Origin of the sequence: Acetobacterium tundrae (assembly GCF_008086615.1) — a bacterium.
GTDB classification, from domain to species: Bacteria; Bacillota; Clostridia; order Eubacteriales; family Eubacteriaceae; genus Acetobacterium; species Acetobacterium tundrae.
In genome coordinates, this window is record NZ_RXYB01000010.1 from 1 (window position 1) to 57,671 (window position 57,671).

At 40.0% G+C, this 57,671-nt stretch carries 48 protein-coding genes, 1 other RNA gene and 2 pseudogenes (1 of these 51 running past the window's edge); 5 read left to right on the forward strand and 46 right to left on the reverse strand.

Annotated features, from left to right (window positions below; all coding sequences use genetic code 11):
- Positions 1–316 (reverse strand): IS66 family insertion sequence element accessory protein TnpB (tnpB, locus tag FZC40_RS09275; RefSeq protein ID WP_148603602.1); only part of this gene is annotated, 316 nt, incomplete at its 3' end.
- A 180-nt stretch (positions 317–496) separates the two neighbouring features.
- Between tnpB and FZC40_RS09280 the strand changes: the two genes are divergently transcribed.
- The gene (locus FZC40_RS09280; RefSeq protein ID WP_148603603.1) at positions 497–2,071 is read left to right on the forward strand and encodes an IS3 family transposase; all 1,575 of its coding nucleotides are present in this window, start codon (positions 497–499) and stop codon (positions 2,069–2,071) included.
- 1,357 nt (positions 2,072–3,428) lie between these two features.
- Positions 3,429–3,878: a hypothetical protein gene (locus FZC40_RS09290; RefSeq protein ID WP_186843816.1), complete on the forward strand. Its 450-nt coding sequence runs from the start codon at positions 3,429–3,431 to the stop codon at positions 3,876–3,878.
- A gap of 535 nt (positions 3,879–4,413) precedes the next feature.
- On the opposite strand, the gene FZC40_RS09295 is transcribed toward FZC40_RS09290, so the two are convergent.
- Positions 4,414–5,169: a MerR family transcriptional regulator gene (locus tag FZC40_RS09295; protein ID WP_148603609.1), complete on the reverse strand. Its 756-nt coding sequence runs from the start codon at positions 5,167–5,169 to the stop codon at positions 4,414–4,416.
- A 166-nt stretch (positions 5,170–5,335) separates the two neighbouring features.
- On the opposite strand from FZC40_RS09295, the gene FZC40_RS09300 reads away from it, so the two are divergent.
- Positions 5,336–6,781, forward strand: coding sequence for an MDR family MFS transporter (locus tag FZC40_RS09300; RefSeq protein WP_148603611.1), 1,446 nt, complete (start codon positions 5,336–5,338; stop codon positions 6,779–6,781).
- Positions 6,782–7,474: 693 nt separating this feature from the next.
- Here the strand turns inward: FZC40_RS09300 and FZC40_RS09305 are convergent.
- On the reverse strand, positions 7,475–11,974 hold the full coding sequence (locus tag FZC40_RS09305; protein WP_186843817.1) for a hypothetical protein: 4,500 nt from the start codon (positions 11,972–11,974) through the stop codon (positions 7,475–7,477).
- An 807-nt stretch (positions 11,975–12,781) separates the two neighbouring features.
- Between FZC40_RS09305 and FZC40_RS09310 the strand changes: the two are divergent.
- Positions 12,782–13,934: pseudogene (locus tag FZC40_RS09310) on the forward strand (IS3 family transposase).
- A 275-nt stretch (positions 13,935–14,209) separates the two neighbouring features.
- On the opposite strand, the gene FZC40_RS09315 reads toward FZC40_RS09310, so the two are convergent.
- The 9 genes from FZC40_RS09315 to FZC40_RS09355 all read right to left on the reverse strand — a co-directional run bounded on the left by FZC40_RS09315 (position 14,210) and on the right by FZC40_RS09355 (position 28,876).
- Positions 14,210–18,070: a hypothetical protein gene (locus FZC40_RS09315; RefSeq protein ID WP_186843818.1), complete on the reverse strand. Its 3,861-nt coding sequence runs from the start codon at positions 18,068–18,070 to the stop codon at positions 14,210–14,212.
- 648 nt (positions 18,071–18,718) lie between these two features.
- Positions 18,719–19,116, reverse strand: a transfer-messenger RNA (tmRNA) gene (ssrA, locus tag FZC40_RS09320).
- 10 nt (positions 19,117–19,126) lie between these two features.
- Positions 19,127–19,585 carry an SsrA-binding protein SmpB gene (gene smpB / locus FZC40_RS09325; protein ID WP_148566981.1) on the reverse strand — a complete coding sequence of 153 codons (459 nt, stop codon included), beginning with the start codon at positions 19,583–19,585 and terminating at the stop codon, positions 19,127–19,129.
- A gap of 53 nt (positions 19,586–19,638) precedes the next feature.
- On the reverse strand, positions 19,639–21,891 hold the full coding sequence (gene rnr, locus FZC40_RS09330) for a ribonuclease R (RefSeq protein ID WP_148603619.1): 2,253 nt from the start codon (positions 21,889–21,891) through the stop codon (positions 19,639–19,641).
- Between the two features lie 16 nt (positions 21,892–21,907).
- Positions 21,908–24,553, reverse strand: coding sequence for a DNA mismatch repair protein MutS (gene mutS / locus FZC40_RS09335; RefSeq protein ID WP_148603621.1), 2,646 nt, complete (start codon positions 24,551–24,553; stop codon positions 21,908–21,910).
- On the reverse strand, positions 24,507–25,925 hold the full coding sequence (miaB, locus tag FZC40_RS09340; RefSeq protein ID WP_148603623.1) for a tRNA (N6-isopentenyl adenosine(37)-C2)-methylthiotransferase MiaB: 1,419 nt from the start codon (positions 25,923–25,925) through the stop codon (positions 24,507–24,509). The genes mutS and miaB overlap by 47 nt, the downstream gene beginning before the upstream one ends.
- A gap of 191 nt (positions 25,926–26,116) precedes the next feature.
- On the reverse strand, positions 26,117–28,120 hold the full coding sequence (locus FZC40_RS09345) for a leucine-rich repeat protein (protein ID WP_148603625.1): 2,004 nt from the start codon (positions 28,118–28,120) through the stop codon (positions 26,117–26,119).
- Positions 28,121–28,283: 163 nt separating this feature from the next.
- A complete protein-coding gene (locus FZC40_RS09350) occupies positions 28,284–28,505 on the reverse strand; it encodes a hypothetical protein (protein WP_148603627.1) in 222 nt (73 codons plus the stop codon).
- Between the two features lie 179 nt (positions 28,506–28,684).
- Positions 28,685–28,876: a hypothetical protein gene (locus tag FZC40_RS09355; RefSeq protein ID WP_148603630.1), complete on the reverse strand. Its 192-nt coding sequence runs from the start codon at positions 28,874–28,876 to the stop codon at positions 28,685–28,687.
- A gap of 1,000 nt (positions 28,877–29,876) precedes the next feature.
- Here FZC40_RS09355 and FZC40_RS09360 point away from each other — a divergent pair.
- On the forward strand, positions 29,877–30,992 hold the full coding sequence (locus FZC40_RS09360) for a hypothetical protein (protein ID WP_148603632.1): 1,116 nt from the start codon (positions 29,877–29,879) through the stop codon (positions 30,990–30,992).
- A 275-nt stretch (positions 30,993–31,267) separates the two neighbouring features.
- Here FZC40_RS09360 and FZC40_RS09365 read toward each other — a convergent pair.
- The 34 genes and pseudogenes from FZC40_RS09365 to FZC40_RS17110 all read right to left on the reverse strand — a co-directional run.
- A pseudogene (locus tag FZC40_RS09365) lies at positions 31,268–32,018 on the reverse strand (DNA adenine methylase).
- Positions 32,019–32,071: 53 nt separating this feature from the next.
- Positions 32,072–33,424, reverse strand: a complete 1,353-nt coding sequence (locus FZC40_RS09370) for a GH25 family lysozyme (protein ID WP_148603634.1) — start codon at positions 33,422–33,424, stop codon at positions 32,072–32,074.
- Position 33,425: 1 nt separating this feature from the next.
- Complete coding sequence (locus FZC40_RS09375) at positions 33,426–33,944, reverse strand: phage holin (RefSeq protein ID WP_148603636.1); 519 nt, start codon at positions 33,942–33,944, stop codon at positions 33,426–33,428.
- Positions 33,937–34,215, reverse strand: coding sequence for a hypothetical protein (locus FZC40_RS09380; protein WP_148603638.1), 279 nt, complete (start codon positions 34,213–34,215; stop codon positions 33,937–33,939). Before FZC40_RS09380 ends, FZC40_RS09375 begins: the two co-directional genes overlap by 8 nt.
- Before the next feature lie 38 nt (positions 34,216–34,253).
- The gene (locus FZC40_RS17100) at positions 34,254–34,403 is read right to left on the reverse strand and encodes a hypothetical protein (RefSeq protein ID WP_186843822.1); all 150 of its coding nucleotides are present in this window, start codon (positions 34,401–34,403) and stop codon (positions 34,254–34,256) included.
- Positions 34,403–34,759 carry a hypothetical protein gene (locus tag FZC40_RS09385; RefSeq protein WP_148603640.1) on the reverse strand — a complete coding sequence of 119 codons (357 nt, stop codon included), beginning with the start codon at positions 34,757–34,759 and terminating at the stop codon, positions 34,403–34,405. Before FZC40_RS09385 ends, FZC40_RS17100 begins: the two co-directional genes overlap by 1 nt.
- Positions 34,760–34,780: 21 nt before the next feature.
- Complete coding sequence (locus tag FZC40_RS09390; RefSeq protein WP_148603642.1) at positions 34,781–36,853, reverse strand: hypothetical protein; 2,073 nt, start codon at positions 36,851–36,853, stop codon at positions 34,781–34,783.
- Positions 36,854–36,856: 3 nt separating this feature from the next.
- Positions 36,857–37,165 carry a hypothetical protein gene (locus FZC40_RS09395; RefSeq protein ID WP_148603645.1) on the reverse strand — a complete coding sequence of 103 codons (309 nt, stop codon included), beginning with the start codon at positions 37,163–37,165 and terminating at the stop codon, positions 36,857–36,859.
- 21 nt (positions 37,166–37,186) lie between these two features.
- Positions 37,187–37,774, reverse strand: a complete 588-nt coding sequence (locus FZC40_RS09400; protein ID WP_148603647.1) for a putative phage tail protein — start codon at positions 37,772–37,774, stop codon at positions 37,187–37,189.
- A gap of 1 nt (position 37,775) precedes the next feature.
- On the reverse strand, positions 37,776–38,927 hold the full coding sequence (locus FZC40_RS09405; RefSeq protein WP_148603649.1) for a baseplate J/gp47 family protein: 1,152 nt from the start codon (positions 38,925–38,927) through the stop codon (positions 37,776–37,778).
- Between the two features lie 17 nt (positions 38,928–38,944).
- Complete coding sequence (locus FZC40_RS09410; protein ID WP_148603651.1) at positions 38,945–39,391, reverse strand: DUF2634 domain-containing protein; 447 nt, start codon at positions 39,389–39,391, stop codon at positions 38,945–38,947.
- Positions 39,392–39,733: a hypothetical protein gene (locus FZC40_RS09415; protein ID WP_148603653.1), complete on the reverse strand. Its 342-nt coding sequence runs from the start codon at positions 39,731–39,733 to the stop codon at positions 39,392–39,394.
- Position 39,734: 1 nt separating this feature from the next.
- Complete coding sequence (locus FZC40_RS09420) at positions 39,735–40,742, reverse strand: XkdQ/YqbQ family protein (RefSeq protein WP_148603655.1); 1,008 nt, start codon at positions 40,740–40,742, stop codon at positions 39,735–39,737.
- Between the two features lie 16 nt (positions 40,743–40,758).
- Complete coding sequence (locus FZC40_RS09425) at positions 40,759–41,406, reverse strand: LysM peptidoglycan-binding domain-containing protein (RefSeq protein WP_148603657.1); 648 nt, start codon at positions 41,404–41,406, stop codon at positions 40,759–40,761.
- Entirely contained in the window at positions 41,406–42,944 is a 1,539-nt protein-coding gene (locus tag FZC40_RS09430) for a peptidoglycan DD-metalloendopeptidase family protein (protein WP_148603659.1), read from the reverse strand. The genes FZC40_RS09425 and FZC40_RS09430 overlap by 1 nt, the downstream gene beginning before the upstream one ends.
- A complete protein-coding gene (locus tag FZC40_RS09435) occupies positions 42,944–46,150 on the reverse strand; it encodes a tape measure protein (RefSeq protein ID WP_148603661.1) in 3,207 nt (1,068 codons plus the stop codon). The genes FZC40_RS09430 and FZC40_RS09435 overlap by 1 nt, the downstream gene beginning before the upstream one ends.
- 165 nt (positions 46,151–46,315) lie before the next feature.
- Positions 46,316–46,981, reverse strand: a complete 666-nt coding sequence (locus tag FZC40_RS09440; protein ID WP_148603664.1) for a hypothetical protein — start codon at positions 46,979–46,981, stop codon at positions 46,316–46,318.
- A 5-nt stretch (positions 46,982–46,986) separates the two neighbouring features.
- The gene (locus tag FZC40_RS09445) at positions 46,987–47,391 is read right to left on the reverse strand and encodes a phage minor head protein (RefSeq protein WP_186843819.1); all 405 of its coding nucleotides are present in this window, start codon (positions 47,389–47,391) and stop codon (positions 46,987–46,989) included.
- A 63-nt stretch (positions 47,392–47,454) separates the two neighbouring features.
- On the reverse strand, positions 47,455–47,607 hold the full coding sequence (locus FZC40_RS17105) for a hypothetical protein (RefSeq protein ID WP_186843820.1): 153 nt from the start codon (positions 47,605–47,607) through the stop codon (positions 47,455–47,457).
- A gap of 23 nt (positions 47,608–47,630) precedes the next feature.
- Positions 47,631–48,158, reverse strand: coding sequence for a phage tail assembly chaperone (locus tag FZC40_RS09450; RefSeq protein ID WP_207706709.1), 528 nt, complete (start codon positions 48,156–48,158; stop codon positions 47,631–47,633).
- Positions 48,159–48,177: 19 nt separating this feature from the next.
- Positions 48,178–48,648, reverse strand: a complete 471-nt coding sequence (locus FZC40_RS09455) for a phage tail tube protein (protein WP_148603668.1) — start codon at positions 48,646–48,648, stop codon at positions 48,178–48,180.
- Positions 48,649–48,662: 14 nt separating this feature from the next.
- A complete protein-coding gene (locus tag FZC40_RS09460) occupies positions 48,663–50,075 on the reverse strand; it encodes a phage tail sheath subtilisin-like domain-containing protein (protein ID WP_148603670.1) in 1,413 nt (470 codons plus the stop codon).
- A gap of 2 nt (positions 50,076–50,077) precedes the next feature.
- A complete protein-coding gene (locus FZC40_RS09465) occupies positions 50,078–50,467 on the reverse strand; it encodes a YqzN/YkzM domain-containing protein (RefSeq protein ID WP_148603672.1) in 390 nt (129 codons plus the stop codon).
- A 14-nt stretch (positions 50,468–50,481) separates the two neighbouring features.
- Positions 50,482–51,351, reverse strand: a complete 870-nt coding sequence (locus FZC40_RS09470; protein WP_148603674.1) for a hypothetical protein — start codon at positions 51,349–51,351, stop codon at positions 50,482–50,484.
- A complete protein-coding gene (locus FZC40_RS09475) occupies positions 51,348–51,845 on the reverse strand; it encodes a hypothetical protein (RefSeq protein WP_148603676.1) in 498 nt (165 codons plus the stop codon). The genes FZC40_RS09470 and FZC40_RS09475 overlap by 4 nt, the downstream gene beginning before the upstream one ends.
- On the reverse strand, positions 51,811–52,185 hold the full coding sequence (locus tag FZC40_RS09480) for a hypothetical protein (RefSeq protein WP_148603678.1): 375 nt from the start codon (positions 52,183–52,185) through the stop codon (positions 51,811–51,813). The genes FZC40_RS09475 and FZC40_RS09480 overlap by 35 nt, the downstream gene beginning before the upstream one ends.
- A 4-nt stretch (positions 52,186–52,189) precedes the next feature.
- The gene (locus tag FZC40_RS09485; protein ID WP_148603680.1) at positions 52,190–52,609 is read right to left on the reverse strand and encodes a hypothetical protein; all 420 of its coding nucleotides are present in this window, start codon (positions 52,607–52,609) and stop codon (positions 52,190–52,192) included.
- The gene (locus FZC40_RS09490; protein WP_148603682.1) at positions 52,609–53,085 is read right to left on the reverse strand and encodes a hypothetical protein; all 477 of its coding nucleotides are present in this window, start codon (positions 53,083–53,085) and stop codon (positions 52,609–52,611) included. The genes FZC40_RS09485 and FZC40_RS09490 overlap by 1 nt, the downstream gene beginning before the upstream one ends.
- Positions 53,086–53,123: 38 nt before the next feature.
- On the reverse strand, positions 53,124–54,107 hold the full coding sequence (locus FZC40_RS09495; protein ID WP_148603684.1) for a hypothetical protein: 984 nt from the start codon (positions 54,105–54,107) through the stop codon (positions 53,124–53,126).
- Between the two features lie 13 nt (positions 54,108–54,120).
- Positions 54,121–54,522 carry a capsid cement protein gene (locus FZC40_RS09500; RefSeq protein ID WP_148603686.1) on the reverse strand — a complete coding sequence of 134 codons (402 nt, stop codon included), beginning with the start codon at positions 54,520–54,522 and terminating at the stop codon, positions 54,121–54,123.
- A 3-nt stretch (positions 54,523–54,525) separates the two neighbouring features.
- On the reverse strand, positions 54,526–55,791 hold the full coding sequence (locus FZC40_RS09505) for a hypothetical protein (RefSeq protein WP_148603688.1): 1,266 nt from the start codon (positions 55,789–55,791) through the stop codon (positions 54,526–54,528).
- A gap of 109 nt (positions 55,792–55,900) precedes the next feature.
- Positions 55,901–56,311, reverse strand: coding sequence for an XkdF-like putative serine protease domain-containing protein (locus FZC40_RS09510; RefSeq protein ID WP_243135790.1), 411 nt, complete (start codon positions 56,309–56,311; stop codon positions 55,901–55,903).
- A 13-nt stretch (positions 56,312–56,324) separates the two neighbouring features.
- Positions 56,325–57,308, reverse strand: a complete 984-nt coding sequence (locus FZC40_RS09515) for a structural protein (protein WP_148603693.1) — start codon at positions 57,306–57,308, stop codon at positions 56,325–56,327.
- Positions 57,271–57,671, reverse strand: partial view of a phage portal protein family protein gene (locus tag FZC40_RS17110; RefSeq protein ID WP_186843821.1) — the 3' portion only. 946 nt of this gene lie beyond the right edge of the window; the window shows 401 of its 1,347 coding nt (coding positions 947–1,347); its start codon lies beyond the right edge, outside the window — the gene reads right to left on this strand; the stop codon is at positions 57,271–57,273. The genes FZC40_RS09515 and FZC40_RS17110 overlap by 38 nt, the downstream gene beginning before the upstream one ends.

A 57,671-nucleotide genomic window follows, 5' to 3' on the forward strand; every position in this document is an offset into this window, starting at 1 on the left:
GTTGTTCCAGAGAAAGACCATCCAGAAGCCAGCGTAGCTGCCTTTCTGAAATGCTTTTAACGGTCTGAGATTCATTAAATACCCATTTGAATGTGCCACGGCTCAGCTTACGGTAGTAAAGCCACCAACCATTGTTTGACCAGCGGAGGATTTTGGCTTTATCCCCCTTTCGGTTAAAAAACACATAGAGATGATTGGCAAAAGGATCCATATCAAAAGTCAGCTGTACGAGAGCAGAAAGACTATTTATCGATTTTCTCATATCACAGGGAAAACAGGCAACATAAACCTGATCGATCAATGCGGTGTCAATCATATACCTTGGAGAGTTTTGATCACAGATTTTAAAACAGCGGGCTCAAAACCCGGATGCAGATTGATTTCAAAGTTATTAACCCGGATAATTACTGGTGTTGACTGTTTTTTGCAAGTACTTTTTGCAGAAAGGGGGATGCGGACAAAATCCTGGACTTAGTATAATACCAGGAGGTACCACATGTTTCCCTATCAGGAAAGAATTAAAGCTGTCAAATTGCTTATTCAATACGATATGAGTTACTCTACCGTAATTCGTGAGTTAGGCTATCCTTCCAAAGAATCTCTTTGGAATTGGTACAAGGAGTATTCACTGAACGGCGATCTTCATCAAAATTTTACCAAACAATCGAAATTTACTGATGAAGAGAAACAAAAGGCCGTTAACTATTATCTTGAGCATGGTAAATGTGTATCACGGACAGTGAAAAAGCTTGGTTATCCAAGTCGCCCAATGCTGGATAAATGGATAATAGAGCTTGCTCCAGACCAAAAAAAACATTGCCGTTCCGGTGGAGCTATTGTAAAATATACGCGTGAGCAAAAAGAAAAGGCGGTCATTTCCCTATGTTCCCGTAGTAAACCCGCTAAAGAAGTTGCTGCTGAGTATGGAACAACAAGAGAGAATCTCTATAAATGGAAACGTCTGCTTTTGAAAGAAGGATGCGTTCAGCCAATGAAAAAGCCCATAAAGAAAATCATTCAATCCCAAAATGTTCAATCTCTTGAAGCTGAGGTAACAGAGCTTCATGAAAAAAAAGATGATCTTTCGTCACAGGTTGCTGAACTTCAGAAAGAAGTTCAGCGCCTAAAGATTGAGCGCGATATTTACGAAAAAGCTGCTGAACTCATAAAAAAAGACCAGGGCATTAATCTTCAAACTCTTACGAATCGTGAGAAGGCCATAATTATTAATGCCCTGCGAGAATCCCATCAATTAAATGTGCTTCTCAAAATAATGGATATGGCCAAAAGCAGCTACTGCTATCAGGTACTTGCTATCAATACAGATAAATATGCTGATTTAAGAACAGAGGTGAAAGACACCTTCGAAGAATCATCCAGCAGGTATGGTTACCGCAGAATTCATTCTGTTATAAACTCAGCCGGAACTACCATATCAGAGAAAGTTATTCGCCGAATAATGAAAGAGGAAGACCTTGTGGTTCCGAATATCAAGCGCAAGAAATACAGCTCTTATAAAGGTGAAATCACCCCTGCGGTTGAAAATGTCATTAACCGCGATTTCAGGGCTGATAAGCCCAACAATAAATGGCTGACAGATATAACCGAATTTCATATCCCGGCCGGGAAGATCTACTTATCTCCAATCATCGATTGCTTTGATGGTCTTCCGGTAAGCTGGACCATCAGTACATCACCAAATGCAGAGCTTGTAAATATAATGCTTGATGAAGCTATTATCCAGCTTAGAGACGACGAAAAACCCATCGTTCATTCCGATCGCGGTTGTCACTATCGCTGGCCAGGCTGGCTTGAACGTATTGAAAAAGCTGAGCTTACAAGGTCAATTTCAAAGAAAGGATGCTCGCCAGACAATTCAGCATGTGAAGGATTCTTTGGTAGGCTAAAAAACGAGATGTTTTATGGCTACTCATGGACTGATGTAACGTTAGATCAATTCATTGAACAGCTTGATGCATACATTCGGTGGTACTGTGAAAAACGGATTAAGCTATCACTCGGAGGAATGAGCCCATTAAACTATAGAAAAAGTCTGGGGTTGGTCGCTTAGTCGGTCCAACAAAACGTCCGCATCCCCCATTCTGCAAAAAGTACTTGCAAAAAACAGACAAAAGTATTTATAAATTTAAGAGTAAATCGGCATGGTTTATTTTACCATTTACAGGTCAATAATAAAAACAAAATAAAGGAGAAATTTTTATATGAAAAGTAAACACTGGAGCCGTTCCAACCCCCCCTCACAGATTTAAGCAATTTAGTTCTATTTTGTTACCAACAATTTACTTTTATAATTCATTACAAATAAAAAGCAGCTAAATATTCCTATTTAGCTGCTTTTAAAGTTGTATTTAATTCATTTTTGGTGGAGGCGGACCGTACCGTTTCAAGGTGACAATTGATATTAAAGATTACCGTCATGATTAAAAGGAACCTTTTAATCATGTTAACAGTGGGTTAATTAAGAAACTGCTAAGTTTTTTTAAGATTTGGTTCTGTACAATTTAAGATTGATTTTAAACAAGACGTTTATTTACTTACCAGATTAGTTTATATTATACCATTTTGATGGAGAGGAAACCAGATATTAATAATTAATGGTATAATTGTAACAATAATGATACTGATAACGAGCGGTACTGTTATTTCCAATTTTCTACTGTTAATAACAAAAAATATAACCGTGTCAGTTATCACAATAATAAGAACAATCCTGATAACAAGTTCTGTAAACAAATTCATGACATTATCCTTCTTTCTTAAAATTAAGATAACTATGATTTTTCTTTTGACGCTTCAGGTGAAAAATTTTGAAAACCACACATAGCGCCTTTAATTTAATAGTTATTCATATGGTAACCAAAATTGATTTAAATAACATCAAATTCATTGATATTATACCCTTTTGTATATTAAGTAAAGACATTCTTCAAAATAAATTGTAACGTACTGAATATTATTTTATTTTGGTTTTATAATATTTTGTGTTGTTGGAGTAGCCATCACTAATTTTTTTGCAACAAATAAGAACCAAGATAAAGCCCAATCATTTATAATGTAAACACAACAAAACAATTGATAAAAAAAGAAATTTTTATCGTATCTCATGATTATTCTATATGAAATCTACTGAATTTAAAAGGCCCAAATATTGTTTTTGAAGAAAACTGGTTAGCAGGACAAAATATTCATGGCATCAATGGCAAATTATTTTGTTCAATCCTCTCCTATGCCCCGGGTCACTGTTACCAATTGTGAAAACTTGAAAAACTAAGAAAAATAATTATTTTTGATTTTCTTTCTATCATCAATTATCGGAATTGGGATTTTTGCCAGATCCAATTGTATTATACTGACTCTATTTTACTAGTTTCTTTTTTGTTATCGGTACCACCGACATTGAGATTTATGTGACTGAAAACAATTCCAAAACGCTCAACGCTTTGATCAAACGATTGAAATCTACATATAAAAACAAATCGGATGTTGATCCCTATAAAATGGCTTATCATTTGATGCCTTCGACTACCGAAGCTTCTCTTACTGCCAAACAGATGTACATCAATGGTCACCTCTGTTATGCCCATAAGCTTTCCCTTGTCACCAATGGGCAGGGCATCATCCCTTACATTGCTTTTCTGGATAATGATTTCAAACAGAATCATCAGGAATTGGGATTGAGAAAAAATCAGATTCGCCGGATGAAGATAAAACAATCGCAGATTCTTTGGCGTTACAGCCAGTTATCACAGATTTTTTTTCGCTTCATCTTGATTTTTAGGCCCAACCTTTTCTTGGCGATGCGGCCTTTGATACCATTGCTTTTCTCCAAGAGTCCTGTCATTTTTCTAATGCACTGATTCCCTTGAATCCCAGAAATCAAAGCGAGCTTCCAGTGTTAGGTTTTAATACCTATGTTTATCTCTTATGACACAGTGATCGGATTAAATGGGGCTGTTCCAAAATTCATATGGTCAAAGGATCCCTTATCTGTGATTGTGAATCACCCTGCAATCCTGCTAAATTCGGACGAACAACTTACACGTATGATCATCAGGATTTTCGTTTGTTACCTGGTATTCAATTAGACAGACTCATCATAAAATGGATAGCTACAATTAATTAGACAAAAATTGTGGACAGTAATGAAGGTTAATACTTTTTCGGACAAATGAATATTCCATTTGAATAGATCATACTTTTCGATGTTTTAAAGTACCTTTTACAGAGTAACGCGCATCGCGTAGAGCTTCTTTAATGAGATCGCCTTCCGCATCCTCAATCTACTTTAACAGGACTGTTTTTGGGATAATCCTTTTGATGCTGATGCCTAAATCAATTTTTATTTTAGAAATATGCCAAAGAACATATTTATTCACACACTGCATCATCTGATTATGGATAGATATACCTAATAGCCGAGCTTACAAATTCCGCAAGTCCCGGCGTCTTTTTATCTAAATCTTCTTTATACTTCAAATACGCCTGCCCAATTTTTCGAAGCATGACATCATCACATGGCATCAACATATTTATAAATTCCCTGTAAGTGGTGACCGCCTCTTTTGCCATAAAACTTTCCGGGCCATCCGTCATAGCTTCGTGAAACTTCTCACTGACTTCCATTCCAAGGGCAATGAGCTTACCAAAATCCAAGGTCATTATTTTCGAAGCGTTTTTAAGCATAGATACACTGACTGGGAATATATCGCTTTTCGCTGCCGGAAGAAAAAAATCACTTTCCATTAATTCTCGGATTTCATTCGCATATGTTTTCTTCGTTGCTTCAAGTCTATTTTTATCAAAATCCCTTAGCATTGAAATATCAAATTCATCATTCAATATACGGTCAACTGATAGTATCATTTTTTGCAATTGGGATTGTTTTTTCAAAAGTATTTGTTTATGTTGTCGTATTAACTCTTTTTCCATTTCCTTTGAGTTTTCAAGCATCAACCGAATGTCGTCAAGGGAAATGCCGAGCTCCTTATAAAATAGAATGCTCCATAAGCGGCGCAGACAATCATCATCATATTGGCGGTAGCCCGACTTTTTTACCGCGCTGGGTGGTAATAATCCGATTTCATCATAATATTGCAAGGTTCGCCGGCTTATGCCGGCGAGCTTACTCACTTCATTTACGCTTTTCATTTTCCTGCCTTCTTTCCTTAGTGATCGGTTGAAAATAGTGTCAATTGTTTTTCAAAAGCCTCTTGACTCGAACGTAACGTTATAGATTATATTATATACGAAAGGTGGCGTTCTGCAAAGCAAAAAACTGTGAACAAACGCCGTATATAACAAGGAGGATTAATTTATGATAAATAAAAATGAAAAAGCTCCCGAACTTGAGTCGATTCCAAAGAGCATCATGAACATTGCTTGGATTTTAGTGCTTGGAGCTGTTATGCCACTACTTGATTCAACAATGGTCAACATTGCCATCAACCACTTGAGTACTGATTTCAATACTGGTCTTGATTTAATTCAATGGGTAATTACGGGTTATGTTTTAGCTATGGCAATTTCAGTGCCACTTGCCGGTTGGATGGCTCAACGTTTCAACGGTAAATGGTTAATGATTGGCGCCAATGTAGTATTCTTAGCGGCCTCGATTGCTTCGGGCTTTAGTGGGGATATCTATTTATTGATTATTTCCCGGATTGTTCAAGGTTTCAGTGCCGGCTTTATTTCGACATTGGTGAGTATTTTAATTGTTGAAGTCGCCGGGAGGGAGCGAATGGGACGTCTAATGTCAGCCATTGCTATCCCGTCGGTCTTGGGTCCAATCCTCGGTCCGGTTATTGGCGCTGTGATTATCCAATACTCATCATGGCGTTTCATTTTCTTTGTCAACATTCCTATTGGTATTCTTGCCATCACTTTGATGATTTTGAAGTTGCCTAACTTCACACCGGCTAATGTAAAAGCGAAATTCGACTTCATTGGTATCACTTTATTGGGTGCCAGTTCAGTCGCCTTGATTTATGGGATTGCGCAAGCAGCGAAGAGTGCTACGTTTAACAACAGCACGACTATCGGTTATGTTGTCGCAGGAGTCACAATTTTAGCAATCTACCTGATTTACGCTGCGATCAAAAAGGAACAAGCAATTCTCCCTTTACATTTGTTTAAGACAAAAAGTTTCAGCGCTGTCATGGTTGGCTTGTTCCTTGCAGGGATTGCAACCAATGGTCCAATGTTGTTATTGCCGTTATTTTTCCAAAACATTAAAGGCTTATCGGTTTTGGGTGCCGGATTGATCTTGATTCCACAAGGTATCGGTATGTTAGTTGCTCGTCCATTGATTGGTAAGCTTACTGATAAATTAGGTGCGCGTAACGTAGTCTTGGTAAGTTTGGCATTAGCCATCGTTGGCACGTTTCCATTTGTATTCTTCAATGAGGCTTCTTCACTCATTGTTGTGAGTATTGTCTTGTTTGTTCGCGGTATGGGTATCGGCGGTGTCACCATTCCCATGATGACTGATGCATACACTGGTATGGTCAAACAAGAAATTGCTCAAGCCAGTGTTGGAACTCGACTCATGCAAAATATTGGTGGTGCGTTTGGTTCAGCAGTGCTTGCAACGGTTGTTAGCCTGTCAATCCAAGGTAAAGCACCAACGATTTCTCTCATGATCACTGCTTACCACGATGGTTTCATGTTAGCATTAGTCCTTAGCCTGGTAATGCTCATTCCGGCTTTGTTCTTAACAAACAAAGCTTCTCAGAAATCAGCGAATAGCACTACAGCTCCTTGATAAATTTCTTCTATATCCCTTAGGCAGCGACCAGACCAGAGAACTCATTCAAATGTCGAACATATGATTCGACTGACACAAGGTCAGGATTAACCTGATAATACTTAATTAATTGCGCTCTGTCTGGAAAAATTGCATCCATTTTTCGGACAACGCGCTCTGAATTATTGGTAAGCGCTCACTATCCCACCATTGGAATATTCACTTTCGCGGTCAAAAGCATATGCAAATTTAAGAGTAAATCGGTTTGGTTTATTTTACCATTTACAGGTCAATAATAAAAACAAAATAAAGGAGAAATTTTCAAATGAAAAGTAAACAAAAGAGCCGTTCCGAACCCCCTTCACATATTTAAGCAATTTAGTTCTATTTTATTATCAATAATTTACTTTTATTATTCATTAAAATAAAAAGCGACCAAATGTTTCTATTTAATCGCTTTTATATTGCACTGTATTCATTTTTGATGAAAGTGGGCCGTACCGGTTCGAGGCGACAATAAATATTTCTAATTATCGTCATATTTAATCTCAAACTAACTTTGAATGACTCCCTAAATGATATAATATAACCCCTAAAACATCGTCTATTTCTCATTGTACCACTGCACTTTTAAGAAGATTATAGTTTAATGCAAAACCTAAGGAAATCCATTTAATATTTCTGGATCTCCATAATTTTATGATGTTGTGTCTAAGGAGTAGTGGTGATTGTCAATGTCTGTCCAACAACCGCATCTGCAGGCACATTTGATAAATTTTTGTTCCAACCTGAAGTTGCCGAAACTTTGACATTAAGGTTTTCGATTCCATAACCAGGTAAAAGCATTATTGCAGTTGCATCCTCACCAGTAAGAATAATCTTTAATTCACTTCCGCTAAAATATATGTCCCCTTCATTATTTAGATTAGAATTACTCACTGTTTTATATGGTCCTATAAGATTATAATTTGTAGAAGTACCCGAAACAGTTAGTTTAGAAATATCAAATGTTGATCCGATCGCTACTCCAGTAACATTCAAGGTTAATACCCCTGTATCATCACCTAATTCACCGCCTGTAAAAGTAGCAGTATTGATTTCTTGTACAGTTATTTTTGCATAGTAGGATGAAATTGCTTCTCCCACTGTGTTCTTCGCCACGACAATAATATATGATGCATATGTTTTATCTGAAAAGGTTAATTGATTTGTGCCGACTAACACATCTGCTCCAATCTGTGCACCTTTATCCGTTCCATTAGCTGATGCATAGACTGCATATGCCGTTACGCTGGTTACGTCAGAAGGTTCTGTCCAGCTCACAGTTCCTCCCATTTTACCAACATCCGTATCTGTATTCGTGAATGACAGATTTGTTACTTTGACAGTTGGAACAGCTTTCACGTCTACTACAGCAGTAATTGCATAGTTCGCTGAGTTTGCTTCACCCACTGTGTTCTTTGCCGCCACGATAATATACGCTACATAGGGCGTATTTGCCGGTATTGCCAACTGATTCGTTCCGACTGCCACATCCGTTCCGATTTGTATCCCCTTTGTTGTGCCATTGGTTGATGCATAGACCGCATATGCCGTCACATTGCTTACATCGGATGGTGCTGTCCAGCTCACAGTTCCACTCATTTGATTCTCATCCGTATCAATGTCCGTAAATGTCACACCCGATACTTTAACGGTGGGTACCGATTTATCTATTACTGCTATACTTGCATAGTTTGCGGTGATGGCTTCACCGACTGTATTCTTTGCGACCACGATGATGTAGGGAGAATAAGGCGTATCCGCCGGTATTGCCAACTGATTCGTCCCAACTGCCACATCCGTTCCGATTTGTGTCCCCTTTGTCGTTCCATCAGCTGATGCATACACCGCATATGCCATTACGCTGGTTATGTCGGATGGTGCTGTCCAACTGAGCGTTCCTTCCATATGACCTGTATCTGCATCTGTATCTGTAAACAACAGGTTGGCTACTTTGACAATCGGAACAGCTTTCACGTCTACTACAGCAGTACTTGCGTAGTTCACTGAATTTGCTTCACCCACTGTGTTCTTTGCCGCCACAATAATATACGCTGCATAAGGCGTATTTGCTGATATTGCCACCTGATTCGTTCCGACTGCCACGTCCGTTCCGATTTGTGTCCCCTTTGTCGTGCCATTAGCTGATGCATAGACCGCATATGCCGTCACATTGCTTACATCGGATGGTGCTGTCCAGCTCACAGTTCCACTCATTTGATTCTCATCCGTATCAATGTCCGTAAATGTCACACCCGATACTTTAACGGTGGGTACCGATTTATCTGTTACTGCTATACTTGCATAATTTGCGGTGATGGCTTCACCGACTGTATTCTTTGCGACCACGATGATGTAGGGAGAATAAGGCGTATCCGCCGGTATTGCCAACTGATTCGTCCCAACTGCCACATCCGTTCCGATTTGTGTCCCCTTTGTCGTTCCATCAGCTGACGCATAGACAGCATATGCCGTTACGCTGGTTATGTCGGATGGTGCTGTCCAACTGAGCGTTCCTTCCATTTGACCAGTATCTGCATCTGTGTCCGTAAATAACAGGTTGGCTACTTTGACAATCGGTACAGCTTTCACGTCTACTACAGCAGTACTTGCGTAGTTCACTGAATTTGCTTCACCCACTGTGTTCTTTGCCGCCACAATAATATACGCTGCATAGGGCGTATTTACCGGTATTGCCAACTGATTCGTTCCGACTGTCACATCCGTTCCGATTTGTGTCCCCTTTGTCGTGCCATTAGCTGACGCATACACCGCATACGCTGTCACATTGCTTACATCGGATGGTGCTGTCCAGCTCACAGTTCCACTCATTTGGTTTTCATCCGTATCGAGGTCCGTAAATATCACGCCTGTTACTTTAACGGTGGGCACGGCTTTATCTGTTACTGCAACGCTTGCATAATTTGCGGTGATGGCTTCACCCGCTGTGTTCTTAGCAACAACAATGATGTAGGGTGTATAGGAGGTATCTGCCGGTATGACTAACTGATTCGTTCCGACTGCCACATCCGTTCCGATTTGCGTCCCCTTTATTGTTCCATCAGCTGATGCATAGACTGCATATGCGGTCACATTGCTTATGTCGGATGGCGCATTCCAGCTGATGATTCCTCCCATTTCGTTTTTATCCAAATCTATATCTGAAAATAACAAGTTTGTTACTTTTGTTATTGGCACTACCACCGCATCTGTTACTCCAATGCTTACATAATTCGCAGCGGTTGCTTCTCCTATTGTGTTTTTAGCAACCACAATGATATTAGCTGCATAGGGCGTATTTGCCGGTATTGCCAACTGATTCGTTCCGACTGCCACATCCGTTCCGATTTGTGTCCCCTTTGTCGTGCCATTAGCTGACGCATACACCGCATATGCCGTGACATTGCTTACATCGGATGGTGCCGTCCAGCTCACAGTTCCACTCATTTGATTCTCATCCATATCGAGGTCCGTAAAAGTCACGCCTGTTACTTTAACGGTGGGCACGGCTTTATCTGTTACTGCAACGCTTGCATAATTTGCGGTGATGGCTTCACCCGCTGTGTTCTTAGCAACAACAATGATGTAGGGTGCATAAGGCGTATCTGTCGGTATTGTCAACTGATTCGTTCCGACTGCCACATCCGTTCCAATTTGGTTTCCCTTTGTCGTTCCATCGGCTGATGCATAGACCGCATATGCCGTTACGCTGCTTATATCAGATGGTGATGTCCAACTAACGGTTCCTCCTATTTGACCTGCGTCCGTATCTGTATCAACAAATGTTAAATTTGTTACTTTAACTGTAGGTACTACTATCGTTGCACCGCCACCTTGAGATTGGTCCGGTTTAACAACGGGCGGAACACTAACATCCGGGGCCACTGTTTGGCTTATTGGTGGTCTTTGATAGACAATGTTATTTGCATCCACAGCGGCATGATTAATGGTTCCCTGTCCGGAAATATTTGTATTATCTCCAGAAATAAGCATATTACCAACCGTAGCATCCGCTCCCAGGTTTATATTGCTTCCTGTCGCTGCAGCAGCTATTTGAAAATTGTCAATGACCGTACGACCTGTCGTAGTAATACTCAGACCAGGTGCTCTTACTTCTATGTTTAAATAGCCCCCGTTTATAATGGCCCCTCCGGAAATAAAAGTAAGTGGTGTAAGTGTTCTTTGACCGCTTAAATCAAAAACAAGACCACTCGAATCGATTTCCCTTACGAACACATCATTATAATTTCCTCCTATAATATGCGTACTGTTTTCACCCCCACTGCGAACATAGGTCGTACCATCCACAATGACATTGTTTAAGTTAATCCCACCAACACTTGTTTCAGCCGTGATTTGATTTTCGTTTAAAGCTGTTGTGCCGGTTACTGCATCATTATTTACGATCAGATCTCCTTTTATATGGAGGTTCTGAAGGACTACGTCATTTGCGTTAACTATTACATCATTATTGACTACCGTTGTCGTCGCTTCCGATCCATAGGTTCCAGCATTGTCGTAAGCGGTCGCAGCATTTTTAACAATTTTTATCTGGATTGCTTCCAGACGTAAGCTCTGACCGGTTGTTCCGGCAATCGCACCATCAGCTTTCCAACCTTGTGCCCAGCCATAGTTTTCTCCATGGACCAGGTATTGTACAGAATAGCCCGGCAGCATTTGACCATCTGCTCCCACCAATACAATCTGGATTGCTTCAATACGCTGACATTTTCCCTTTGAACCGGCAAAATCACCATTTGCTTTCCAATTGGATGTATCTGTTAAATTAGTTGGATCATTCTGCCAACCTTCATTTTCGATATGAACATTGTAACGAATGCTTGCTCCTGCAGGAATCGCTTTCCCGGTTGTCAGTTCAATATTGACCCCTTCGATTCGCTTGCTTTCGCCGGTTGTTCCCAAAGTATTATCACCCTGAATCCATGTTCCATCGGTGGGATAATCGCCATAGTCCTGAACATGGCCTCGATATTCAACTCCAATTTCCTTTGTATTTGGTGTCGCATCCGATACAATAATATTGCCAACCGATGCTTCACCACCAACTTCAACATTAGCTGCAAAAACCCCTGTTGAAAAAAGGATTGAAACCATTATGATTGCAAACAGCAGACTTACCGCAACTTTTTTTCCTTTAATTCTTTCCATGTATTCGTTTCCTTTCATTTCTTGATTGTTTTCATTAAGATCATGACATTCTAATTAATCATGATCAATATATTTAGTTGAATCATTAATTAGGAAATAAAAAAAGCCCTCAAAATAACAGGCTACAACCTCTCTAAATAGTACTTTAGATTCAAAAGATGGTAGATTGACATTGATGTCATTGACTGATTGCTTTTGATTAAATACGCGAAATAAAACAATAAACGTATTTAATACTTATATGCATATTTTACAATAATTATTAAATAATGTAAATGTATAAATTAAACAAATATTGTATTTGACTATGGTAAGCATATTTATGCAATTTTATTAAAGATCATAATACACAGTAAATATTTGCAGCTAATTAAAGAAACATCGGGTACATCATAGCACTGCTTAATAACTCTTTATCAGCCCTTTGAATTACCTACGTTTAATAAAAACGGTAGACTAACTGGATCAGTGTACAATTAACTGGATAATAAATAAAACTATTTGAAAAAGGAGAATCTAACTCTGGAGCCGTCCCGAACCCCCTCACAGATTTAAGCAATTTAGTTCAATTATATTACCAATAATTTACTTATATAATTCGTTTTAAATAGAAAACGACTAATTATTTCAATTTAATCGCTTTTATGTTGCATTATAATCATGTTTGATGGAGGTGGACCGTACCGGTTTAAGGTGACAATTGATATCTCTAATTATCGTCATGTTTAATCTCAAATCAACTCTGAAAAACTATAATGTTCACAAATAGTTGGACACAAAATCCAGAAAATAAGATAAACTATACACATGAGTAGAAAACGACGAACCTGGACCCCGGAGGAGAAAGCAGCTATCGTGCTGGAAATCCTCAGAGAAGAAAATACGTTAGCTGAGATCTCTAAGAAGTATGATGTATCTCAGCAATTATTAAGCCGCTGGAAAACCGAATTTATCGCCAATATGTCAGCCGTCTTCAATAAGAAAAATGAAGATGTTGACAAACTCAAGCAGGAGCATGAAGATGAAAAGGAGCTGCTCGTAAAGAAAATAGGCGAATTAACACTGGACGTCGATTGGCTTAAAAAAAACAAATTCAAATCTCACAAATGAAGAAAAAAGAGCGCTGATTGATTGGAAACACCCTTTCTTAACCATAAAAAAACAGTGCAAACTTTTGAAGTTATCGCGATCAACAGCTTATCATGAACCCGTAGATGTTGCACCATCCAAGGATGAAATCAATATCAAAAATGCCATTGATCGTATTCATTTTGAGGAACCATCCTATGGTGTCAGACGAATCCGTAATGAATTGCATAAACTGGGCTTTCATCAAGTAGGCAGGCGTCTTGTCAGACGTTATATGATGGAAATGGATATTGTCTGTTTCTATCCCGGCCCCAATCTGAGTAAGCGAGCCAAAGCTGCCAAAACCTATCCCTACCTGCTGAGAAATCTGGAAATTAACCGACCGAATCAGGTGTGGTCCATTGACATTACATATATTGGAACTCCAAATGGATTTGTATATTTAACAGCTATTATTGACTGGTATTCCCGCTATATTGTGAGATACACCATCAGCAACACACTGCAAACCGACATGGTTACCCGTGTTGTAAAAAACGCCGTAAAAACATATGGTGCCCCTGAAATCATCAACAGCGATCAGAGTGCGCAATTTACTTCAAATGCCTATATTGATCTGATTAAAAGCTTTAAAACAACAAAAATCAGCATGGACGGCAAAGGCCGGGCTACGGACAATATCGCTATTGAACGGTTTTTCCGATCATATAAATGGGAACGCCTGTATTTGTTGTACCCGGAAACCGTCAGTGAAGTGAGAGCCATGACAAAGGAATACATCGCTAAATATAACCATGAGCGCGGTCACCAACGATTCGATTACAAAACACCGGCCGCTGTATTCTATGGGAATATGGCATTAGTTGCCTAATCAAAATGCGAAAGGAGATTTATCTAAAAATTTCTGATTTCGTGTCTTGACAAGCGTGTACATTATAAACTCCCTAAAAGTTATAACATAAGCTCTAAAACATTATCCATCTTTTCATAGACCAAAAACCAACAGGGTATTTGTCCAATTACTTATAGCTTTTTCACTCACCACTGCCATCACATTTCGTTAAGTAAATCCACTTGCTTCAATTTAATTTCAATGCCTATCTGAGACACCGCCTTCCCAAAACTCATTCTGTTGATTATATAGCATCAAGAATGGATCGCCACTTGTATATCAGTAATTGGCTGCAGCGTTGATGTTGAAGTAAATGTTACCTTGGCATCCGTTGTATTTGATATTGCATAACCAGTTACTCCAGCATTCGTTAACGTAGCCGCAATTTTTACAGCTACTGCCGTTTTCGTATCTCCATCTGCTACTGCTACAGTGTATGATACTGAATTTACTTCAACAATGATATTCCCGGCTGCTGTCGCACCTGTTAAAATGGTTAAATCCGCAACTTCCGTTGCTGTATCCAAACCACCGGTTAAAGTAGCTCCTGACACAGCTGTTGTACCGCCACCAGCTTTTGAAAGGGCAATCGTGTTTCCCGCTTCACCAGGATTTTTTGCTCTTACCATGATCTCACCATTATTATAACCGGCATTCACATTTGTTAGCGTATTGATTTTACCCAACAAGTCTAGCAAATTATTGAAATCTGTTCCATAGGTAAACGTTGTGCCATCTACGGTTACAGTTGTAACATCTGCTCCATCGATTCCACCTGTTAGCCAATAGGATGATAGTACTAAATTTCCATTAGATGTATTGAGGGCTATCGTATTGCCTGCTGTTCCCGCAGTTACTGCCTGTATTTCTATTGTATCTGAAGCACTCGTTGCAAGCACCTCTGTACCTAAAGCGGCGTTTATCTCTGCTACCAGTTCATTTTGGGTTGTGAATGTATTTTGTGCCACCACAGTACCGAAGGTAAAGACTATTCCCGCGACGGTGACGGTATCATTAATCTCAGGTGTTCCATACGTGATTGTTGCGGATGCTTTTTTTTCGGCAATATCAGCAGTTGGCGCTTTCAAAGATATTGAACCTGTTGCTTTTACTGCATTTGGTCCTACCCCTTGCGTCGTAACTACTTCAGTAAAACTAATACCAAGCGTTGTGGGGACTGTTATAACGACATCTTTCTCAGCGGACTTTGTGGAGTCCGAGGTTGATGTTGCCACAATGGTAAAGCCTTCTGCTGCTGTTGCGGTTGCGATGGTGACGTCCCCTGAAGAAGCATCCACAGTAACACCCTCTACCGGCGCTTTTAATGCCCAGCTTACTGCTTCTGCCGGCATTATAGTATTATTCTGATCATATACGGTTGCTGAGAAAGGCGATGTTATATCACCATACGAACTAACCGCAATTGAATCATCTCCCGCAATCACGACTGTAGTTGGTTCGGGTATTATAATTATAATGGCTGCCGATGGAGCCGAAACATTACCAGCGGCACCAATGGCATATACATAATACGTTCCGCCAGCAAGACCAGAAGTGTCCAAATCCGCTGGTGTGTTAGCTGTTGCAGCAATCGTTTTGCCAGCTATCGCGGCATTTTCAATCGCATTTTTATTTGGTGCGGTTGTCGATTGAACCAAATAAAGGTTGCCATTCACATCGCTGGTTGCTTCAATCGTATCACCGATATTTATCAGTCCTGTGGTGACGTTTGACAATACCGGTGAAGCAGTAACTGCTGGCGGTGTGATTACATCAACTTTTTTTATCTCTGATTTATTACCTGACATATCGACGAGAGCAAGATATACCTCATAATTTTTTCCGTCTTCTGGAAGAGTCAGCAGAAAATCTTTTGTTTTGCTGCCAACCAACGTTCCGCCATTTCCAGAACTAACGATCCCCGAAAAGTTGGCATTAATAACCTGATCCGGGGTTGGTGTCGGCATTGCCCCATCTTCAACTGCGATATAATAAAACAATGCCGTTCTATTCGTATTTGCCAGTATTTCCACTGTTCTGGACCCATTAGCATACACCGACGCTACCTGCGGATAACCGGACTCAAAAGCTGGTGGTGTTTTATCTGTTCTTACACAAAATGTTGATACGGCATCCGCCGCTTCGACACCGCTCGGTTCAGACACTGCCGCCGCCATGATTGTCATGCTTACATTCGTTACATCCGAAACCACCGCTGCACTTGCGGTACCACCCACCGTGATGGTAATGGTCTTGACGCCGGCATTCCCCGTTGCGGTATAGGTTAAGCCTTCCGGCAAACCGATCACCGCTACGGCCGCTGTTACATCACCTGTTTTTGGGGTCCCGGTTGTTAATAACAAAACATAAGTGTTGTCATTAACAAGCACTTCTTGATTTCCGGCCGCCAACGTAATCGTGTCGTCAGTATTGGTAAATGCGATTTTTGATGCTCTTGTGATCGTTACCTCATAGTAAAGCACCGATGTGCTATTTTGCGCGGTCACTTTAATGAACAGTGTATTATCGCCTACCATCAGTGGCGTTGTAGCTGTCCCAGTAATTGCGCCATCGATAAAATTAGAATTGGTATACAGCATTTTAGTTGCATTGGGTGCTGTTACTATTTGAGATAATGAAAATGTGCCAACAGCATTGTCCACACTTATCGAAGATGTTTTTGGTGATGCTGATATTCCGATTCCTGTCGAGGTGATTGCTTGACCCAATACTGCTGTCAAGTCTGCATCGCTGCTCAGCGTAGATCCTCCCCCGCCACTGGGTGGTTCAGGCGGCTTCACAACTGGTGGAACGATAACATTCGGTGCCACCGTTTGGTTTATCGGTGCTCTTTGATAAACAATATTATTTGCATCCGCAGCGGCATGATTAATGGTTCCCTGTCCGGAGATATTTGTATTATCTCCGGAAATAAGCATATTACCAACCGTCGTTTCCGCACCCAGGTTGATGCTGCTTCCAGTTGCTGCAGCAGCTATTTGGAAATTGTCAATGACAGTACGACCTGTCATAGTAATACTCAGTCCCGGTGCTCTTACTTCGACGTTTACATAGCCCCCATTTACAACAGCACCACCGGAAATAAAAGTAAGTGGCGTAAGAGTTCTTTGACCGCTTAAATCAAAAACAAGACCGCTCGAATCGATTTCTCTTACGAGCACATCATTGTAATTTCCTCCTATAATCTGCGTACTGTTTTCACCCCCGCTGCGCACATAAGTCGTGCCATCCACAATGACATTGTTTAAGCTAATCCCACCAGCACTTGTTTCAGCCGTGATTTGATTTTCGGTTGAAGCAGCTGTTCCGGTTACCGCTTCATTATTGACGATCAGATCTCCCTTTATATGGAGGTTCTGAAGAACAACATCATTTACATTAACTATTACGTCATTATTGACAACTGTTGTCGTCGCCTCCGAACCATAGGTTCCAGCATTGTCGTAAGCAGTTACGGCATTTTTAACAACTTTTATCTGGATCACTTCCAGACGTAAGCTCTGACCGGTTGTTCCGGCAATCGCACCATCAGCTTTCCAACCTTGCGTCCAACCGTAGTTTTCGCCATGAACTAGGTATTGCACGGAATAACCGGGTAATATTTGACCATCGGCCCCTACCAATACAATCTGGATTGCTTCAATACGTTGGCATTTTCCCCTGGAACCGGCAAAATCACCATTTGCTTTCCAATTGGATGTATCTGTTAAATTGGTTGGATCATTCTGCCAACCTACATTCTCGATATGAACATTGTAACGAATGCTAGCTCCTGCAGGAATCGCTGAGCCGGCTGTCAGTTTAATATTGACCCCTTCAATTCGCTTACTTTCGCCGGTTGTTCCCAATATATTATCACCCTGAATCCATGTTCCGTCGGTGGGATAATCACCATAGTCCTGAACATGTCCTCGATATTCAACGCCAATTTCCGCTGTTGATGGTGTCGCATCCGATACAATAATATTGCCAACCGCTGCTTCACCACTTACTTCTACGTTAGCAGCAAAAACTCCTGTAGAAAAAAGGATTAAAACCATTATGATTGCAAACAGTAGACTTACCGCAACTTTTTTACCTTTAATTCTTGCCATGTATTCGTTTCCTCTCATTTTTTGATTATTCTCATTAGGATCAATATATTTATTTGAAGCATTAATTAGGAAATAAAAAAAGCCCTCGAGAAAATAGGCTACAACCTTTCTAAATAGTACTTTAGATGTTAGAAGATGGTAGATTGTCATTGATGTCATTAGACTGGTTACGTTTAGATTAAATACGTGATATAAAATAATAAACGTATTTAATACATATGTGAATATCTTACAATAATTATTAAATAATGTAAATATTTAAATGAATTAATCGAAAATAGTATTTGACTACTGTAGGTATATTTATGTAATTTTATTAAATGATCATAATACACAGTAAGTATTTACAGCTAATTAAAGAAATATCGGGTACATCTTATTACTGCTTCAAATCTCATTATCTGCCCTTAAAATTCCCTAGATTTAATAAAAACATTGACTAGCCCCCTGTATACAATTAATTACACAACAAATAAAACTATTTGAAAAAGGAGAGTCAAACACTAAAGCCGTTCCGACCCCCCCACACGGATTTACGCAATTTAGTTCAATTTTATTACCAATAATTTGCTTTTATAATTCATTTTAAATAAAAAAGCGATCAAATATTTCTATTTAATCGCTTTTTCGTTGCATTATATTCATTTTTGGTGGAGGCGGTGGGAGTCGAACCCACGTCCGAAAGTCCATTCACAGGAGATTCTCCGAGTGCAGTCATTGATTATTTTCTTATTCCTCTTCTTCTCCAATGACAAAGGAAAAAAGAAACCAGTCTCTTATGCGTTAAAGGCCCGAGACACAACCTAAAACGGTTCCCTGCTTCAATGAACGCCGAACCCTGAACCACAGGTTGAACCGGGAGGCGTGCGGCAATAATTTTGCCGCGAAAGTCTTAAAACAACTTTAGTGCGTTATTATGCAGCTAAAGCCATTCCGTAACTTTTTTCTGTTTTTGCGTTTATATTTATGCGCCGCTTTTTACGATGATCAGCAACATCGACTCGCTACTCAAGCTTCAAAACCCCCGTCGAAACCAGTGCGCCCCCAAATAATTAGCTAATCCTCATGTCTCATACTTTTTTGAATTCTTCGTTGAGAATCTCGGTCAGCAATGGCATGACGCTTATCATAAAGCTTCTTACCTTTTGCCAAAGCCAGTTCCATCTTAACATGATTATCTTTAAAATAGAGTGTGAGTGGTACCAGAGTGTATCCTTCTCGTTGCTTTAATCCGATTAATTTTCGAATCTGTTGTTTATGCATCAAGAGTTTTCGAGTACGCAACGGATCTTTATTATAGATGTTTCCCTGTTCATAAGGATCGATGTGCATTTGATACACATAAACTTCACCATTATAGATATCCGCAAAACTTTCCTTTAAGCTGACTTTTCCCTGCCGAATTGATTTAACTTCTGTACCGGAAAGAACCATGCCCACCTCATAAGTATCTTCAATGAGAAAATCATGACGTGCTTTTCTGTTTTTTGCAATAATCTTTATGCTTTCGCCCATGCGTAACTCCTCTGTTTCTTAGCTAGTGTATTATTATAGCACAATGATATTAATTAATCAACTATTTCAAAATCAATTTGCTTTAAATTAATATCAGCTTTTGCAACCATCACTTTGATATCCTGTCCTAAACGATAGATTTTACCTGAATGTTCTCCAATGTGATGGTGCATTTCAGGATCATAATTATAATAGTCATCCTTCATATCCTGAAGTTTTACCAAACCTTCGATGGTATTTTGAAGTTCTACAAACATACCAAAAGAAGTCACTCCACTGATCCGGCCTTCAAATATTTCGCCAATGTGCCTAGTCATGTATTCCGTCATCTTAAGCTTGGTTATTTCTCTTTCAATGGTTTCTGCACGTCGTTCGGTTTCTGAGGCATGCCCGGCTATATTTTCGATGTTTTTTTCTATATAGTCCACTGATTTTGGGTTTATTTTTCCAAGCAAAGATTTTGCCAGGTATCGATGAACAAAAAGATCCGGATAACGTCTGATCGGTGACGTGAAATGGGTGTAAAACTCTGCACCTAAGGCATAATGTCCGAGATTGTGACCTTCATAGACGGCCTGCTGCATGGTGCGAAGCATTAGCAACGTGATGACATGCTCTTCATTTTTACCTTTTATATCTTCCACCAATTTTTGAAAATCTTTTCCGGTCGGCATTTCTTCATCATTTACTCCAAGTTTGAAACCATACCGGTTGACAAATGTTCTAAAAGCCGTTATTTTCTCAGGTACGGGATTGGGATGATTCCTAAAAATAAAGGGAACCTCAATTTTCGAAACATGCTCGGCAATGGTTTCGTTGCAAACTAGCATGAATTCTTCAATGATTCGATGAGATACCAGCCGTTCATCGACTGTAATTTTTTCTGGGAAGCCATTTTTATCCAGCGTGATCTTCGCTTCAGGAAAATCAAAATTAATAGCGCCTCGACTGATACGACGTTTCACCCGCAGAATCTCATGTAATTCGTTCATCATGACAAGCTCGTCTTTAAACGGTTCCTGTATGTTTGGCTCTTCATTCTCTTCATCCAAAAGAGCTGCTACCTGACGGTAGGTCATCCGGGATTTTGAGCATATGACTGATTTAAAGATATCGTAATCTAAAACCTGTCCATTTTCATCAATTTCCATTTTGCAAGTAAAGGTCAGCCGATCTTTTTTGGGAACAAGGCTGCAGACATCATTTGAAAGTTTAAACGGCAGCATCGGAACGACGCGATCCACTACATACACGCTGGTACCGCGCTCCATAGCCGATACATCAATCGCATCCCCGAATCGAACGTAATGACTGACATCGGCTATATGCACGCCTAATATGAAATGCCCATTTTCATTTTTACTGATGGACACCGCGTCATCAAAATCTTTGGCATCGTCGCCATCAATGGTGAAGATGACTTCTTTTCTGAGATCTTCGCGCTTGGCAAGTTCAGTGTCATTAATTTCGTCAGACAACAGATTGGATTGTCTTTCAACTTCATGGGGAAAGTCCATGGGAATATCGTATTCCATTAATACTGAAAGGATATCAATCCCGGGTTCATCTTTATTTCCCAGGATTTCTACAATTTCTCCTTCCGGGCTTTTGCCATTGTCAGACCAGATAAGAATTTCGGTTACCACCTTATCTCCGGTTCTCGCCTTTTTCCCCCGTCTTTCGGGAATGAAGATATCTTTGCAGATACGATCATTATCGGGGATGACAAAACCAAAGCCTTTTCCTTTTTCGTAGCGGCCGATAATTTTTTTATGACCCCTCTCGATGATCTCAACGACTTTTCCTTCTGGTCTTTTTTCTCCGGGTTCAGAGATAATTTTCACGCAGACCTTATCCATATCCAGCGCGCCAAAAAGATTTTTTTCATGGATATAAATATCTTCTGAAAAAATGCTGTAATCTGGAATGACAAAACCGAAACCCCGCTGATTGCCTCTTAGAATACCAACAACTTTTTGGGAATCGTCGTCTTCATTTTCGTCGCTCCTGCCACGGCCTTTTTTATCGCTCCAACCTTTGTCTTTTGCAACTTCTTTTTTATCGCCCCAACCGCTGTCTTTTTTGACTTCTTTTTTATCGCCAAAGCTTTTTTCTTTTCCAAACCAGTTTCGGTCCTGTTCATTCTTGCTTTTGACTCCCGTCTCTTTTAAGACGTGAGTAAGCATTTGGCGTTCTTTCTTTTTATTGAGACCAATCACCGTTGATAATTCATCAAATGTCATTTGCTGATATTTTTTATCCTGCATCAATCGTTTCACGATTCGTTTTAATTCTTTGGTTTTCATTTTTTTTCCTATCACCTTATATTTTTTCCCGTAATTGATAAATCACATTCATGACTTCGATGGGACTCATTTCATCCATTTTCAAATCTCGCAGGGTACTTAATGCTGCTTCTTCATCATCCGTCATGCTTTTAGTCACATCGAAGAAATTCAGCTGGCTGCCCTTTCCGCCGCTTAACATGGGTGGTTCTGTCACTAACAATTCCTGTCGATAAGTATTTTCTCCTGATTCAAGATGTCCCAGAATTTCCTGGGCTCGTTGCGTCACTCTTGTTGGAAAACCCGCCAGTTTAGCAACCTCAATCCCATAACTCTGATCGGCCGGACCGGATATGATTTTTCTTAGAAAGATGACGCCATCCGGTGTTTCTTTAAGACGAATACTGAAATTTTTGATTCCCGGTTTTAAGGATTCCAGTTCGGTTAATTCGTGATAATGAGTTGCAAATAACGTCTTCGCGCCGATATTGTCTTCGTTGTGTAAAAATTCAACCACCGCCCAGGCAATGCTGATGCCATCAAAAGTTGAGGTTCCACGACCGATTTCATCTAAAATCACCAGACTTTTATCGGTCGCATTTTTTAATATATTGGCCACTTCAGTCATTTCCACCATAAAGGTGCTTTGCCCGCTAGCCAGGTCATCACTGGCGCCCACCCGGGTGAAGATACGGTCGACCACCCCGATGGTTGCGGCATCGGCCGGAACAAAAGACCCAATTTGTGCCATTAAGGTAATGATCGCCACCTGGCGAATAAAGGTGGACTTTCCCGCCATATTCGGACCGGTGATGATGAGCATGCGCTGGTCATCATTATTGAGGGTGCAGTCATTTCCAATGAAATGATCCGACCCAATCATTTCTTCAACCACTGGATGCCGACCGTTTTCAATGAAAATCGTCTTTTCATCAACGATTTTAGGACAGACATAATGATTTTGCTGGGCAACGGTTGCTAAGGAGTAGATTGCATCCAATTCAGCGACTTCCCGGGCTTTTTTCTGAATTCGAGGAATTTCCTTTAGCAGCTGCTCTCTGATTTTTTGAAATATCTCGGTCTCGCATCTGAGCAGTCCTTCTTGAGCACCAAGAATTTTATTTTCCATATCCTTCAGTTCTGGTGTAAAATAACGTTCAGCATTTGAAAGCGTCTGTTTTCTGATATATTCCTCTGGGACTTGAGACAGATTGCTTTTGGTTATTTCAATAAAATACCCAAAAATCCGATTATATTTCACTTTTAGATTTTTTATTCCGGTATTTTCTTTTTCACGGCATTCCAAATCTCTGATCCAGTCCTGACCTTTATCAGTGGCTTCCCGAAATTCGTCGATTTCCTGATGAAAGCCAGTTTTAATCACATGTCCGTCTTTTAACACCATCGGTGCATCATCATCAATGGCCTTATCAATATAGTCCCAGATATCTTCTAAAATATCTTCTTTATCAAAAAGCTGCTGCAGCTTTTCTGAATCAATGGTATCAATAAAGTCTTTAATTAGAGGCAACGCACCCAGAGACTGTTTAAGTGCCAACAAATCTTTGGGATTAATGCTTCCGAAAGAAAGCTTTCCGCAAAGACGCTCCAGATCATAGACTTTGGTCAGTATGGTTTTGAATTCCGGCAAACGGGGAGCATTATGGTAAAAAGCATCCACACAGCCCTGTCTTTCGAAAATGCCTTCGGTTTTAAGAAGGGGCGCTTCTACCCAGCGCCGCAGAGTTCGTCCGCCCATAGCGGTAACGGTTTTATCCAAAACGCCCAGCAGGCTTCCTCGTTTTTCAAGGGTTCGCAGGGTTTGTGTCAGCTCAAGATTGCGCCGAGTTGACAAATCAAGGACCATGTAATCTTTACTGTTGTAATATCGGATGGTTTTAATATGCGTTAAAGCGCGTTTTTGGGTTGCGTCAAGATAACCAAGCAACGCTCCGGCTGCTGCAACAGCATGATCTCGTCTTTCAAGATCTAAAGCACCTAATGCAAACACATCAAACTGTTCAATAATCCGCTTGCCGCCATTTCTGATGTTAAAGTATTTCTCCGGATAAAGACTGGCAAGAATGCCAAAATTGTTTTCAATAAGTCCCAATGCCTGGGGGTCTTTAAACAGCTCCGGGTTTAAAATTACTTCTGCCGGCAGGAGTCGACCAAGTTCGTCGGATAATTGCGCCATCCACTGCTCTTTGTTTTTCCCCTTCATTTCTGTTACAAAAAAATCACCGGTTGATACATCAAGACTGGCAACGCCTAAACAATTGTTGTCCAAATAAAGGGTCATGAGATAATTGTTCTTTTTTGATTCCAGGAGCTTTCCTTCAGAAATCGTTCCCGGCGAAATTACGCGTATGATTTCCCGTTTAACGATTCCCTTTGCTTCTTTGGGATCTTCCATTTGTTCGCAAATAGCTACTTTATAGCCTTTTTCGACCAACCGGGTAATGTAGGTTTGAGCGGCGTGATAAGGGACTCCACACATTGGCGCGCGTTCATCCAAGCCACAATCCCGGCCAGTTAATGCAATTTCCAATTCTCGAGAAGCTTTCAGTGCATCGTCAAAAAACATTTCATAGAAATCTCCCAGTCGAAAGAAAAGGAGTGCATCGGGGACCTCTTCATGAATTTTCAGGTACTGGATCATCATGGGGGTTAATTCTGCCATCGGTCTCCTCCTGTTCTGTTTTTTTGCCATCCAGACTAAAGGTTTTTGCATCCGTAATCTTTATCATGACTTGCTTTCCAATGTCCGATAAATCACCTTCGAAAATAACCAGTTTGCCGGTCCTGGTTCGTCCGGTCATACGATCCGGATTATTCCTGCTGGTCTCTTCTACCAATACTTCCACTACCCTATCCTGATAGTTCTGATTGATATCATGGCCGATCTGATGCAGCACTTCCAGGCAGCGATTGATGCGGTCATGCTTGATTTCTTCGGGGATCTGATTTTCCATGGTTGCTGCCGGCGTACCAGTGCGAATGGAATACAAAAAGGTAAAGGCTGAATCAAATTTGCAGGTCTTAATGACCTTTAAAGTTTCCTGGAAATCTTCTTCCGTCTCGCCGGGAAAGCCCACAATAATATCGGTTGTAATAGCCACATCGGGAATCCGATCTTTCATTTTCTGGACCCGATTGATAATATCTTCCTGGGTATATTTTCGGTTCATCGCCTTTAATATCTGAGTGCTTCCAGACTGAATCGGTAGATGAATATAATTGCATACTTTATCACAGTCGGCGATGGCGTCAATTACCGCATCCGTCAGATCTTTGGGATGGGAAGTCATAAACCTTATGCGTTTGAGATTTTCAATGGTATTCAGTTTTCTCAACAGATTGGCAAAGTTGACATCCTTTTCCAGGTCATTTCCATAGGAATTGACATTCTGACCTAAAAGCGTCACTTCCACACAGCCATCAGCGACTAAGGCCTGAACCTCGTCAAATATTTTACCCGGCTGTCGGCTGACCTCTCGCCCTCTTGTATAGGGTACAATGCAGTAGGTGCAGAAATTATTGCACCCGTTCATAATCGTTACAAATGCTTTAAATGGATAGCGACGATCCGTTGGAAGATCTTCAACAATAGCATCTGAATCTTCCCAAACCTCAATCATCCGTTGACCATTAACCAAAAAATTGTTGAGTAGTTCTGGAAACTGGTGAATATTGTGAGTGCCAAAAACCAAATCGACCTGAGGATAGGTTCGGACTATTTTTTTTACAATTTCAGGCTGCTGCATCATACAGCCACACACTGCTAGGATTAAGTCGGGATTCGTTTTTTTGACGGTTTTAATCGCACCAATATTTCCAAATACCCGATCATCCGCATTTTCTCGGATACTGCAAGTATTAAAAATGACCAATCCCACTTTATTTATGTCATTTTCTTCAACATACCCAAGAGCTTTTAACATCCCCGACAGCTTTTCTGAGTCATTCTCATTCATCGCGCATCCGAAAGTAACTATTTTAAAGGTGCGTGACGAATTTGTGATCGTTCTTTGCACTGATTTATTTTTGCTCATATCTATTCAAATTCTCCTAATTGACTAATAAAATTTCTATCTACTATTATATACTAAATAAATCAAATGTGAATGTTAATATTGAAACGTGTGTTATGAATTAAGGTTCGGGGCTCGCCCCGGCTTTTTCTTTTCACAAAAATAGGACCATATTATTAATACGGCCCCGTGATATCAAAATCAATCTACCATCAACTTGTTGGAACAGCTCTGAAGATTCGGTCCTCATAAAGACCAGCAGGTAAACGTGTTCCTGATGGATCATCTGCATATATAAATGAGCCTGATATCCCATTTGTATCATAATCGCCTGACAACCAAAATGGAGAAATAGCATCGTTAATATCCGTGCTATACTTTTTAAATATACTAAAGTGAAGATGATTATTGCCATCAGGAACATTGATATTTGAAATATAACCAATGACATCACCCTTGTTAACATACATGCCTTTTGTTATGCCGGATTTTAGTTGCAAATGTCCATACAAAGAATTCCATGTTTTAATAATGACGCCATTTTTTAAAACAAGTGGTTTATCATGACTAATTTGTACCAATCCACTCTCTGCAGTAGTCAATGTCCCACTGTCGATCGCCCTAATTTCCTGACCTTTGTCTGCATCCCATGAATCACTATTTGAACGATTAATATCTATTGCATAATATTGGCATTTATCATATGATATACTGCCGTTCTCGTGTGTTATCTTTTCATGATTTTGATAAGTTAATCCATACCAAGAGCCTAAGTTTTTATCAACTGGCAACACGGGACTACTTAAATTTTCCACTTTTGTATTTACCGACAGTGAAATATAACCCGTTGGCCCCGCCCCCGAAGAATTACTTGGTATAACTCCAACTAAATAATTTCCATCGGGTAATTTACCGATATCTTTAAAATTATCTGTTGTGATACTATCATAAACACGAGTGCCTAATATCAATTCACTATACGGCCATACTATAACCTGATACTGAGAAGCATTTGTCGCAGCCGTCCAATTTAATACCACATTTTCATTAGTGCTAAACAATGGTTTTGTTGCAGTGACCGTTGTTGACCCTGGTATTGGCAGTATGTTGACTGAAAAATAAACAGAACTGCTCGCTGGGCCTGCTCCAGCTGAATTGTATGGTGTCATTTGAACAAAATAACTGCCAACTGGCAATTTTCCGATATTTACTGAGTTACCTGTAACTGTATAGTTATACACCTGATCGGGCACTCCAGGTTGGCAAATCGCGTTAATGACTTTGATAGAATATTGTGTTGCATTTGTAGCTGTTGCCCAATTTATTACAACATCCTCATTTGAGTAAGTTGTAGGTTTAACCGATACTGTCATAGCACCAGGTAATGGAGCACTATCGATCGCTTCAAATGCTTGCCCATATTTTATCGCATAATCTTTAGCTGTTGAAGTACTATAACCAATAATTTTTGTGCTTGTTGGTATTGTTTCTCTAAAACCAAGGGGATCAATACTAATTACAGTCGTCGCTGAGCAAAATTTTAAAATTGATAGATTAGAATTACTACCAAAGCAGCCCCATCCTACAATAGTAACACTTTGAGGTACAGTTATATTTGTTAAGCCAGAACAACCCCAAAAAGCTTGAGCGCCGATTGTTTTAACGGTATCAGGTATGCTTGCATTTTTCAAATTTGTGCAACTATAAAAAGCTAAGTCTCCGATATCGGTGACTCCTTTTGGCACAACAAGATCACCAGCTAATTGATAACAACAATAAAAAGCGTTGATTCCAATGCTTTTAACGCTTTGTGGTATAATTATACTTTTTAAGCTGCCACATCCATAAAAGGTTTCATTGTCAATAAATGTTAGCCCCTCAGGTAAGTTGACACTTGTTAAAGAAGTACACTCCAAAAAAGCTCCATCACAGATCCTATTCACACTTTGAGGTATAGCTACACTATTAATTGATGTGCAACGCCAAAAAGCTTGAATTCCGATAGTTGTAACTGGAGCTCCACCTAACGTGCTAGGCACGGTCACCGATCCACCACCACCAGTATATTTCGTAATTTGCGACTCCCCGTTTGTAACAGTATACGTATAATCCCCCTCCTGCGCCGCATTTACTGGACTGTAGAAACATAAAAAAATCGCAATCATCATCAAACCAACCAACAGCAAATTTGGCTTACTCATTTTTAAAATGTTCACAAGTTTCTCCCTTTCATCTCTCCATCTTCTCACAGATAGATTTTATTTAATATTATAGTAACCGAATTCAGTGTTCACTTCAAGTAATTGTAGATATCTGCAATTTTTATGAAACAAAAACACCAATAAAAATAGAGCCACCCGAAGGTGGCCGATCGATTTTTTACAAAGGTTTTAAAAAGGATTGACTAGTCGTAATAAAATGCGGGATCCCCTCCCAGTAAATAACTGCATTTGGGTCTCCGTTAGTACTAGGCACAAATTGATAAACTTTAACTACCGATCCAGCAGGCACTTTTACTCTAGAACTAGTAATTTGACCTCTTGGATCAGATCCAAAGCTAAGTCTTTCAAATGATTGCGTCGTAACAGCTTCAAACATCATATTTTTTCTCCTTTCAAAGTATATAATATTGTTGTTTTTGTAAACTTTAAAATGCTCAATATAAAGATTATTTTAATTAAAGACGTCTTTGGATCAATAATAACAAACGATTTCATTTCTGTCAACGTGTGGCAACCTGTGTGCCACACGTTTCTCAAGAAATAAAAAAAGCCACCCCATCAGGAGCGGCTATGAATCAGACTATTTTCTCTCACCTCAAGTAACTCTTTCAGCTCTGCGATATCTTCCAGTGTCGCATCGTTTCGAATAAAGCTTCTTGCAGAACTTCTTTTTTTCAAATACCTAGACTTTTCTTTGTTCTTTTCTTCCCACTTTTGATTTGCGAGAGTCTGTTTACTTTTTTCTTCCATATTTTTCCTCCATCAATGACAGAATTATGCAAATTCCTGCTAATACGACGGCTAACAAAGTTAACCAATCGAATCCATTTTTTACAAGCAGTAATAGATTGATTAAGAAAACAACTACGATTGCCATATTTAAAGTTCTTTTCATTTTGCAGAATGTGAGGTATAATATTATAAGATTAAAGAGGGGCTTTCACCCCTCACACTTAGTGACCTATCAAACTTTTTATTGCCACGATGATGCTGATTATCATAGTTGCAACTTCAAGTATCTCCTTGAAGAGTTTGTAGGTCTTTTTCTTTACCCTCACATTTTCTCACCTCCTTTCTATGTTTTTATTATACTACATGTAGTATAATATGCCAACCTATTTATTCAAATAAATAAAAAAAAGAGCCACCCGAAGGTGGCGGTGAAATTTACTTGACGAATTTTCGGTCAAGATCATTATATTATTGTCTTATAAACGTCAATATCTGCATATGATTTAAAACCAATTGTAAATTCCCTGGGCACCATGATTAAGAGTCAGGTAAGAATGTCAGTGTAACTACATCTTGAAGTTATCGCGCCATTTTATCGCCACTTTTCTATGAATTATCAATGTTACACTTCGTTGGTATCGAACCTTTGACCTACTGAAATATCAAATTTTGTTTATAGTAATTTTGGAGTATTCACAAGTGCCTTTATTATGCGGTTTTAACTTAGTTTCACTTTTCTCCTTTCTCATTTTTCAAAAACAAGGGACAAATTTTATGTGAAGTTAGAAAAGTCAGGGAAATTCTAACTTAAATAAATATCTTCAGGATTTACTTCTATTATTCTTGGTTCATCTTTATATAGCACTTCATATCATGTATGTCTATAACATATTTTTTTAAATATCCAAAATGGAAATCGATCTGCAAAATTGTATTTTTCACTTGACTGAAACGCTTTTTTATGGTAATAATTTATTATTGGTTTTTAAATTTCCAGTATATTATGAGGTGATTTGTTATGAAAGTTTTTTATCCAATTAATGAATTTAATGAAGCGGGTTTTGTATCTTTACCATGCTTGACTTATCTTACAGATAAGATTGTTTTATGGAGTCCTATGACAACTTTTATAAATGAAAATGACAAAAAGACTATACTCAAATCAGAACATATTTTAGAATTAGTTGAAGATGGTATGATTCAAATTGCCCTTCGAGAAACAGCCTTTGATAAAAGTCTTAAAAATGATACCCCTTTTGAAAAAGAAAAATATACAAATTTCTACAAAGAGGTACGAAGCATTTGGGGTAAAAGCGGAGGAGATTCAAAGATATTGGTTTTCGGTGATGAAATTGGTTATAATTACGCCGACCAAACTCTTGAGAGTAACAATGAAGAAGACAAAATAATTGTTGGAAAAGCTAAAAAAATTATAAATTCGGTCAACTTGCCTATTGGTATAAAAGAAAAAATTGATCGAGAAGAAAAAAAGGGAATTGAAGCAGGTTTTAGTGCAGAAAAAATTGAACGTAATAAAATTCGTCAACTTTTAAGAGATTCTAAAAATAACTTTACTTCAATAAATGAGACTGGATCAGATACTATGGCTTTTTGGAATGATCAGATTCCTATTTTTAACGAATTATCACGTGTATCAATTGATAACTCAAAAGAAGTGTATGATAATTTTGATCCAAAAAAATTTGTTGAAATGTGCGAATATATGCAAGGTTTAGGAACAATTAAGAATTATGAAACTTATAGAAAAAGTTTAGAAAAAAGAGATTTAATAGATATAAAACACGAAATGTCTAATTTGTTTTCTTCAGACGTTTCTCCTGATGATTATATTTCTGATATGATTAATGGTTATCTAGATAACCGAAGAAACAATAATTATATGAAAATACAAACAATTTCCCGCGAGCTTCTTTATATTTTAAGTGTCAGCCTTTTATTATCTAATTTTGGGCAACAATTTCCTGTGGCATTTTTAATTGAAGAAACTATAAATAGAATTCTTCCAACCATAAACAAAATTACTTCAACTGAAGAAGATAAAGAATTAGCGAAACTAGGCAATTCAATTTCTAATTTTTTATTTTATGGAGGTAAAATCAGAAAACCCATATAAGATGCTTATTATCACTTTTTTCTCTAAAAGTGGAGATACTTTAGAGCTTTGGTGTCCAACCAAAGCTTATTTTCTTTTCGGAAGCTAAACTAGATCTAGACTTCACCAACTTGAAATATTGAATATGAACGTCTAAAAGGAAACATATGTTTTTTTGTATCCAGTTTTAATTCTCTTGTGAATTTGGTACTTTTGAATAGCGATCGATAATAGTACTTACCACCGCATATCAAAAAGCCACCACACCTATGGCTCTTTCATACAAGGTAATATTTTTAGTAATTTGTGATTATTAGTTCTTTGTATTCTTTATCTTTTCCATCATACCGCTCAAGGAGAGAATTTCTCCGGCTGACTTCAATCAGGTTGAATTCCTGGTACAATTCCCAGACAAAATCATCATTGTTATAACTCAGTATAAACTTTCCTTTGATTTCTTTCAAGCAATCTCTCAATCTTTCATGATCTGCATCACCAAAGCCGGTCTGATAATACTTCTCTGTCCCATGATAGGGTGGATCTAAATAAAACAAGGCATTCGGTCTGTCGTGAACCTTAATGATCCGCTCAAAATCTCTGTTTTCAATCACCACGCCATTCAGCCGATCGCTGATCTCGCTCAGATAGTCTGTACTTTTATTGAGGTTCTGTTCCTCCGTAGGTCTTTCTGTCGGCTCCATATGATGTTTTGATGATCATGAAATACCGCCCAGCACGTTGGATGTCGGTTAACCCACGCATATCAAGTTGAGATTTGAAATCGTCGAAAAACTCCCGGGAATTCAGAACTCCTGATATTTCTTTTTTTACTTCATCCGGGTGATACTTTACACATCGGAATAAGTTCACCAGTTGACCATCATAATCATTATAAATCTCCAGATCGGCATGCTTGTCTTTTGCAAAAAGCACCCATCCGGCACCTCCAAAGACCTCAATGTATCGATCAAAGTCTTTTGGAAACATTTCTATTATTGTTTTTCTTAATAGGCGTTTCCCGCCTATCCATGGTATAAAACTATTCATTTGTCCTCCTTGTAATATAAAATGTGGCCACCCGAAGGTGGCCTATGATTAAGTTATTTCTTTTCCAATTCTGTTTTTAGATCTGCAATGATTTTATCTTGCTGTGCATCTCGCTCTTCCTGCGAAATCACCGTGAAAGTATCTAGCCCTAGCCAAATACTCTTATCATTGACTCGGTTCCATCCGTAGACATGAACGTTGTATTTGCCACTTCCTTTATACCGATCTGGTATAAATATGTTATCAGAATATGAATTGTTAGATGGATCAAAGATTAATGGAGTGTTATTCCAAACTGGCTCTTCATCATCCTTCCAACATGCAACCCGAACTTCATCAATGCTCATTTCTGTGTATTGAATGTTATGGACATTAACTCTATTGGTAGCACTATCATTATCAACCACTATTTGCTTTTCAACTTTAACGTCAGCAGTAGCCTTCAAATCCGCATCCTGCACCGATATCTCAACTGCCCCTGCAAATGTTTGATTCCCCGCACCGTCATAAATATAAATATGATTCATATATGTATCCAACCATCTCCCATGCTGTTTTAAATCGACCGTAAACATCCACTGGTCCGGCGCACTATGTAGCATATCATACCACTGCAAATCGTCTTGACCGTTGCCCAATGTCCATACTGCAACCTTAACAGATTGTACGCCAGATCCGCCGTTATCCTGAACATTATGCAAATAAATATTATACTTATCGCCAAAACAAGGGTTGCAATCCGTAATTGGAATGTCTGATGTTGGCGCCTCTGTATCCACTGCAGCTGTTACTGGGTTTGCAACGCCCCACCAGTCTTTGAGTAGCCAGTTAACATCTACATTCCCGTCAATTCCCGCGACCGATCCGGCACTAGAATATTGCCAAATACCAAATATAACATCGGGGACGTCTGATGGATCTTGATACCCGGTGTTCTGGCCATACTGAGCCGCCCACGCGCGTTCCGAAAAGTAATCTTTAGATAAATAGCTATTCCACCAGCTTGTGGATGCATATACTTTCCCCTTAAACCCCATCGATTCGGCCTGATCAACAAATGCTTCTGCCACTTCTTCCGCAACATCGGAACGGCTGGAATCCTCCAAATCTATGGCAATAATAATATTTTCGCCGTAGACTCTTGTTGCCGCGATAATCCGGCTTGCTTCTTCTCGCGCTTCGTCCGCATTATCGGCACGGCTGAAGTGGTAAGTTAATAACTGCTTAAATCCTGAATTAATGGCATTAGTCATGTTGCTATCAAAATTCGAATCGATATACGATCCATCGCCATATCTAATCCCACAGAATGGTTCTCCTTCAGAGAGTAGATCTTGGTACATAGCGCCAAAATCTATACCCCCTTGCCATTCTGAAACATCTGTGCCTTTTCCTAACGCGCACATATTATTGCACCTGTTGTTCTATGGGAGCTGCAGTGATTACCGTGCCATTGGTTATTGTCGGTGATACAACGGTGTCCTGACTTTTTGGTATAACAACTGTCGTGGGTGATGCTTCTGTAGCAGTTGTTTTTTCAGTTTTAGCCGGTGTCAGTGTATTATCCTTGTTTTCAACCGCTGCTTCTTTTGCTTCTTTTGCTTCTTTTGCTTCTTCCGATTCTTTTGTTAATTGCTCTTTTATAATATCTTCAGCAGTCTGCGATAATGCTATTTTGGCTCTAGTAACGACTGAATCCTTGAAACCTAATGTGCCAAAATCAAAGAATTGCGATAATACAAACCAAGCAATCATTCCGAGAACGTATGGGCAAGCAATTGCCGCCCCTAACGTATCCGTTACTGCTTTCCATGTTGTCATGTCTGACCCTGATACTCCAAAATATGTTCCAATTATACCGAATACACCAAGTATAATCGTGATCCAGAATGCTGAATTTTGTACCTTTATCTTCCAATTAATCATTTCTTTTTTCCTCCCTATTAATCAAAGAAAAGCAAGTTTTCACCTGCTCTTCAAGTTTTACAATTTTCTGATCAATGACATTGAATCTACTGTCACTTTTATCAATCTTTTGAATCAAGCACTTCAAATCATCCAAAATGCTTTCCAGCTTCGTTTCTATAACCCCCAACCGCTCCGCATCCTTATTATCTGATCTTCTCCATTGTGAGAAGCCAAATAGAATGCTTACCCCTGCCGCAAGCATGCTGATAATCTCAACTGTCGAAAACATAAACCCCCTCCTTATTTTTTGTAATAAAAAAGCAGCCGTTAAGCTGCTGCCGTAACAATCAATTCTGCATGGCCGTTTTCGGTTAAGTAGGCATCTATGCCCGTTTTATAATTTGGCTTTGCAGTTACTACTTCTATGTACGTGTTATCGCCATTTATAATTCTTAGAGCAAAAAATTTAGCTATCATTAAACAGTACCTCCTAAAATAAATTCTGCTAGTGCATCAGATGTAGCTTTCTGATCTGCTTTTAGTTGTACATTTTCAGCCATTAAATTTGCAATTTTTTCAGCCTGAATCTGCGCTTCTGTTTTCGGGGTATCTACATATTCATAGTACGTTGTTTTTGTTAACGGATTGAAAAACAACTCCGAAGTTTTTCCATTATCCTCTGGTTCGGCTAGACTTTCCAATAATGCGCCGTGAGTTAACATTTGTTCTTCAGTTTCTCCCATTCCATCAATTTTATCAAACGGCATGTAATGGATAGTCCCAACTTTGTATTTTTCCGCATTAATTTTATCAAAATTCCCTATAAATATCATTGTTTGTATTCCTTCCTTCCTTTAATTGCTTAAATCTAAAGATTCTACCAGCTTAAATATCAAGTAACTGCCTTGATACAATATACCATATATTACATTACTTCCAGTTTTTACCTGAATATCTGTAACGCCATTAATTGCATTAATTACTCCATTCCAAGAAGTATAATTATTTATACCTACACATTCACCCGTTGAAGCATTCATTTTTACAATACATCCACCTTTCGAGGATACATACAAGTATGATCCAATTGTAAAAATTGTGGGTGGCCCACCTTGTGTAAATGCCGTTGGCAATGTTGTAGCCCATATTACATTATTTGATCCGGGTGAATATTTTTTAACTGTTATTGGGGCAATTCCATAAACACTAATCATATAGCCATCACCTGTTGTATCAAAATATTCAACTGTATTTGGTAAAATTAAGTCATAACCGCCAGTCAGCATATTTATTCGCATGGTGCTTATTCCGCTTCTAGTGGCATAAGCATAAATACTGTTTTTAGACATTACGCAATTATTGTATGCTCCAACGCCACCAAGGTTGGTTGAGCTTACTAAAGTGAATGCTGAATTATACTTCCACCACGATAAAGACTGACCATAAGATACTATTAAATAAAGATATGTACCATCTGTATACATTTCTTTGACCCAATAACTACCATTTATGGTAGTATATGTACCGCTCATATTTGATAAAACAACTCTTGCTAAATAATCTGTCCCACTACTATTCATGATTATATACATAACTTTATTTACATTGTCATACAGAGTCTTTGACTCATAGTTAGTCAACCCTTCGTTATAGCCACCAATAACGACCCCAGTGCTAAGTCTAACTTTATAGAAAAATCCCCCAGCAACAACATAAATTAGATCATTTGTTTCGTCTACAAAGGCGATTCTATAATAAGTTTGGTTCACTGGGGAACCCATAACAGGCTTTAAATATAGAGACCCTAAGCCAAGCCTATTCGCTGGTACTTTATCGCCTGTACCGTATTCCAATTTATTCCCAACAACGCCAAAAATATTAGTGTCTTTTCTTATATTACTAGGAATCAAATCCGCATCACCAAGAACTTTTCCATCTGTAGCAGCACCGTCGTAATATCCTTGTGCAATTGCTTGATCTATAGTTCCTGGTGTAATTATAATTCCTGCATTGACTTTGTTTGGCATCGTTCCCGTTATTTCGCCAGCGTCTACACTTGCCGTTTTGCCAGAGAGAAGGTCAGACGCTGCAGCATTACCGGAAGCTCCTTCACCCTGTAAGATAAAATTTGTACCATCGTACCTCAATGTGTAAATTCCCGCCGCTTTCAAGTTCGTTACATCGGCTCCGTTTGCTTTTTTAATTAGTTTTGCACCCAATCCGCACCAGTTTAATGTGCTGGCGGCGGTGCTGTCGAAGTTAAATTTTACACTGACCGCCATACCTGCCGACAATGCTGTGATCGTAGGTGCTGTGATTGCATAGGTATTTGCACTGCCTGTTGTAACGCCGGCATATGGCACTTGCAAGGTATAATCCGATTTGTGATCCGTGATCTGCTTTTGGAACTTTCCCAGAGCCGATATAACTGTATCAGTAGCGTCTATAACCGCGTTTGTCACTGTGCTTAAACCAGTTAATACCGTTGTTCGCACTGAGGCTGCAAAGTCTGAAATCGTACTCGACAACTGTTTACCACTGTGATTTTCTCTATCACGGTCAGCTGAATGAAAATGCAAAGTGGTATCAGTACCATCAATTAGATCAACGTGTTGTTCTGATGTGAGATGGATGTTGCTGTTACCGGTGTGACTAGCTAAATCTGTAGTATTTTTCTCAATAGCTTCTTTTTCATCTGATGTTATATGCACATCTGTATTTACGATGTGAGCATCCAATGTTTCATGAGCTGTTTCCACCCCAGCTTCTAATTTGTTGAAATTCTCCGCACTCATTGGCGTTCCCTGCTGGATTACTTCCCCTTGTACTTTTGTCAGATTGATGCTCCCATCGGCATTTTCTGTCTCAGTATAGCGATTATTATAGGTTGTTACGTGATCCTGCCACTGCGTTTTTGTATAAGCCATCCGTTACACCTCCTTTATTGGTATTTTAAATTTAAAAAACACACATGCCTGATTCGCAGCCTTCAAAACCGATTCAACTTTTGATGCTATAATAGCACCGTTACTATCATATAGAAATATTTCCGTGATCGTTTGATTTCCACTTGGCATACCGGAACATTCCAAAACAATTGTGATGGTATCATCAGCAACGCTTTTTGTTTGGATTGATGCCTTGTAGAGTGTCTCTCCAACTTTAAATTTTGCACTTGCTACATCGTTTGTGATCTTTGTACGGATGCCCGTCAGGTAAGTTGTATTAAAAATCGCCAATCGCTTTCACCTCTTCTTTCATCATGGTAATTCCCCGCATAAATACGCTCCACATTCTGGATAGCTATAGTAAAAATATTCTGTACTCCACCCGATGGCGATCGAGCCTTTGATTGTCATAAACAAATCAAAGTAAAGCTGGGATTTCTTGAATTCAATGATGCCTCTCCTTACTGCAGCCAGCTCTACCATAGTGTCACCTGAATAAATATTAACGTCAAATTTCCGGTAAGCTGTGTTTTCCTCAACTTCAATCTCACGCCCACAAATGTTTTTTGCTAAATACTCAATACTATATGGCGTCATCCGTGATCGGGTGATCATTTTCTTCAATAGCCGGGTTCGGCGTTCTTCTAAACTCAAACTACTGTTCACAGCTAAACCAAAATTAATTTCCCAATATTTTAATGCCCAAGTTGCTGTGAGCGGATTAATCTCAGTCCACAATTGGCCAACCCACTCATCCAGATCATCAAGTTGTTTGCCGATCGCATTTAAAATGCTTAACGCAACGGGACCATTACTATAAATCGGAGAAATATAATCAATTATCTTTTGAGCTTCTTTGCTGGTCAGTATGGCCTGTGTTTGTTCCGATGTGATTCTCATTTTATGTCACCACCGTGATGTCAGTTAAAGCGGTAACGGGGATTTCATCCGTAGAGATCGTCACATTGGCAGCGCTCCCATTTAATGTCAAGCCACTGTAATCTGCCACACCTTTGATGTCAATTAAAATACCCCCGATCTCATTGATTCGAGCCACGTTTTGTGCTGCCGCTGTTTTGTAGTAACTCAACAAAGCGGTATAAAGATCATTTTTAATATCATTAATTCCCCTGCTGTCTTCGGTGATCACGGTGACGTTGATGGTGATCGTCAGTGATTTTGCAGCGATCACGGACAAAATGTCATTGGTTCCTGCCAACCTGCTTGACCGATCATTTGGCGACATGATGTGATTATAAACTTGGGTACATAGGTCACTACTCCCCGGTTGACCATTACTATCCGTAAGAACCAGAGTAACTGTTTCAGATCCAGCCGTTGCCGGTATAACTTCGGCTCCGCCAACTCCTGTAACTTCCAGCGCCCAGCGTTTATAATCCGCGTCAGATCCGACAAATGAAATTCCTTGTTGCTGATCAAAGTCGAGTATTCGCTGGATCAAAGAATCATCACTTTCCCGGTCACTTCCTCCCTTGGTTTTACTGGCGTTGATCACTGAGGCAATTCCTTTTAATGATGTATTCAGCATGGTGATTGTTCCTGCCGCAACATTCCCAATGGCACCTGCAGAGTAAGCTTCTATATGTATATCCACTGTTTGTCCGGTTCCCGTCCCTGGGATAACGGCAGTTTCTGTTGTTTTAAACAAAACGCTTGATTTTCCATAGGTTGATTCTGTGTTAAAAATAAAACCGGAAGGTATAACAGTTCCAGCTTTTCCAGTTACAGTAACAGTTCCAGTTGCAAAAAGTGCTGCTTTTCGATTCATTCCGCGGATCGTCGCTTTCCAGTCCAGGTTGGCGCCATAGCTCCACATTGGAAACATGTTTTTTATTGCTTCAGTTAAGGTAAAGCCAACCATTCGAGCTTTTTCTTTTGCAGTTGGCCGGGTAAGATCCCAGAAGACGCTTCCCTCTGTCATATCCCTATTAGGATTCTGCTCTGCCATATCCGCCAGCATTTCTGTATGAATTTCATTCTCAGTCTGATTTTTCAAAAAATCAGGTGCTTCAAAATCGATAATTTCAGCCAATCTTCCTCACCTTCTTTCTATAGTTGTACATAAAGTGTTGCCTCCATTCCTTTTTGGCCAACAACCGCAAAAGTTATAATGCCGCTATCAGTATCCCAATCATATACAAAATTCTTGACGAATGAAGTTCGTTTGAGCGGATCCGCTAGAAGCGTTTCCGTGATAGTTCGCTCGATCCAACTTTCTTTTGCTTTTTGGCTGTCATACCCATCCAGTTGTGACCATTCTGCACCATAATTTTTTGAATAAGCTCGGCAGTTGTAACGCTCTGTATTAACTGCCTTGATACACCAATGTATCCATGTTTCAACCGGCGAAGCCATAACACTTTTACCGGCCCCATCGATTCGAAAGTCGCCTTTTTCAAAATCGAAATAATAAGAAGTGACATTCTGATTCTTAGCATTTGAATTGCTTTTTGTTATCATTTGCGGGATAGTAAATGTTGGAAATAATTGTGCCATTTACAACACCTCCGATGCTGTTTTCATGACATCCACCACAATGGCATCATTTCCAACCCATGCAACAACGACACGTGCGCCAATGGCAATCCGCTTTTCTGTTTTGATAGCGTGGGCATGCGCAGGGTCGCCCGCTGATTCGCAGGTGCAGTCATTGTCCAAAAGATTGCCACAAATCAGGTAACTATTAGACGGCACATCTTGAGGATAGCTATTGGTTCTTAAGCTGCCATCCTCGTTTATCTGCCCAAAATCAATAATGAGTGAAGTTTCACCAACAGCCTCTATTCGCTTATGGATCGTGAGTGCTAACTCATTGAATCCATTAATTTTTCCTGCCATATTACACCGCCCTTTCGAGTTTTAAATCCATTGTCCGTTGCGTAGCATTGTGGGTGACAGATAAAACATAAAAATATCCGTTGATTCCTTCGGAATATAGGCATTTAACCTTATGTCCCTTTCTTATAAATGGAACATCTGGAACACTAAATGTGATTGTTTCAGCTGGTTTATTTCGTTCGGTGATCATGGTATTTGCCTGTGTGATTGCATCATCCGACGTCGAAGTGTCATCTCGATATATAATTTCCGTCAAAACGCCATACTGCAGATCACCATCGATGATATTCTCAATCGGTTCCCTTCCATCAGTATCAGCTTTCCCTAAAATGTTAACCCGTGAAACAAAGTTTGAAAGGCTAGTTTTAACTTCAATTCCGGTAATACATGCTTTTCCATTATCATCATTAGCTAAGACATACACATCAGCGTTATAACCTCGCGGGCGTATTTTTAATATTCCCTCTTCGAACTGACACACAAATTTTGTACCAGTGTTTTTGCTTTGCGCCTCTGTTAATAGTTCATTGAGTTGGTCCTCGACGTTTTTATTCTTAAACACGATTTTTCCATGAGTATAGTCAACATAACTGTACTTGATTGGTGTTTCACTACGTTGACACGTCTGTTCACACAAAATTTTTGTTGTTTGTCCTTCAGGATAATAGACACTTTCTTTTGTTTGATTAAATCGAATCATCCGATCACAAATGGTGATTGTGACTGTTGATGTGTTAGGCTTTGTGGCATCATCATGTTCCCAAATCTCGCCCCTGAAAACTTCTTTGTCGTTTGCAAATATAAAAACTAACGAACATAAAGAAAGGAGCTGTTCCGTGGACATACCGGCACTGGTTTTGATGTTGGCCAAGCTGATGGTGGCTTTCTGGACAAAATCACCCTCAGCTTCCTGCCAATTTAAATCTGTTAAAATCTGACTGATGTTGTATTTGTTCCCATCGCCACGTAATAACATAACTTTGTAATCTGTTGTTGCTGGATTGATCATTCTGCTCATTCCCTTCTTATGGCAATGTGTAAACCTGACCTGGATAGATCAAATTTGGATCGTCGCCGATTACATCCCGATTTAAATCATAAATTTCCGGCCAACGCGTTGGATCGCCAAGTTGAGCGCCTGCAATATCCCACAAGCAATCGCCGCTGACAACGGTATAAGTGCTTTTCTGCTCAGCTGGTGGATCTGGTGCTGTTGGGCGTTCGTCAGGTACTGTTGCCGCGCCAGCGTCCTTTACTTCGATTGAAATATTGATATCTTTACCTTCAAAAAACGAAACATTGTAACTGATATCACCAAACCCACCGGAAAATTCAGGGACATAAGATTCAAGATAAACATCCAAATTAATGGGGGTTTCGGTAATTAAGATTCTCAATTTATGCTGATTGATTTTAATATTGTTAAGCCAATTGTGAAATTCCTTTGGTTCTTTCCAATTTGTCACATACGGTTCGTTTTTTCGAGATTCTCCAGGGAAAATCCCATCCCATTTAATGCCTGTCAGTTTAGAACCTGAGGGGATTTTTACCTCCCCTACATTCAAAACGTCGTATGATAAAAAAGATCCCTCAAATGTTACAGGGATTTTTTCAGGCAACATGGGTATTTGAATCGATTCATTTGTTGTCAGATCTGTGATGTAAATTTCCATTATGCTACCTCTACTTTCGTTGGCATTCCTTCATAGAGCTGTTTCAGTTGGCGAGCAATCTCCACACATAGTTCATTAGCAATACCTGGCATTTTCTCCTGTAAAGCTGCAATGACTTCATCGGTACTGCCTGTACTGCTTCCCTCAATGGTGATGTTGATACCACCAAGATTGATTTCAAATGATGGTTGATCGCCACTGTCGCTATTCGTAGAATCCGCTGCTGTTGATGCATAAGCATTCGCTCTTTTTGCTCTAGCTGCCTGCAGATCAACAATTTTTGCAGATTCATCGGTGTTAACCACGTTTTCACCACCTCGGAAGTTCATGAGTTCAGGTCCTTTTTCGCCAACCCATGCCAGACCTGCAGGTGCCGATGACGTTCCGGTTGCATAACCATGAGTACCAGTGTTCATAACAGATCCATAGCGATCAATCATGTAGTTGATTGCTGCTACAGCATTATCAACCGGATTATAAATGTCGTTCATGCCATCCTTAGCGTAAGCATCAAATGTGCTCTGGATCGTCTGCATCAGGCCGATGCTTGGTGTTCCAGCCATCGCGTTTGAATCCCAATCATTAATTGCACTGGGATCGCCCCCTGATTCATTCTGTGCGATTTCCATCAAATGTTCGTAGTTGTCATCGCCCGTAACACCGGTGATGTCCATTGCTTGTTTAATCCATGAGGTTACATCGCCGTTCTGCCAGTTGGCATCACTTCCGGTACTTCCTGTTGTCAGTTTTGCTGCATCCAAGGTGTCTTTAAATATTTTAATGACATTATCTGTGAATTCCGTAATGGTTACGGTGACCGGATCTTTCATGTCGGTGACACCGTCTTTGAACAGTTTCACCACATTGCTACCCGATTTTTTAATGTCATTTGTACTGTATCCGTCATCATTTGTTTCGGTAATACTTGGGAATGGCAGGATTGTCCCGCCACTGTTTGCATAGGGATTTTCGGATTTCGGAACAATCATTTCACCTTCATGTGCCATAATCGGCATATCTGTTGGCAAATAACGCGTTCCAACACTGAATCCATACATACTTCCCGGGTCAACCTGGACAGCATTAACCAGTGTACTAAAATGCAAATGTGGCCCGGTGCTGTTTCCGGTGCTGCCAACTAACCCGATGAGATCCCCGGCATTGACGCTTGCACCTGCCTGTGTCAGGATACTGGACAAATGTCCATACCAGGTTGCCAGCCCGTTTCCCATATCAATTTCGACCATGTTGCCATAGCCACCGTTTTCTCCTGCCAGAGTAACAATGCCACTCCCGGCTGCATAAACTGGCGAACCTTCGGATGCGCCAATATCGACGCCTTCATGGTAGGTACTGCCGATGCCATTTGTATCACCGGCATCGCGATACCCAAAGTAACTTGTAATGTCATTCGCATCAGTTGGCCACATTAGACCACCAGCTCCAGTATAAGTACCACTGCCGATGCTGCCAATTGATGCAAAATTGGCACCAATCTGTTTTAAAACATCGCCGGATGAGCTTCCCAATGTTGACATTAATTGTGAGATGGATAATCCGCCGCCTTCGAATGAAGAACGGTACTGGGACTGTGTATGCCCAAACCAGTTTTGAATTTTTCAACCAGTAAATTGACCATATCTTCAACAGAAGTTTCGGCATCTCCCTGCATACTATTGATACCGCCGATTAATTCCTGAATCATCGCCTGACCTATGATGTAAAACTGTGGTGTCATTCCATTAACGTAGGGTGCAAGTTCAGCGAACTTCGCTTCTGCCTGAGCGACAGCCTCAGTACTCTTTGTCTCGACAATACTCTTAATTGCTTCCAATGCCGTATCAGCTGTTCCGGTTAATGCTTCAAGTTGTCCGGTAATACCACTGGTGTCCAATTCGCCGATAGCGCCTTTGAGTTCGCTTAATTTATTGACAGCTGTATCAACTTTACCCCCTACAGCATCTAGATCATCATTGGCTTTCTGGGTATTTTCTGCGACTGTTTTTGAATTGTCAGAAGCACTTTTTGCAGCAGTATCAGTTTGCTGGGTTTTATCAAGAGTGTCTGAAGCGGTATCATTTACCGTGTTGACCGTTGTTTGGTTGGCAGCAATATTTGTACCAAGATTACTTGTGCTTTTATCAAGAGTATCTGTTCCTTGGCTCAGTAAGTCTAATTGCTGCTGATAACCAGATAGCTGCAGTTGATCATTAACTATCTTGCTGGCATTATCGTTAAGAGCTTGAATTGCGCTGTTTTGAGCACTCGTAACGTTGTCAGCAAGAGCTTGGCTAAGGGTTGTATCATTTGAAATTGATTTTGTGATACTTGCTACAATGTCTGCTCCAAAAACAGGGCCAAATTCATTGTTGCTATTCATCGCCTTAGCTTCTTCAAGTATTTTTTCTTTAAGTGGCGACATATCAACGCCGCTTCCAATTTGGATATTGTATTGATTTATATCAGATTGTAAAGTAGTGAAACTGTCTGTTGTCGCTTTTAACTTCACGCCCGTTTCTAAATATCCATGTTCGCCATTTAACTCATCTTGTATTTTTTGCATTTCAGATTGAATATCTGGAACTTTCAATGAAATATCAATTAACATCTGAGAATAATCCAGTTTTGCACGTTGCAACACTAAATCTTGATATATTTGCTCTTTATCAATCATACTTTGAGCGTTTGCAAGTCCATCTTCAACCGATACCCCAACCCCAAAAGCCTTTGGATATAACTCTTTTAAATTTGTCAGAATCACTTCCTGCCGTGACAGCGCGGCGGTTTGATCATCGCTACTTAAATCACCAGAAGCAATTTGTCCTTTTAAATCGTTATATTCAGATATTAGACCGGTATTTGTTTTTAATGACGCAGTTTCTTGATCATATGCCTTTTGAGCATTATCCATTGTATTGACAGTGTCAGTATAGGTATCACCCAACTTTGAGAGTTCTTCTCGATGTTCTTTTTGCTTTTGTGTATAAATTGCAATTCCAGTGGCCGCTAATCCAACAGCTGCTATTACTAATCCAATCGGCCCTGCTAAGGCAGTTAATGCACTTCCAAGAATCCCAGAAGCTTTAGCAAGCAGGCTAATACCTTCTGCACCTTCTGCAGCAGCTTTTCCTATTCCTGTGATTTCCTTTATTTTGCTGAAAATATCTCCAGCAGCGCCGATTCCATCCTTTAATCCCTTTGCAAGGCTGAGCCCTGTTTTAAGGCCGTATGCAACCGCAATTGTTCCGGTAATTCCATTAGAGAATGCTGCTTTGAAAGCAAGCTGAACTCCTTCTTCCAACACTTTACTAATCGTGGTTACGACATCGTTAAATATTTCCTGTACTCGGGCTTCGCCTCCGCTGGCCCACCATTTTTCCAAAGGTTTTGAGATAACATCATCCCAAACAATCCCGACTTTTCCAAACAAATCAGCGTTGTCAAATTCTTTGCTGTTCATAGCGGTATCAAGTCCATTTAGCATTTCCTGAGCCATTTTCCCAGCAGCAGCACTCATTTGTGAGCCGATATCCTCTAACTTATTTCCCCACTCTGCTATTTTTTCAGAGTTCTTTCCTAACCAGTCGTTAATTGATGATAATGCAGTAATACCGCCGGATTGCAATCCCTGGCCCCATTTTAAAATAAGCTTAGTATCGAATGTATCTTCGATTTGGCTTTTTAAGCCGGAAACGGTTTTGTTGGCGGTCTTTTCCATCATGCCGTCAAATTCACTCATACCACTGATAATACCGCTGATTGCAGTTTCAACCGGAATGAGGCCTTTTTCAGACATAGCTTGCACTTCTGGGACAGTCTTACCCATTGTATTGGCTAAATATTGCCATGCATTAATGCCGGCTTCAGTCAATTGCAGCATTTCATCTGCGCTGACTTTTCCTTTTGAACGCATTTGCGATAACGCCAGAGTTATACGTTCTACCCCTTCAGATCCTTTGCCTGTTGCTGCAGCAGCGTTGCCAATCTTATCTAAGTCTGAGATTAAAGTTGTCGGGTCCCAATCCATTGCCAGCATTTGCTGCGAGGTTCCGATCAGATCATTGGTACTGAATGGCGTTGCAATTGCAAATTGCTCAATCTGATTCATAAAATCCTGTGCTGAATTTTGGCTACCCAGCTTTGTTTCAAATCCGATCATCGCGGTGCTAATGGTATCAGCCATGTTAACCGGGTTTGCAATAACGGCATTGGCTGCAAGAGCCGCGAAAATGCCAGTAATGATACCTTTTATTGACGTAGCATAATCCAAGATACTTCGAATCGGTGCAGTCGCTTTATCAACAATACTAACCGTAAATTTAAAGACCTTGCCAGATACCGATTTAACTTTTTCTGTGACCGCATTTAACATCGAAGAAGCCTTATCGATCAGGCTGATCGTTGGTTTGGCCGTTTTACCGTTTAACTCATCAAGAATTTTTTTAGTCTTTAGAATGGCCGCTGAGGCTTCATCTTTCGCCCGAAGCGTTACCGTTCCACTTTCCGAACTCAGTTGCTTAAGTGTTCGTTTAGTTTTTTCAATGGTTGCCGTAGCCTGATCATTTGCTTTGATATCTACTGTTGCGTTGTCATTTTTTAGTGAATCAACTTGTTTTTTCGCTTTATCAATGGATTCTGCAAATTTATCCGCTTTTTTCGTTGCTTTTTCAAGGCCGGAATCCGTATTGTCTTTGTACTCGGTGGTAATATCAATAACAATGGTGTCACCACTACTATTTGCCATTAAATCCCTCCTTTCCTTTTATTTTTCGCATTAAAAAAGCACCCTTTCGGATGCTCCGTTTGTTTATTCAGCTAAAACACTTTCAATAAGAATGAAAAACTCATCTAAACTTGCTAATTCGCTTTTGCCATAATTTTTCTTATTAAAATCACCCAAAAGTGTGCTTTAATTATTTTTTGGGATAAACATTATCCTCAACGTTCCAGATACCTCAATTTTTGATGTTGAACCAAGATCGACATTCTTATATCCTTTTATATCATTATCTCCTTCTCCAAAATTCCCGCTTATTTTACTGTTTTCATCGATCACTGTGCAAGTTCCTCTACCTGATACCCATTGTAAATCATAAATCCCTGATGGTATATCAAAGTACTCACTATACTGTCCTGCTGAAAAAACATATCCTGATTTTAAGATACTTGTTGGCTTTGTCTTTCCGTCAGATTGATATTCATTAGTAAATTCTTTTACTCGAACATATCCACAATTAAGATGATCTTTCATTGTTAAAACATCTCCATCAACACTGTATGGAATCGGTTCTTGTTCGACAGCATCAGTAGTTTCACCATCAGCAATATATTTACCGTTTTTAATTATCAAATTTCCGTCTTTTAATTCATACGAATATTCCCATCTTGACCAAGAACCCTTATGATAAAAATCTTGTGTCTCTTTACCACCTGAAGTGAACTCATAATTTGAGATATTCCCCTCTCCATCATAAAACTCCCACTTCCCCACTAGCGGATCTTTGGCAGCACAACCTGAAACACATATCAGTAAAAAAGAAATGAATAACATTGCAATAAAAAATCGTCTTTTCATTTAAATCACCATTCTGGATAAATTGCCGCTGCACATTTACACCCAAGATGTAAAGGTGGGCAGTTTTCACCAGCTTTTCTATCCATTAATACAAATTTTTTTCTGCTTAAACTTTCGCATCTTTTACACACCAATTCATTCCCCGCTGTGATTATCTTGTATGTAGCGTTCTTTAAATTATTTTCTTCAGCATATTTCGCACTTTTCTCATTAATAATCAAAGAATTAGCTGTATAAACCCATTCCCTCAATTCTGATTTTTCTTTTCCTTTAAAATTTTCACAGTTCGCCAATAATGCAATGCATTGTGATATGCTCTTTCCATTCTGAAAATCTGATACAACATCTTCCGGAACCTTTTTAATTTCATCAATAAATGATTCTGAGTTATTCTTCTTTTTGGAATTCATTTCGCCCTCCTGCATCTCTTTTCTTAACATAATACAGGAAAGTTAAATAAATTTCAACGGTGATTATTCACTTTCCTCTTCCATCTTTTCCATTTCAAATTGTTCAGAAGCAATCATGAATTTATATGTCATGTTAGCTGCCTGATCTTTGGAGTTTCGCAAACCTAAAATGACAGAGGGAAGAACCTTATGCCGTTGCCATATGCGATGGATCATGTAAGTTTCTCCCCCTGCCGCAATTAGTTTTTTATGACTTCCTCTTCTTCAACTTCGGCATTGAACCCGCTTAATTCATCGATCTCGTCGACAACACGGCTTTTTTCACCGGCAAGGAGTACCTTGTCGATCACATCCAATGCAGTCATAACATTGAGAGCCCGTTTAACTTTTTGATTATCCCACAATTTTTTTCGATCTTCTGGAACCGTTGCGGTATAAATCTTTCGACTTCTTAACGCTACATAGTCGGTTTCACCGTCGATTTTTGGATATTTCTTACCCATGGGGTTATGAAGTCTCTTGGTCGAAGCTTTCAGGCATTCATTACTTTCCTCTTCAGCCAAAGGCCTGATTGTAAATTCATATAATTTTTTACCGTTTCGCTTGATCTCAATCTTTTTACGGCATTCTTCATCATCAGCAAAAGTAGCTGCTTCCAGTAAACCTGACAGTAATGCATCTTCATTCATGAGCAGTTCGTCTTTGCTCATCATTAAATCAATATCGTCCTCTTCAGCCGTTACCATAATTTCGTTTTGTTCTTTCATTTCACTTTCTCCTTCTTTCTTAAACAGTTGCAAATAGTGCTAACATTTCAGGGATGGCATTGCATCTAAAGCTCATGGCACGCTTAATAACATCGCCTGGTGTGATATTCATTAAGTCGAGTGAACCATCTAGGACACAATTTCTATAAACCTGGCGTGATACTTGACCATCACGGCGGTTCAATTTTCCCTGGAAATCCCAGGTGGGTAAATATCCTTTTTGTAAATCCTCAAATATCTCTTCCATCATAACGTCATCACGGATTACCATTTCGGTGTACGAAATAGCAACTGTGTATCCAGTTGGAACCGCGAAAGATATCATGGATCCAACAGGCTGTACATCGGTATTCTTTACATTTAACTGAGATTTGAACGTATCAACTTCGGCCAGAAATATAGTATTACCAGATGAAGTTGTTACAAAAACCTGACCATCTTTTCCTGTAATTAGGTTTCGAGTGTCTAATATTGCTTGATCGTTATTCATTTGTTACTCCTTTCTTACGCTGCTTCGCTGAATCTAAATTTATAAACCAGATAGAATTTTTCAAGAGAATCAATATCGTAAGCTGTAATATTGAAGTATGCGGAATCTGGATCTGCTGATGAATCAGTCACCAGCTCAATTTTCGCACCACTTGCTAATTTCTTTTCTGCGACCATGTCATTCAGTACACCCTGGGCGATTTGGATAACAGTTGTTTTTCCATCGTCAGTTCCGTCAACTTGACCAGAGAGTTTTTCTGTTTTATTGGAGATTCTGGTCATCATTTCAAATCTGATTTTAACCCGCTTGATTTTTTCCCAGCCTTTATCATCTTCACCGCTTGGTACCGTAAGTGTGGTGATTCCAGAATCTACCCACACCTGATCATCAGATGATACCGAGAATGCAATCATTCCGTTTCTAACGGCGTTCTGATATTGGGTATCGGTCAGAGTCTCAATTAATGATACTGCATCAGCGATTACGGTATGCGTAATGCTTTTCTTTGATGGTATTCCCGCTACCAGCCCAGCAATATTAGCAGCTGCTTTCCAGCCTTCTATTTTTTCACCGGCTGCGTTGATGTATCCCATACCAACATAGATCGTGTTGTAATCATTATAGGCAACGGCATGTGTCAGTCGGGTGTCATATAAAACACTTGATGGTTCACCAATCACCGCAAATCCCATTCTACCAAGCAAATACATTCTGTTCACAAATCCCGAAAGTATAGCATGAACAGCTGTGTCGTTTGTATCAACTACTACGCAATCCCAATTCTTAGTTTCCAATAGAGAAAATCCGTTAGAATAGCTTTCTGTTGTTACGGTTGGATTAACTCCACCTGTAAAGGTCCCAGACGCGACAAGGGCCAGTTTTCCGGTACCGGCATATCCATCAACTTTTGCCAGATCAACGTAAATAGATTTAGCAGCAGCTGCAATTAGCGAATCAACCTCACCAGTTGTGCTTACTGCGAATGTTATTTTTTCTAAAATCGTTCCGCTTTCGGTAATAATAAGTTCTCTCGATGCTGTATCGCCTAAAACATCGCGAATGATATAACCCAGCGCGCGATCACCTTCATACTTCAATGTAGCAGTGATGGCATTTACTGGTGTTGCAGTAGTATCTTTCAATATTACGCTGCCTTTTGTTCCTCCGGTTCCAATACGAACGGCTAGAATTTTACCGGATCCTCCAGCAATGGTTCGATCAATGATCTCCGATGCGGTGCCTCCATAAATCAAACTGATGTCATCGTTCTGCGTCAGTGCTTTAATCGTGTTAAGTGGTCCCCAGTTACCAGCAAAGACCGTTGCAACAGTCCCATCTGCGACAATTGGTTTTGCTGATCCGTTTTCATACCGGTTATAAAGTCCTGGGCGAACTTTCTTTTCTCCTGCTGTGAAAAATATTCCCATAATTATTTAACCTCCTGCGTTAAAAATTCTTTTACTGTCTTTTTTGCTTCTTCCTGGGTTGCTTGGACAATGTTATTTTGTTTAAATGCAGCCATGACACATTCTGGTGGGCATGAAAAAGCACCTGATACTGCAAACTCTTTTGCAGAGTAAGTAATTTCCGGTGCTTTTGGCATCACTGTGGCTGCTTGTGCTGTCATTATTGGCTCTTCAACTTTTTGCGGTTCTACTACTGTGTTTTCCACAATTGGAACTTCTTCCGGCGTTGTATCTTCTACAGGTGTTTCTGGGATTTCTTCAACTTCCTGATTTGGCGATGCTACAGCGGCGGCAGTTTCTTCTTTTGAATCTTCTCTATTTTCTTCTTTTGGTTCATCTGTAATTTCTGCCATTGTGCACTCCTTTTTTAAGTAATAATAATATGATTAAGCTTAACGCTTTCCTTTTGTGGTGTTAAAATTCCGAATCGGCAACTGATTGTAATTTGCCCGTTCCTTAACGGATCTGCTGCCAGATTCATTTTGGCAGTTTGGAAAAAGAGCGGGCTTTTATCATCAAGTATGCACTCCCCTGCAATTACCATTTTATTGATGACCTGTCGCAGCAGCGTATTTCTGGTCGTTACGTCAGGGGCAAACAAATGCAAATAGAGATCAATCTGTATCCATCGGACCGAGTAGGTGTCTTGAAAACTGCTGCTCTGATTGTCGGTTCGAACATAAATAATTGGAATGGCCAATGCTCCCGGGATAAAAGTATCGTCTGGAGTATCCGCTGTTCCTAATATTTTCACACTGCTCGCAAAGTTTGCTTTGATGAAGCTTTGCATTCCAGCTACAGGATCCGGTGAGAATGTTGCCTGAACAGGAAAAGCCATAATATCAAAACTGATCGTGATACCAATGGTAGCTGGTTCTTCAGTGATCCCATTAAACGGATCATTCTGAGTCCAGACAGTGCAATAATGGCCATCGGTATCTTTATAAAAGCGGTTTGACAATGCTTCACAGATTGGCGCGGTAAAATCTTCCGGGATAATGCTTTTTCCCGCTAGACACCAAACGTTAACCATTAAGGTACCAGCCGTTTTTCGTTCGGCATTAGCGGTCCAGTCCATATAATAATCAGCCCGTGGGTACATTGTCTTCCCCCAGTTACTGTCCTGATCATTAGCAGCTTCTGCGTAAAACACAGCTGGGCCGCTATTATAAGTTGCAAGATTGGTTTTCAGATAGTCAATTTCAATTAAACTGTTGTAGACTAATGCGTCAATCATCGATAAGCCTCCCGATACAGTTCTTTAATCTTATTCAGGGCTTTTTTCTTTGACTGTTCCACATAGGGTCGCGGCGCTATTTTCAAGTGGTAGCTAACGTATTTTTTATTTTTCCCTCGTCGGGCTTTTACCATTCCATCAAAGCCATCCTCCAATGTTGCTGCGTACTTCACGTTGGTCTCGGCGCCTGAAACAATAGTCATGCCATTATTGCCTTCGACCGTGTGTTGGTACGGCAGGTGACTCAATCGCAGGGTGTTGCTTTTAACCGCCGGAGCTTCCCCGGGCGCCGAAGCGATGTGTTTGCCATATCGGCGCCCGGAGCGTTTCCCGGCCAGAACCACGATGGTGGCGTTACGAATTTCAATAGGCACCTGGTTTTGGGCCCGTTGTCGCACTTGGTCCCGGATATCCTTTTCGATATCCCGGGTTGATAATTTGATGTTGTTAGCTAATTCGTCAGGGGATATCTGGATTTTGATTTTCGTCGTCATTGCTCCACCTCACTCGCTTGCAATAAATAATTGTAAAAAACCCAAGTGCCGACGGATCTGTTGCGCCTTGGACGTGATAGTTTTGGTACTGTTCATCAACTAGAATATCTTCGGCGATCACATTGCAAGTTCCCCGAACCACGATTGTATTTGTGATTGGGTGATCCATTTGTTTCCACTCGTATTTTTCTTTTTGTGATGCTTCACTGATTGTTCCTTCAATTGATCCAATTTTTACGGCATCATAAACCACTCGGCCATTGGTTGCAGTGCTGTCTTTTCGCTTGACTGTGAATGACATGATTTGTTCACCAGGCACTAGAAAAAAAGGAGCATCCATAAAATTAAGCCCCCTCTTCTCCCGGCATGATGTCATGCATACCAAAACTGAAATAATGCAAACTATCCGTGGCATTACCCACATTGTCATTGAAGGCAACCACCGGAACAGTGCCACCATAGGCAGCAGCCATTTCTTTTTTTAGTTCCTGCCATTGAGTAAATCGTTGCGACAAGCTCAAACTCATACCTCCAGAAGAATAATCGTTCTGGAATGCCAGTTTATTCACGATCGCACAAACACATGCGTATTTCGCATTATTCCAATTGTCGGGATGTTTGCTGATAATCGCTGAATATTCCTCATCACATAAAGCACAAGTCTTTTTCCCACCATCAACAAAGGTGTCACCAATTTCCAGCCGCATGAGATCCATGCCTTCCACATCAAGTTTTCCTGGATCATAGGTGTAAGTTATTGCCATTAGGCTTCACCTACTTCCCCGCCTTCTTTTGGTGCTGCCACTTCGACCGGTGCCGGTGTCAATTCAGCAATCTTTTTATCAATGGCATCTGTAACGCCTTTTCTGGTTTCCCTTGATTTAATGGCTGCCAAAACATCGAGGTTCGTAATTCCTGCTACAATTCCATTAGCTATGTCCGCATTCTCGACCCATGCCTGAAATACCAGATTGATTTCTTCAGGCGTTAAAAAGACGGCGGTTTTTGAGCCGTCGCCTGATTTACTGATGGTGATATCGATTTTTAATTCTGCTGCTGATACTGACATTAGCTGTAATGCCTCTCCGGAAATCATTGCATCTGGATTTTTGTTAATATGTCCAGAGTCAATCAAAGCTCTTTCTCTTCTTGGGTCTACTGCTTCAAAAGGGATTAAATCTCCAATTAAATACTTAATTCCCCTAAATATGCAGGGCCTGCCTGCTATATATCCTGCCATGGCTTCCTCCTTTTCGTTAATTTATTACCTGATGGCATTTATACGCATTGTGTTAAGAATACCGCCAAATCATCCCCTGTTTTCTTCATATCGGTTGACATTAAACCTTCGATGAATTCTGCATGTGTTCCGTCTTCACCAACCCATTGATCAACGTTGATATAGTTTCCGGTTCCAAGCATATCCCAGGTAAAGATATATCCAGCACTTGGCTCATCAACAGCTGGTGAGTCAGAAGCATAGCATAATAATGCGGATTTCGGATCACAGATGTACTGCATATCGGTTTGACCTAGTTTGCCAGCATTGTAAGTGGATTCTAAAACCGTGACTTCCTTTAATTCGAGAATTTCAGCCAATGCCTGAGTATTGACGATAGCTGGGTTTGGTGTTGAACCAGTATATTTCACACGCTCTACAATGGCCGGATGGCTTTTAAGTGCATTGTAAGATTCTGCTCCCAAGGCCAGTTTGTTTGGTTTTCTTCGACCGTTTTGTTTAATCTTTGTTTTTTGTGCATCGAAAAACTCAACCGGATCAAAGTTGGTATCACTGAATTTTAAAAATTGTTTTGCTGCATCGGCAACCGTTGCTGCACCGGTCATTTCATCTGTCCATATGCCAGTTTTAAAGAATTTTTTCGCAAACAGGAGATCTAAATGGTTGTTTAATTGCTCAGTCACAAATTTAACCTTAGCTCGGCGGGGATCCGCAACTCCTGGAGCATTTGACCGTTGATAGTTTAATGCACTGATCTGATCGATTCCGACGATAACCTGATCAACATTGCAGTTATAGGTTTCATCACTGATTCCGAATTGTGCAGGTGGCACTTTTCCAAATTGAGGTTTTGGTTGCACATTATCTCTGGCCAGATCTCCTTTGCTGAATTTATAATAGCTGGCTGTCTGTAATTGTACTGGGCATATTGGGAAAATCGCTTTGGCAACATAATCCTCTAAAGCTTGGAAATAAGCCATAGACATGTTTGTTAAATAAATGTTTGATTTAAATTTTGGCATTTGTCATTCCTCCTTATACTACAGCTGGCTTGTAGCCTGCTTTTACGATTTGAATTTTGATGATCTCTCCAGCTGCCGCCGCTGCTTCCAGGGCAATCGCTAAAATAAATTTTCCGGCGGTTGCGGTAATGGCTTTGCCGGCTGTGTCTGCGGTTAATTCAGCACCTTTTGCAACGGCTGCGCCTGCGGTCCATAACCCAATGTCCTTCACCTGAATGTCAACACGTTCACCGGATTCCACAGTGTCCCCGTTTGTAATAACGAAAATTCCAACCGGTGCAATAGTTCCTGCGGCTATTTTCACATTACCGTTTGAATCATATTCTGCTGCCAATGTTCCTGGGCTTGTTAATGCCGATGCTGCTGCTTCTGAAATAGTTGCACTATCATTAATTTGTGTAGTCTGATATCCCATTTTTTACACCTCCTTATTTATTGTTTTATCGTATTCTTCTTTTAATTCAGGGTTTGAGTCAAAAACCTTATCAATTGCCTCAAAGCGACTAATTTCAGGGTTCTTTTCCATGACTTCATTGGCTTTCTTTTCAATGGCAGTCATACCCGGAATAGCATGACCGGATTTCCCGATTTCATCAAATAAGCCCGATTTCTCAACGGCTGATTTGCTGGCATCTAATATTTCAATCATGTTGGTATAAGCTGTTTCGTCAGCGGATTTCAGGCTTTTCAAAACAGGGAATAACTCATCGGCTTTTTTACCGATCATTTCGTAGCCTTTGGCCACTTCCATTAATTCTTTGTCGTCCGATGCATCAGCTCTCTTTCGTAAATAGTCGAGTTCTTGCGCAACTGCATCTGGAAGGCCTTTATAGATATCTTCTTTTTCTTCCTCTGCACTTTTTTTAACTTTTTTCTTGTCTTCCAATGCTTTTGCATCGGCATCTTCTTTTTTCTTCTTAGCAGCCTCAGCAGTTACATCTTCATCATCTGTTGCTCCGCAATTTTTACCAACTGTTGAATCATCCTTAGTGTTGTATTTAGCTACTAAGGCATCATAAGCAGCGCGGTCCTCTTTGCTCATTTTTGTCAAATCCATACTTTCTTCCTCCGTTTCATTTTTTTGGTTATTGGATTTATTTATCTGTTCATCCAGCCATAATTTTGCTGATTTAAACACCTTGTGATAATCAGGATGGATTTCTTCGACGCTTTTAGCGACATCGTCCTGAACCTGACCTTTTGCCCAATATTCGATTGCATTGGACGTAAGATTGAAATAATCTTGGAGATTGCTTAACATCACGTCCTGCTTATTTGCAATTTCTTTATCCTCCATAATTGAAATCATTGACTCACTCATGCCGTATCCATTCATACGGATTGCATCAATCACTTTATCGAGTGAAACATTATCTTTGAAAAGTGTGGCGGATTTTTCTACATCATTGGAGTTTTTATCCATACTCTCATCGTCATTTGCCATGCCAAATGCTTTTGCCAGATATTCAAATACTTTTTTGATAGACCTTTTTTTAGCAGGAATGAATTCATCATCTCCGGCATCTTTCATCTCTTTGTCTTCTAAATTTTCTTCATCCTGACCATCGGCAGGCATCTTTGCTGGATCCTCGCTTTTAAAGATCATCACATTTGCTTCAGGATTCGCCCCATTGTCGACAAAATCGACTTTTGTAATCTTTAAATTTTCAAGTTTAGTTGCCATTTCGGCCTCCTTCCTTTGATTTTACGCATAAAAAAAAGACGAATAGTCGTCTTATTCTGCCGTTATTTTATTCTACATAGCGTCCTCCTTTCCGACAGATACCTAGTTCTTATACCGGGATCCGCTGTGCCTGGCCTTCAATGCTGAACATATTGTATTGTCCGCTTTTGACTTTTTGCCAGACACTGTCGTCGGTCACTTTGAACCCAATCCACCAGCCACATTCCGGGATGATTCCCTTTGGAATTCCCAAGGCACTGACCTTTTCGTCAGTGAATACCATGCTTTCAATTAAAACGGCGCAATCGCCGCGCTGGTGCATTTCTCCACCTTCCCGGTATAATTCAACAAATTGATAAGCTGCTTGTTCAAGAACATCGGGTTCGATGATATCATGCTGCTTATCCTCGATCACAACACCGCCTGCGTTTATAGCGATATTTGCCCATCCAAAGGCTAAATGTTTATCTTCATCGGTTTGGGATATCGCGAAATTTCCCTTTACTATTTGTGTCTCCATAGACTTCCTTTCGTTAATAATGATATGTGCAGGCACACTTGCATTTAACATGTGCATGCCCATCCACTTCTGTTTCTCTTCCTCCCTCGATGGTGTAATATCCGTCGTGGTGGGTGATAAAACCGCCGATACGGAAGTGGTCATCCAACTTTATAGTTATTCCATTTAAAGCCCCGCATTCCTCACATACGAGTTCAGTTCCAGCAGTTACCCATGTCTTGACGTTAAGCTTCATAACACCCTGATCAACTGCCTGATGCATCGCTTCCTGAACGCCAGTCTTATAAGCCAAGGCAATTTCATTTTCGGCAATCATTTGAGCTCGATAACGCTGCTGTTTTTCAGCATATTTAAGGGCAGCTTCCCTGGCTTTCGACTCTGCCTCCGCTTCTGTTATCTTTGGATTGTCTTTTGTCAGTTGCGCTTTAACATGGGCATAATAGTTGGCATTTGCTTTTTGTTGAGGTGCATTGAGGCCAATTGTTGGACGTATTGCTTTTGCAAGTTCATCTGCGGTAAATTCTCCAGTTGTCACGCGCTCAGTTAGGGATGCAATAGCATCTTTTTGTTGATCCGTTACTTTGGTAATGAGATCAGCGGTTCGTGTTTGTGTAAATCTTTTGACATTATCGCTGAAATTATCCCATTTGAAATCTTTGAGGTCTTCCTGGTTAATTGATGCCTGGTCCATGGATTCACGCCATGCTGGAAGGATAATGTCTGTGATCAATTGGCTGTAGGCTTGTCGCCATTCATCAATTTTTGATTCATCCAAATTTCCGGACAGGAATGCATCCCGAAGGTCTTCATAGCTGATGATATCCTGCATCGCTCGAAATCGTCCAACCAAAAACTTAATAAGCGCCGGTGAGTCGGTATTGATGCATTCATCTAATTGCTCCAATGCCTTTATGCCCTCCGCACTCATCTGGCTTTTCGTGATCGATTCGCGCTGTATATTACGCCTGTTCGTCTTGATTATCCGTATTCGGCTCATCTCGTTTCTCCTTTGGATCTTGTTCAGGCTGCTGTTGCGGTTGCAGTGGTTTCGCCGTTTTCAACGAAGCTTCCGGCAAATGTGCTGCATCACGAAGATATTCCTCCAAATCCGCATCTGGTGTAATTACACCGATTCCTGCCATATCTTTTACAAATGTCGACAATGTTACCAAATCCGGGCTTTCAATATCGCTATGGTCCAGACAAGGATAATCAGTTATACCGTCAAATTTTGGGCTGTTCAGATCAATTAGTTTTGGAATTGCATTATTAGTGAATTCCTCGCAGATGATGTCAATATAAGTTCCCAATGCCACCCCGAATAGATCTGTCTTATCACTTGATAAAGCAAAGCTTCCAA

Bases quoted from the DNA above. Each gene is read 5' to 3' on its own strand.
- FZC40_RS09455 (WP_148603668.1), bottom strand. From the start codon at position 48,648: ATGAATAACGATCAAGCAATATTAGACACTCGAAACCTAATTACAGGA.
- FZC40_RS09485 (WP_148603680.1), bottom strand. From the start codon at position 52,609: ATGGCAATAACTTACACCTATGATCCAGGAAAACTTGATGTGGAAGGC.
- FZC40_RS09500 (WP_148603686.1), bottom strand. From the start codon at position 54,522: ATGGGATATCAGACTACACAAATTAATGATAGTGCAACTATTTCAGAA.
- FZC40_RS09370 (WP_148603634.1), bottom strand. From the start codon at position 33,424: ATGTGCGCGTTAGGAAAAGGCACAGATGTTTCAGAATGGCAAGGGGGT.
- FZC40_RS09315 (WP_186843818.1), bottom strand. From the start codon at position 18,070: ATGGCAAGAATTAAAGGTAAAAAAGTTGCGGTAAGTCTACTGTTTGCA.
- FZC40_RS09465 (WP_148603672.1), bottom strand. From the start codon at position 50,467: ATGGCAGAAATTACAGATGAACCAAAAGAAGAAAATAGAGAAGATTCA.
- FZC40_RS09510 (WP_243135790.1), bottom strand. From the start codon at position 56,311: ATGGAGACACAAATAGTAAAGGGAAATTTCGCGATATCCCAAACCGAT.
- FZC40_RS09415 (WP_148603653.1), bottom strand. From the start codon at position 39,733: ATGGCAGGAAAAATTAATGGATTCAATGAGTTAGCACTCACGATCCAT.
- FZC40_RS09400 (WP_148603647.1), bottom strand. From the start codon at position 37,774: ATGAGAATCACATCGGAACAAACACAGGCCATACTGACCAGCAAAGAA.
- FZC40_RS09305 (WP_186843817.1), bottom strand. From the start codon at position 11,974: ATGGAAAGAATTAAAGGAAAAAAAGTTGCGGTAAGTCTGCTGTTTGCA.
- FZC40_RS09280 (WP_148603603.1), top strand. From the start codon at position 497: ATGTTTCCCTATCAGGAAAGAATTAAAGCTGTCAAATTGCTTATTCAA.
- FZC40_RS09360 (WP_148603632.1), top strand. From the start codon at position 29,877: ATGAAAGTTTTTTATCCAATTAATGAATTTAATGAAGCGGGTTTTGTA.
- FZC40_RS09375 (WP_148603636.1), bottom strand. From the start codon at position 33,944: ATGATTAATTGGAAGATAAAGGTACAAAATTCAGCATTCTGGATCACG.
- FZC40_RS09505 (WP_148603688.1), bottom strand. From the start codon at position 55,791: ATGGCAACTAAACTTGAAAATTTAAAGATTACAAAAGTCGATTTTGTC.
- FZC40_RS09475 (WP_148603676.1), bottom strand. From the start codon at position 51,845: ATGACGACGAAAATCAAAATCCAGATATCCCCTGACGAATTAGCTAAC.
- smpB (WP_148566981.1), bottom strand. From the start codon at position 19,585: ATGGGCGAAAGCATAAAGATTATTGCAAAAAACAGAAAAGCACGTCAT.
- FZC40_RS17105 (WP_186843820.1), bottom strand. From the start codon at position 47,607: ATGATCCATCGCATATGGCAACGGCATAAGGTTCTTCCCTCTGTCATT.
- FZC40_RS09445 (WP_186843819.1), bottom strand. From the start codon at position 47,391: ATGAATTCCAAAAAGAAGAATAACTCAGAATCATTTATTGATGAAATT.
- mutS (WP_148603621.1), bottom strand. From the start codon at position 24,553: ATGGCAGAATTAACCCCCATGATGATCCAGTACCTGAAAATTCATGAA.
- FZC40_RS09295 (WP_148603609.1), bottom strand. From the start codon at position 5,169: ATGAAAAGCGTAAATGAAGTGAGTAAGCTCGCCGGCATAAGCCGGCGA.
- FZC40_RS09410 (WP_148603651.1), bottom strand. From the start codon at position 39,391: ATGGCACAATTATTTCCAACATTTACTATCCCGCAAATGATAACAAAA.
- FZC40_RS09430 (WP_148603659.1), bottom strand. From the start codon at position 42,944: ATGTCAACATTGGGAAGCTCATCCGGCGATGTTTTAAAACAGATTGGT.
- rnr (WP_148603619.1), bottom strand. From the start codon at position 21,891: ATGAAAACCAAAGAATTAAAACGAATCGTGAAACGATTGATGCAGGAT.
- FZC40_RS09435 (WP_148603661.1), bottom strand. From the start codon at position 46,150: ATGGCAAATAGTAGTGGTGACACCATTGTTATTGATATTACCACCGAG.
- FZC40_RS09440 (WP_148603664.1), bottom strand. From the start codon at position 46,981: ATGAAAAGACGATTTTTTATTGCAATGTTATTCATTTCTTTTTTACTG.
- FZC40_RS09480 (WP_148603678.1), bottom strand. From the start codon at position 52,185: ATGGATGCTCCTTTTTTTCTAGTGCCTGGTGAACAAATCATGTCATTC.
- FZC40_RS09460 (WP_148603670.1), bottom strand. From the start codon at position 50,075: ATGGGAATATTTTTCACAGCAGGAGAAAAGAAAGTTCGCCCAGGACTT.
- FZC40_RS09300 (WP_148603611.1), top strand. From the start codon at position 5,336: ATGATAAATAAAAATGAAAAAGCTCCCGAACTTGAGTCGATTCCAAAG.
- FZC40_RS09380 (WP_148603638.1), bottom strand. From the start codon at position 34,215: ATGTTTTCGACAGTTGAGATTATCAGCATGCTTGCGGCAGGGGTAAGC.
- FZC40_RS09350 (WP_148603627.1), bottom strand. From the start codon at position 28,505: ATGATGTTTGAAGCTGTTACGACGCAATCATTTGAAAGACTTAGCTTT.
- FZC40_RS17100 (WP_186843822.1), bottom strand. From the start codon at position 34,403: ATGATAGCTAAATTTTTTGCTCTAAGAATTATAAATGGCGATAACACG.
- FZC40_RS09385 (WP_148603640.1), bottom strand. From the start codon at position 34,759: ATGATATTTATAGGGAATTTTGATAAAATTAATGCGGAAAAATACAAA.
- FZC40_RS09450 (WP_207706709.1), bottom strand. From the start codon at position 48,158: ATGAAAGAACAAAACGAAATTATGGTAACGGCTGAAGAGGACGATATT.
- FZC40_RS09390 (WP_148603642.1), bottom strand. From the start codon at position 36,853: ATGGCTTATACAAAAACGCAGTGGCAGGATCACGTAACAACCTATAAT.
- miaB (WP_148603623.1), bottom strand. From the start codon at position 25,925: ATGAGCAAAAATAAATCAGTGCAAAGAACGATCACAAATTCGTCACGC.
- FZC40_RS09490 (WP_148603682.1), bottom strand. From the start codon at position 53,085: ATGGCAGGATATATAGCAGGCAGGCCCTGCATATTTAGGGGAATTAAG.
- FZC40_RS09495 (WP_148603684.1), bottom strand. From the start codon at position 54,107: ATGCCAAAATTTAAATCAAACATTTATTTAACAAACATGTCTATGGCT.
- FZC40_RS09420 (WP_148603655.1), bottom strand. From the start codon at position 40,742: ATGATCAATCCAGCAACAACAGATTACAAAGTTATGTTATTACGTGGC.
- FZC40_RS09425 (WP_148603657.1), bottom strand. From the start codon at position 41,406: ATGGAAATTTACATCACAGATCTGACAACAAATGAATCGATTCAAATA.
- FZC40_RS09355 (WP_148603630.1), bottom strand. From the start codon at position 28,876: ATGGAAGAAAAAAGTAAACAGACTCTCGCAAATCAAAAGTGGGAAGAA.
- FZC40_RS09470 (WP_148603674.1), bottom strand. From the start codon at position 51,351: ATGATTGACGCATTAGTCTACAACAGTTTAATTGAAATTGACTATCTG.
- FZC40_RS09515 (WP_148603693.1), bottom strand. From the start codon at position 57,308: ATGAGCCGAATACGGATAATCAAGACGAACAGGCGTAATATACAGCGC.